The sequence below is a fragment of the Aquimarina sp. 2-A2 genome (genome assembly GCF_045505135.1).
GTDB classification, from domain to species: domain Bacteria; phylum Bacteroidota; class Bacteroidia; order Flavobacteriales; family Flavobacteriaceae; genus Aquimarina; species Aquimarina intermedia.
Window position 1 is genome coordinate 198,689 of sequence record NZ_JBJKFI010000004.1, and the last position, 57,671, is coordinate 256,359.

The 57,671-nt window shown below is 33.3% G+C and carries 65 protein-coding genes (2 of these 65 running past the window's edge); 8 read left to right on the top strand and 57 right to left on the bottom strand.

What is annotated here, in order from left to right; translation table 11 throughout:
• Positions 1 to 350 carry the 5' portion of an HYC_CC_PP family protein gene (locus ACJRPK_RS11560; RefSeq protein WP_407140059.1) on the bottom strand. Its footprint begins 46 nt before the window's first position, so 350 of the gene's 396 nt are visible here — the first part of the coding sequence; the start codon lies at positions 348 to 350; the stop codon falls past the left edge of the window.
• A 424-nt stretch (positions 351 to 774) separates the two neighbouring features.
• Here ACJRPK_RS11560 and ACJRPK_RS11565 point away from each other — a divergent pair, with 424 nt between their 5' ends.
• Together ACJRPK_RS11565 and ACJRPK_RS11570 are read left to right on the top strand one after the other, a co-directional pair.
• The gene (locus tag ACJRPK_RS11565) at positions 775 to 3,774 is read left to right on the top strand and encodes an AAA family ATPase (RefSeq protein ID WP_407140061.1); all 3,000 of its coding nucleotides are present in this window, start codon (positions 775 to 777) and stop codon (positions 3,772 to 3,774) included.
• A 5-nt stretch (positions 3,775 to 3,779) separates the two neighbouring features.
• Entirely contained in the window at positions 3,780 to 4,748 is a 969-nt protein-coding gene (locus ACJRPK_RS11570) for a mechanosensitive ion channel family protein (protein ID WP_407140063.1), read from the top strand.
• 19 nt (positions 4,749 to 4,767) lie between these two features.
• Here the strand turns inward: ACJRPK_RS11570 and ACJRPK_RS11575 are convergent, their stop codons facing one another.
• From ACJRPK_RS11575 to ACJRPK_RS11620, 10 genes are all read right to left on the bottom strand, one after another.
• Positions 4,768 to 5,346 (bottom strand): mechanosensitive ion channel domain-containing protein, encoded by a 579-nt coding sequence (locus tag ACJRPK_RS11575; RefSeq protein ID WP_407140065.1) that lies wholly within the window; start codon positions 5,344 to 5,346, stop codon positions 4,768 to 4,770.
• A 962-nt stretch (positions 5,347 to 6,308) separates the two neighbouring features.
• Positions 6,309 to 7,184 (bottom strand): hypothetical protein, encoded by an 876-nt coding sequence (locus ACJRPK_RS11580; protein ID WP_407140067.1) that lies wholly within the window; start codon positions 7,182 to 7,184, stop codon positions 6,309 to 6,311.
• A gap of 2 nt (positions 7,185 to 7,186) precedes the next feature.
• A complete protein-coding gene (locus ACJRPK_RS11585; protein WP_407140068.1) occupies positions 7,187 to 8,635 on the bottom strand; it encodes an MBOAT family O-acyltransferase in 1,449 nt (482 codons plus the stop codon).
• A 177-nt stretch (positions 8,636 to 8,812) separates the two neighbouring features.
• Complete coding sequence (locus ACJRPK_RS11590) at positions 8,813 to 8,959, bottom strand: mechanosensitive ion channel domain-containing protein (RefSeq protein WP_407140070.1); 147 nt, start codon at positions 8,957 to 8,959, stop codon at positions 8,813 to 8,815.
• Positions 8,960 to 9,312: 353 nt separating this feature from the next.
• Complete coding sequence (locus tag ACJRPK_RS11595; RefSeq protein WP_407140072.1) at positions 9,313 to 10,191, bottom strand: bile acid:sodium symporter family protein; 879 nt, start codon at positions 10,189 to 10,191, stop codon at positions 9,313 to 9,315.
• Between the two features lie 264 nt (positions 10,192 to 10,455).
• Complete coding sequence (locus ACJRPK_RS11600) at positions 10,456 to 10,980, bottom strand: DUF421 domain-containing protein (RefSeq protein ID WP_407140074.1); 525 nt, start codon at positions 10,978 to 10,980, stop codon at positions 10,456 to 10,458.
• 292 nt (positions 10,981 to 11,272) lie between these two features.
• Positions 11,273 to 12,196, bottom strand: coding sequence for an LLM class oxidoreductase (locus tag ACJRPK_RS11605; protein WP_407140075.1), 924 nt, complete (start codon positions 12,194 to 12,196; stop codon positions 11,273 to 11,275).
• Positions 12,197 to 12,994, bottom strand: a complete 798-nt coding sequence (locus tag ACJRPK_RS11610) for an SDR family NAD(P)-dependent oxidoreductase (protein WP_407140077.1) — start codon at positions 12,992 to 12,994, stop codon at positions 12,197 to 12,199.
• Between the two features lie 2 nt (positions 12,995 to 12,996).
• Entirely contained in the window at positions 12,997 to 13,860 is an 864-nt protein-coding gene (locus ACJRPK_RS11615; protein WP_407140079.1) for a DUF4437 domain-containing protein, read from the bottom strand.
• 11 nt (positions 13,861 to 13,871) lie between these two features.
• Positions 13,872 to 14,858, bottom strand: coding sequence for a zinc-dependent alcohol dehydrogenase family protein (locus tag ACJRPK_RS11620; protein WP_407140081.1), 987 nt, complete (start codon positions 14,856 to 14,858; stop codon positions 13,872 to 13,874).
• Positions 14,859 to 14,956: 98 nt separating this feature from the next.
• Between ACJRPK_RS11620 and ACJRPK_RS11625 the strand changes: the two genes are divergently transcribed.
• Positions 14,957 to 15,319, top strand: a complete 363-nt coding sequence (locus ACJRPK_RS11625) for a winged helix-turn-helix transcriptional regulator (protein WP_407140083.1) — start codon at positions 14,957 to 14,959, stop codon at positions 15,317 to 15,319.
• 95 nt (positions 15,320 to 15,414) lie between these two features.
• Here ACJRPK_RS11625 and ACJRPK_RS11630 read toward each other — a convergent pair whose 3' ends face one another.
• The 8 genes from ACJRPK_RS11630 to ACJRPK_RS11665 all read right to left on the bottom strand — a co-directional run bounded on the left by ACJRPK_RS11630 (position 15,415) and on the right by ACJRPK_RS11665 (position 20,616).
• Positions 15,415 to 15,963 carry a DUF7010 family protein gene (locus ACJRPK_RS11630; RefSeq protein ID WP_407140085.1) on the bottom strand — a complete coding sequence of 183 codons (549 nt, stop codon included), beginning with the start codon at positions 15,961 to 15,963 and terminating at the stop codon, positions 15,415 to 15,417.
• A gap of 260 nt (positions 15,964 to 16,223) precedes the next feature.
• Positions 16,224 to 16,529: a hypothetical protein gene (locus ACJRPK_RS11635; RefSeq protein WP_407140087.1), complete on the bottom strand. Its 306-nt coding sequence runs from the start codon at positions 16,527 to 16,529 to the stop codon at positions 16,224 to 16,226.
• Complete coding sequence (locus ACJRPK_RS11640) at positions 16,526 to 17,104, bottom strand: RNA polymerase sigma factor (protein WP_407140089.1); 579 nt, start codon at positions 17,102 to 17,104, stop codon at positions 16,526 to 16,528. Before ACJRPK_RS11640 ends, ACJRPK_RS11635 begins: the two co-directional genes overlap by 4 nt.
• Positions 17,094 to 17,426, bottom strand: coding sequence for a DUF6249 domain-containing protein (locus ACJRPK_RS11645; RefSeq protein WP_407140090.1), 333 nt, complete (start codon positions 17,424 to 17,426; stop codon positions 17,094 to 17,096). The genes ACJRPK_RS11640 and ACJRPK_RS11645 overlap by 11 nt, the downstream gene beginning before the upstream one ends.
• 20 nt (positions 17,427 to 17,446) lie before the next feature.
• On the bottom strand, positions 17,447 to 18,571 hold the full coding sequence (locus ACJRPK_RS11650) for a serine hydrolase domain-containing protein (protein WP_407140092.1): 1,125 nt from the start codon (positions 18,569 to 18,571) through the stop codon (positions 17,447 to 17,449).
• Between the two features lie 323 nt (positions 18,572 to 18,894).
• Positions 18,895 to 19,383: a VOC family protein gene (locus ACJRPK_RS11655; RefSeq protein ID WP_407140094.1), complete on the bottom strand. Its 489-nt coding sequence runs from the start codon at positions 19,381 to 19,383 to the stop codon at positions 18,895 to 18,897.
• 66 nt (positions 19,384 to 19,449) lie between these two features.
• On the bottom strand, positions 19,450 to 20,022 hold the full coding sequence (locus tag ACJRPK_RS11660; protein WP_407140096.1) for a sigma-70 family RNA polymerase sigma factor: 573 nt from the start codon (positions 20,020 to 20,022) through the stop codon (positions 19,450 to 19,452).
• Between the two features lie 204 nt (positions 20,023 to 20,226).
• Positions 20,227 to 20,616, bottom strand: coding sequence for a nuclear transport factor 2 family protein (locus ACJRPK_RS11665; protein ID WP_407140098.1), 390 nt, complete (start codon positions 20,614 to 20,616; stop codon positions 20,227 to 20,229).
• 135 nt (positions 20,617 to 20,751) lie between these two features.
• Between ACJRPK_RS11665 and ACJRPK_RS11670 the strand changes: the two genes are divergently transcribed.
• Positions 20,752 to 21,642, top strand: coding sequence for a LysR family transcriptional regulator (locus tag ACJRPK_RS11670; RefSeq protein WP_407140100.1), 891 nt, complete (start codon positions 20,752 to 20,754; stop codon positions 21,640 to 21,642).
• 145 nt (positions 21,643 to 21,787) lie between these two features.
• Here ACJRPK_RS11670 and ACJRPK_RS11675 read toward each other — a convergent pair whose 3' ends face one another.
• The 28 genes from ACJRPK_RS11675 to ACJRPK_RS11810 all read right to left on the bottom strand — a co-directional run bounded on the left by ACJRPK_RS11675 (position 21,788) and on the right by ACJRPK_RS11810 (position 44,706).
• Positions 21,788 to 22,354: a cysteine hydrolase family protein gene (locus ACJRPK_RS11675; RefSeq protein ID WP_407140102.1), complete on the bottom strand. Its 567-nt coding sequence runs from the start codon at positions 22,352 to 22,354 to the stop codon at positions 21,788 to 21,790.
• A 360-nt stretch (positions 22,355 to 22,714) separates the two neighbouring features.
• A complete protein-coding gene (locus ACJRPK_RS11680) occupies positions 22,715 to 22,921 on the bottom strand; it encodes a hypothetical protein (protein ID WP_407140104.1) in 207 nt (68 codons plus the stop codon).
• Positions 22,922 to 23,534: 613 nt separating this feature from the next.
• Positions 23,535 to 24,185: a DNA alkylation repair protein gene (locus tag ACJRPK_RS11685; protein WP_407140106.1), complete on the bottom strand. Its 651-nt coding sequence runs from the start codon at positions 24,183 to 24,185 to the stop codon at positions 23,535 to 23,537.
• A gap of 99 nt (positions 24,186 to 24,284) precedes the next feature.
• Positions 24,285 to 25,232, bottom strand: coding sequence for a hypothetical protein (locus ACJRPK_RS11690; RefSeq protein ID WP_407140108.1), 948 nt, complete (start codon positions 25,230 to 25,232; stop codon positions 24,285 to 24,287).
• A gap of 1,007 nt (positions 25,233 to 26,239) precedes the next feature.
• Entirely contained in the window at positions 26,240 to 26,539 is a 300-nt protein-coding gene (locus tag ACJRPK_RS11695; RefSeq protein ID WP_407140110.1) for a type II toxin-antitoxin system RelE/ParE family toxin, read from the bottom strand.
• Positions 26,526 to 26,783, bottom strand: a complete 258-nt coding sequence (locus ACJRPK_RS11700; RefSeq protein ID WP_407140111.1) for a type II toxin-antitoxin system ParD family antitoxin — start codon at positions 26,781 to 26,783, stop codon at positions 26,526 to 26,528. Before ACJRPK_RS11700 ends, ACJRPK_RS11695 begins: the two co-directional genes overlap by 14 nt.
• Positions 26,784 to 27,172: 389 nt before the next feature.
• Positions 27,173 to 27,622 carry a hypothetical protein gene (locus ACJRPK_RS11705; protein ID WP_407140113.1) on the bottom strand — a complete coding sequence of 150 codons (450 nt, stop codon included), beginning with the start codon at positions 27,620 to 27,622 and terminating at the stop codon, positions 27,173 to 27,175.
• A gap of 80 nt (positions 27,623 to 27,702) precedes the next feature.
• On the bottom strand, positions 27,703 to 28,176 hold the full coding sequence (locus ACJRPK_RS11710; RefSeq protein WP_407140115.1) for a Crp/Fnr family transcriptional regulator: 474 nt from the start codon (positions 28,174 to 28,176) through the stop codon (positions 27,703 to 27,705).
• Between the two features lie 339 nt (positions 28,177 to 28,515).
• Positions 28,516 to 29,571 carry a serine hydrolase domain-containing protein gene (locus tag ACJRPK_RS11715; RefSeq protein ID WP_407140116.1) on the bottom strand — a complete coding sequence of 352 codons (1,056 nt, stop codon included), beginning with the start codon at positions 29,569 to 29,571 and terminating at the stop codon, positions 28,516 to 28,518.
• 62 nt (positions 29,572 to 29,633) lie between these two features.
• Positions 29,634 to 29,867, bottom strand: coding sequence for a hypothetical protein (locus ACJRPK_RS11720; protein ID WP_407140118.1), 234 nt, complete (start codon positions 29,865 to 29,867; stop codon positions 29,634 to 29,636).
• An 87-nt stretch (positions 29,868 to 29,954) separates the two neighbouring features.
• Entirely contained in the window at positions 29,955 to 30,575 is a 621-nt protein-coding gene (locus tag ACJRPK_RS11725; RefSeq protein ID WP_407140120.1) for a DJ-1/PfpI family protein, read from the bottom strand.
• Positions 30,576 to 30,789: 214 nt separating this feature from the next.
• Positions 30,790 to 32,022, bottom strand: a complete 1,233-nt coding sequence (locus ACJRPK_RS11730) for a cation:proton antiporter (RefSeq protein ID WP_407140122.1) — start codon at positions 32,020 to 32,022, stop codon at positions 30,790 to 30,792.
• 554 nt (positions 32,023 to 32,576) lie between these two features.
• Positions 32,577 to 32,996, bottom strand: coding sequence for a DUF6326 family protein (locus ACJRPK_RS11735; RefSeq protein ID WP_407140123.1), 420 nt, complete (start codon positions 32,994 to 32,996; stop codon positions 32,577 to 32,579).
• A 70-nt stretch (positions 32,997 to 33,066) separates the two neighbouring features.
• On the bottom strand, positions 33,067 to 33,912 hold the full coding sequence (locus ACJRPK_RS11740) for a helix-turn-helix domain-containing protein (RefSeq protein WP_407140125.1): 846 nt from the start codon (positions 33,910 to 33,912) through the stop codon (positions 33,067 to 33,069).
• A gap of 491 nt (positions 33,913 to 34,403) precedes the next feature.
• Entirely contained in the window at positions 34,404 to 34,733 is a 330-nt protein-coding gene (locus ACJRPK_RS11745; protein WP_407140127.1) for an antibiotic biosynthesis monooxygenase family protein, read from the bottom strand.
• Between the two features lie 497 nt (positions 34,734 to 35,230).
• Complete coding sequence (locus tag ACJRPK_RS11750; RefSeq protein WP_407140129.1) at positions 35,231 to 36,256, bottom strand: Gfo/Idh/MocA family protein; 1,026 nt, start codon at positions 36,254 to 36,256, stop codon at positions 35,231 to 35,233.
• 86 nt (positions 36,257 to 36,342) lie between these two features.
• The gene (locus ACJRPK_RS11755; RefSeq protein ID WP_407140130.1) at positions 36,343 to 36,909 is read right to left on the bottom strand and encodes a Crp/Fnr family transcriptional regulator; all 567 of its coding nucleotides are present in this window, start codon (positions 36,907 to 36,909) and stop codon (positions 36,343 to 36,345) included.
• Positions 36,910 to 36,985: 76 nt separating this feature from the next.
• Positions 36,986 to 37,282, bottom strand: a complete 297-nt coding sequence (locus ACJRPK_RS11760) for a DUF1330 domain-containing protein (RefSeq protein WP_407140132.1) — start codon at positions 37,280 to 37,282, stop codon at positions 36,986 to 36,988.
• A gap of 68 nt (positions 37,283 to 37,350) precedes the next feature.
• The gene (locus ACJRPK_RS11765; protein ID WP_407140134.1) at positions 37,351 to 37,878 is read right to left on the bottom strand and encodes a Crp/Fnr family transcriptional regulator; all 528 of its coding nucleotides are present in this window, start codon (positions 37,876 to 37,878) and stop codon (positions 37,351 to 37,353) included.
• 137 nt (positions 37,879 to 38,015) lie between these two features.
• Entirely contained in the window at positions 38,016 to 38,192 is a 177-nt protein-coding gene (locus tag ACJRPK_RS11770; RefSeq protein WP_407140136.1) for a hypothetical protein, read from the bottom strand.
• A gap of 19 nt (positions 38,193 to 38,211) precedes the next feature.
• Entirely contained in the window at positions 38,212 to 38,346 is a 135-nt protein-coding gene (locus ACJRPK_RS11775) for a group II intron maturase-specific domain-containing protein (protein ID WP_407140256.1), read from the bottom strand.
• A 442-nt stretch (positions 38,347 to 38,788) separates the two neighbouring features.
• Positions 38,789 to 39,913, bottom strand: a complete 1,125-nt coding sequence (locus ACJRPK_RS11780; protein ID WP_407140138.1) for a nuclear transport factor 2 family protein — start codon at positions 39,911 to 39,913, stop codon at positions 38,789 to 38,791.
• A 118-nt stretch (positions 39,914 to 40,031) separates the two neighbouring features.
• Entirely contained in the window at positions 40,032 to 40,577 is a 546-nt protein-coding gene (locus ACJRPK_RS11785; protein ID WP_407140140.1) for a helix-turn-helix domain-containing protein, read from the bottom strand.
• A 720-nt stretch (positions 40,578 to 41,297) separates the two neighbouring features.
• Entirely contained in the window at positions 41,298 to 42,155 is an 858-nt protein-coding gene (locus tag ACJRPK_RS11790) for a lysozyme inhibitor LprI family protein (protein WP_407140141.1), read from the bottom strand.
• A gap of 21 nt (positions 42,156 to 42,176) precedes the next feature.
• Positions 42,177 to 42,353, bottom strand: coding sequence for a hypothetical protein (locus ACJRPK_RS11795; RefSeq protein ID WP_407140136.1), 177 nt, complete (start codon positions 42,351 to 42,353; stop codon positions 42,177 to 42,179).
• Between the two features lie 19 nt (positions 42,354 to 42,372).
• Complete coding sequence (locus tag ACJRPK_RS11800) at positions 42,373 to 42,507, bottom strand: group II intron maturase-specific domain-containing protein (RefSeq protein WP_407140256.1); 135 nt, start codon at positions 42,505 to 42,507, stop codon at positions 42,373 to 42,375.
• Positions 42,508 to 42,934: 427 nt separating this feature from the next.
• On the bottom strand, positions 42,935 to 43,696 hold the full coding sequence (locus tag ACJRPK_RS11805; protein ID WP_407140142.1) for a YARHG domain-containing protein: 762 nt from the start codon (positions 43,694 to 43,696) through the stop codon (positions 42,935 to 42,937).
• A gap of 539 nt (positions 43,697 to 44,235) precedes the next feature.
• Positions 44,236 to 44,706, bottom strand: coding sequence for a VOC family protein (locus ACJRPK_RS11810; protein WP_407140144.1), 471 nt, complete (start codon positions 44,704 to 44,706; stop codon positions 44,236 to 44,238).
• 243 nt (positions 44,707 to 44,949) lie between these two features.
• Here ACJRPK_RS11810 and ACJRPK_RS11815 point away from each other — a divergent pair, with 243 nt between their 5' ends.
• Both ACJRPK_RS11815 and ACJRPK_RS11820 read left to right on the top strand, forming a co-directional pair.
• Positions 44,950 to 46,221: an AAA family ATPase gene (locus ACJRPK_RS11815; RefSeq protein WP_407140146.1), complete on the top strand. Its 1,272-nt coding sequence runs from the start codon at positions 44,950 to 44,952 to the stop codon at positions 46,219 to 46,221.
• Entirely contained in the window at positions 46,214 to 46,903 is a 690-nt protein-coding gene (locus tag ACJRPK_RS11820) for an RloB family protein (RefSeq protein WP_407140148.1), read from the top strand. The genes ACJRPK_RS11815 and ACJRPK_RS11820 overlap by 8 nt, the downstream gene beginning before the upstream one ends.
• 49 nt (positions 46,904 to 46,952) lie before the next feature.
• On the opposite strand, the gene ACJRPK_RS11825 is transcribed toward ACJRPK_RS11820, so the two are convergent.
• Positions 46,953 to 48,083 (bottom strand): tyrosine-type recombinase/integrase, encoded by a 1,131-nt coding sequence (locus ACJRPK_RS11825; protein WP_407140150.1) that lies wholly within the window; start codon positions 48,081 to 48,083, stop codon positions 46,953 to 46,955.
• A 76-nt stretch (positions 48,084 to 48,159) separates the two neighbouring features.
• On the opposite strand from ACJRPK_RS11825, the gene ACJRPK_RS11830 reads away from it, so the two are divergent.
• Positions 48,160 to 48,540: a hypothetical protein gene (locus tag ACJRPK_RS11830; RefSeq protein WP_407140152.1), complete on the top strand. Its 381-nt coding sequence runs from the start codon at positions 48,160 to 48,162 to the stop codon at positions 48,538 to 48,540.
• A gap of 25 nt (positions 48,541 to 48,565) precedes the next feature.
• Here ACJRPK_RS11830 and ACJRPK_RS11835 read toward each other — a convergent pair whose 3' ends face one another.
• The 6 genes from ACJRPK_RS11835 to ACJRPK_RS11860 form a co-directional block, all read right to left on the bottom strand.
• On the bottom strand, positions 48,566 to 49,942 hold the full coding sequence (locus tag ACJRPK_RS11835) for an exonuclease domain-containing protein (RefSeq protein ID WP_407140154.1): 1,377 nt from the start codon (positions 49,940 to 49,942) through the stop codon (positions 48,566 to 48,568).
• Positions 49,943 to 50,085: 143 nt separating this feature from the next.
• Complete coding sequence (locus tag ACJRPK_RS11840) at positions 50,086 to 50,769, bottom strand: haloacid dehalogenase type II (protein ID WP_407140156.1); 684 nt, start codon at positions 50,767 to 50,769, stop codon at positions 50,086 to 50,088.
• An 80-nt stretch (positions 50,770 to 50,849) separates the two neighbouring features.
• On the bottom strand, positions 50,850 to 51,371 hold the full coding sequence (locus ACJRPK_RS11845; protein ID WP_407140158.1) for a DUF421 domain-containing protein: 522 nt from the start codon (positions 51,369 to 51,371) through the stop codon (positions 50,850 to 50,852).
• A gap of 24 nt (positions 51,372 to 51,395) precedes the next feature.
• A complete protein-coding gene (locus tag ACJRPK_RS11850) occupies positions 51,396 to 52,973 on the bottom strand; it encodes a DUF4301 family protein (protein WP_407140159.1) in 1,578 nt (525 codons plus the stop codon).
• 13 nt (positions 52,974 to 52,986) lie between these two features.
• The gene (locus ACJRPK_RS11855; protein WP_407140161.1) at positions 52,987 to 53,847 is read right to left on the bottom strand and encodes a glycosyltransferase family 2 protein; all 861 of its coding nucleotides are present in this window, start codon (positions 53,845 to 53,847) and stop codon (positions 52,987 to 52,989) included.
• A gap of 84 nt (positions 53,848 to 53,931) precedes the next feature.
• Positions 53,932 to 54,123 (bottom strand): hypothetical protein, encoded by a 192-nt coding sequence (locus ACJRPK_RS11860; protein ID WP_407140163.1) that lies wholly within the window; start codon positions 54,121 to 54,123, stop codon positions 53,932 to 53,934.
• A gap of 344 nt (positions 54,124 to 54,467) precedes the next feature.
• On the opposite strand from ACJRPK_RS11860, the gene ACJRPK_RS11865 reads away from it, so the two are divergent.
• Positions 54,468 to 54,611, top strand: coding sequence for a hypothetical protein (locus ACJRPK_RS11865; RefSeq protein WP_170251913.1), 144 nt, complete (start codon positions 54,468 to 54,470; stop codon positions 54,609 to 54,611).
• Between the two features lie 60 nt (positions 54,612 to 54,671).
• Here the strand turns inward: ACJRPK_RS11865 and ACJRPK_RS11870 are convergent, their stop codons facing one another.
• The 3 genes in view from ACJRPK_RS11870 to ACJRPK_RS11880 are tightly spaced (at most 12 nt apart) and all read right to left on the bottom strand, a layout consistent with a single transcriptional unit that may run on beyond the window.
• Entirely contained in the window at positions 54,672 to 54,815 is a 144-nt protein-coding gene (locus tag ACJRPK_RS11870; protein WP_407140165.1) for a hypothetical protein, read from the bottom strand.
• A gap of 12 nt (positions 54,816 to 54,827) precedes the next feature.
• Entirely contained in the window at positions 54,828 to 56,279 is a 1,452-nt protein-coding gene (locus ACJRPK_RS11875; protein ID WP_407140167.1) for a Y4yA family PLP-dependent enzyme, read from the bottom strand.
• Between the two features lie 4 nt (positions 56,280 to 56,283).
• Positions 56,284 to 57,671, bottom strand: the 3' portion of a protein-coding gene (locus ACJRPK_RS11880) for an FAD/NAD(P)-binding protein (RefSeq protein WP_407140169.1). The gene runs 445 nt beyond the window's last position; only the last 1,388 of its 1,833 coding nucleotides appear in the window; its start codon lies beyond the right edge, outside the window; the stop codon is at positions 56,284 to 56,286.

Here is a 57,671-nt window from a genome sequence, read left to right on the forward strand (position 1 = left end):
CATGCCCGCCTGTAATCAGGTTTTGTCAAAGTATGGCTATCAACCGCATCAAAAAGAAGTGAATAGGAATAAAAAAATGCTGCAACAAAAGTTTGTTGTTCAAAAGCTAATGAATCAAAAGAGGTGTTCAATTCATCTTGTCCCTCTACCAGAAGTTGGGAATCAGAACAACACGTATTTTGCGAGATTAAAGGAGATTCGCAATCCAAAGATCCTTGAATCATATCCATCCCACAAGATTTGGCTTTCTGTACAAATGAAAAATCTACCATGGTATCCCCACAAAAGTGCATATCAACAGTGAAGGACATAGTAGTCACTAGCACTATACACGCCATGAAAGCTGCCATAAATTTGTTGAATAGACTTCTCATTACCTACAAAACTACATAATATTGTGAAATCAATGCATAATTAAACCCCCAAATTTCTCATGGATAGCGTTAATCGTGTTAAATCTTTTATAAAGTATGTAATTTTGTATTGGTTTACTTCTTTCTAATTCTTTAACCTCTACCACTAATTAATACTATATATTTGAAAATCATAGTATCATAAGACCGTTTAGAATACTCAATTGTTCCTAATACTTAAAGACATTATCATGCATGTACTTTGAAATTGTAACTATGAAGTGTGAAAAATGCTACCGGTTACCATAATTTTCAAGTATACTATTTTTATCATCCAATACTAAATCTTTTAGTTATATTTCGCCTCTCTAATAGAACAGTAACTATACATTAAAAACCTAATTCGTAACGAATCTTCTCTATGGAAGAAAGTATACTAAAGTCTAGGGAATCACTAGAAAACATTTATCGAGAAAAACTTCTACCGGTTTTTAACCAGCGGCTAGAGATCCATCATAATATTATATTGAGCATTAAGGAGGTTCAAAAAGTGCTGCAATCCAAGAGTTTTACAGCTTCTGAGAAGAAAGATGCGCTCAAAAGTTTCATCGCTTATAAGAAAGATCTAAATAAATACATAGAGAACTATTTCATCCCTCATAAGTATACGATCTCCAATCACCCATTTCAAGAATATCATGCAGTTCTCGATCAATATCTTGAAACTTTGGAAGAAACGGTTACCAGAGTTCAGGATAGCGCGCGCTTTTATCCAGATACCACAGATACAAGAACTATAAAATTCAAAAAATACGGTAAGCGAACAGCCTTTAAGTTAAGTAAACTTCCTGTTCGCTTTATCAACATTTTTAGACGATTATTCAAAAAAACTGAAAAACCAATTCATTATTGGAGGCAAACAATTCCTTTAAAAAACCTTACTCAATTTTATTTTAAATCTGAGTTTACACGCAGACTCCTGCCGCTTGTGAATGAAGTTTATAAAGAAATTACTGAGGTAACAAACATGTATTGGTCTATAGATTACGAGCTTGATAAAAAAATCAATTCCTTTCTAGAAGGAAATGAGAGTTTTGATGTATCCTCACTCTCTATTGCGTCCTTAGAATTAAAGAGACAGACTACTGACAAAATTGAAGCGCTGAGTAAAAAGGTCGATGCTATTTTTAATGAAGTTTTTTCTTTATACAAGGAGGCTATCTTTAAAACTGATACAGTTGAGTTGTCCAAAAACGAATTTAGCCCTCAAAAGTTAAGCGAAAGACAAAAGCAAACAGAACTGTTATTGCTCAAAAATGAACAGGGCTGGGACAGCACCTATGAAGTGCTAAAAGATGATTGGGGACTGGATAATGAAATCTACAGTATGGTTTTCACCCTATTGTCTGATTATTATATCGCCAAAAAACATATTGCGGATCGTGCGGTTTCAATCACTACACATTTAGAAACTATAGCTGCATATTTGAACGTAATTAAAAGCAGAATTTTAGAAACTGACAAAGGTTCGGAGCTCAAAGCCATGATCAAGGACGAAATTGAGACGATACGCAAAGAATTCATTCCGAAAATTATAGTTGATTCTACTACTTTCATTTCATCACAAGATCTCCCAGTAGTGCTAACAAATTTTGAGTCGGCAATACAGGAGCAGCTTAAAAACATTTCGCAAAAGCGAGCGATCAGTACGGATAGTGATTACTTGACACCTACCAAAGCATCAGATATAAACTACACTTCGCCTTCTGAACTAATTAATTATGAAAGTTGGCCGTTATTTTCTAAAAAAATAAATACCGCAAAGATTGATATGTCAGTTCGTATTAATGAGGTGGTAGAAACCATTGAAGCTTTTGGTCAGATTATTGAATTTAATCTGGAATCAGCTTTATCATTGTTTGATGAAAAATCTATTGGAGATGATCCTAAGACAGTAGCAGTTGACGGAATACAACGAAGTCTTGATAAAATAACAACTTTAAAACAATCAGTACTCGAATGGGAAACTACTAACCATCAAATACTATATCCTGGAATAGATGATTTTATTAAAAACAGTATAGCGCTTACCGAGACAGAGAATATTTATAATATACGACTTACTATTGCCAAGGCTAAATCTGTTGAAAAAAGTAAAGCGCTCAAACAAAAGGTTGTAACAACCATCAAAAACTTTATACCCATTGCACTCGCTACGCTACGATCAACGTGGGTCAAGTCCAAAGATACTATACAAGGTTTTTTATTGCGGACCGGGATTTATAAGCCTGCAACGTCCATATCAAAGGATCTTTCTGATTTTTTGAAAGAAGAAAAAGAAGCTCTGGAGCAGTTACCTTTTGTCTATAAACGCTTATTTCATTCTGAAACTTTTACAAACGAGGATCTTTTTGTGGGTAGAACACAAGATTTGGCTACACTTAACACAGCGCTTGAATCCTGGCAGCGTAATCGTTACGCAACGGTTATTATTTCCGGAGAACGAGGATCGGGTAAGACTTCGTTGCTACATTCATTCATCAATACAATTCCTAAAGCGACTAAAACCTATTTATTAGCGCCAAAAGACACCTTATATACAACGCAAGAGTTTTTTGCCTTTTTAAATCAATCTTTTGGACAACAATATCACACTTTTGAGGAGTGGGTTACATATTTCAATTCGGGTAGTAAGAAAGTTGTAGTTTTAGAGAATATTCAATTTTTATTTGTCAGAAAAGTCAATGGCTTTGCAGTGCTACACCAAATTTCTGAACTTCTTTACGCTACGCATGCTTCAGTATTGTGGATACTTACTTGTTCAAAATATTCCTATCAATACCTCGATAAATCTTTACAAATTTCGGAGCATTTTCCCTATCGAATAGATATTGATGACATAGATAATGATACCATGACCCATGCTTTGTTACAGCGGCATAAAAAAAGTGGCTACGATCTGTTATTTGAAGAACCTCCTAAAGAATACATGACTAAAAAATTATTGAAATCTAATGATAAAGATAAACAGCGAATGTTAAGGGAAGATTTCTTTAAGGATTTAAATAAAATTGCAAGAAGTAATTTTAAGATAGCATTCACCTATTGGTTACGCTCTACTACAACCGTATCAGACAACGTGATTACGTTGCGCTCGCTAAAACGTATTGATGTTAGTTTTCTTGAAAAATTAGCCTCTAATAAACTTTTTGTATTACATGCTATAGTTTTACAAGAAAAATTAAAAGCTGAGGAAATTGTTAGTTTATCAGGATTTGATAAGCAAAAAGTATCTCGCATTATCAATTCTTTATATGAAAATGGCTTATTGACACTAGATGGGGAGGGTTATTATAACATCAACATCTTGTTATACCGACAAATAACAACACTCTTAAGGAGTAAAAACTTTATATATTAAAAACCATGATCAAAAATTTTTGGATCCTACTGTTAGTATTGGTGAGCCTGTTTGCTAGCGCGCAACAAATAGCACCTATACAAAAGGATAGCACGGTACGTGTAGACACCCTAAAAGTTATTGAGGTAGAAGGGACTACACAAGAAATTGCAGAAAAAGTAGAAAATGAACTTATTGAAGATCTTACTCCCCCTCCAATTTGGGAATTCTTTTCTTTCAGTAAAATATTTTGGTCGTTATTGTTGGTTCTTGTTGGATACCTCCTGATCCGATTTATTGTCACAGTTCTCGAACGTTTTGCTGAAAAATTTACTACGCAACGTATTACTATCAAAGGCTTGATTCCTATCGTAAAAATCTTTGGATGGATTTTTATCATGATACTTATTGTTATTGGTATTTTTCAACCCCCTGCTGCTACCGTGATCGCTGTCATGGCTTCCCTTGGGATTGCTATCGGATTTGCTGCGCAGGATATTCTTAAAAATGTTTTTGGCGGAGTGATGATTTTGTTAGATCGCCCTTTCAAAGTGGGTGATAAAATTGAGGTTGGTAGTTTTTATGGAGAGGTAATCGAAATAGGATTGAGATCGATTCGCATTATAACACCTGATGATTCACTGGTAAGTATTCCTAATGGCGAGTTGATGAACAAATCTGTCTCAAACGCTAATAATGGAGAAGCTAATTGCCAGGTGGTAGCAGAAATTTATCTTCCGATTACAGTTAATACAAACCGCGTTCGACAAGTCGCTATAGAATCAGCCCAAGTATCAAAATATATTTATCTGAATAAACCTATTGCTGTATTATTCTTTAACGAAGTAAAGGAGAAACGATCCTATTTAAAAATGAGGTTAAAAGCTTATGTTATCGATATTCGTTATGAGTTTGCTTTCAAAAGTGACATGACAGAGATTGTGATGAAGCAGTTGTTAGAAGAAAAATTAATGGATCCCGAAGATTTAAATTAAATGTTTCTTATATCGCCAGCTAGTCGGTAAAATCTTCATTCGTTTTGACTATTGGAGATGCAGAATCTTTAGCATATAGTTCATCAGCCAACATTTCTTCTTTATCTAATATTTGTATACCTTTTTGCATAACCAACGAATTGGGTAACGATATATTCTCACCCTTGTCTGTTTGCATAAAAAAGTAAAACCCGGTAATGTCTTGAACAATTCCCGTCCAGTCAAAATCTTTATCTAATATTCTAACCCTGTCCCCTATTCTGACAGGATGATTAAAAAACAAAATTACACTTGAGGTTAGATTGGAAAGTATGGACCACTGTGCAAAGAAACCAACGCCAAGTACTGCCAGAATTGAAGAAATAAAAACAGAAAATTGTTTAATATCCACGCCCCAAATAATTGCTAAAATGGTTCCGGTAATCAGGTATGTTAATAAATATGCCAGATTAAAGATTACTTTTCTTCGATTTACCTCGATGGCCCGCACAAAGGTGAATTTTTTGATCGCTCTTTTAGTAATTAAGATAATAGCTATCGACAAGCATATAAGTGCTAACGTATACACCAATTCCTCTTTGTAAATCATCAAATTCATGTGCAATTTTTTTGATGTAAAAATAAATTTTATTTAATTACAAAAACTAGCAAAGTTAGTATTCCGCTATAAGTTTTTTGGCACCTGTCTGCCGAAAGTATTGTTGATAGCTTTCCTTTCTATAAAAGAGAAGCCAATTCTTCTGGTCCTAATTACGCCAAAGAATACATGTTTACTATAAGAGCACAGAGCAAATTTGCATATATTTTATCAAATTTTTTATGTTGGTTAAGGATTATAGTTTGCGCAAATTAAAGATTAAAGATTAAAGATTAGAACTTACACCATATCATCTCTTTTTAATCTTGTTGTTGTTCCTAATTCTTAAATGTTTTATGTTAGAAAAACCTAAAAGATATTTCTCTAAATATCTTCAAGATTTCTCTTGCTATTAATCAAAACTCTTAAATAGATGTAATTATAACATTTCACCTGATAGGTCTAGAATAAATCTTTACCAATCTTAACTCATATAATCTGGAATATAATGTATGATTTTAATTAAGTATTTAAAAAAGCATAAAAATTATTATATCTGACACCATAAAATAATCCCTTCAATCAAAATATCTATAAAGAATTTAATGACACTCTTTAACACTAGAAAGATAAATGATTTATCATCAAACTAATTGATAAAGAAGCTATATGAAGGTTATGGTTACATTATGAAGGTTATGGTTACATAACTATTTACAGTATTTTCAGTCCTAAATTTCGAGACACAAAATGCCAATGGGATAATATTCTATCTGCTATTTATTGTTCGTAATCCATATAGGTATTTGAATTGTGTGAATAGGAATAACGAAATAGAAAGAATAATTTAATCTAAAATTTTCTAAATCTTACTTACAGTGCACAAACTTGAAAATAAGATGCTTTAGACCTCAGTATAATCCATGTAAAATAATGAAAAACTTTGATAAGAAGCTTAAAACGGAATATGAAGTTATGTAAAGTTACTGTTGTTGGCTTAGTCCATGTATTTCATTTTTCATAAAATAATCTATAATTAAGGAATCACCGGATTTATTGAGATGACCGTAATCCTTAAAATACTTATATTTATTTGAAATGGCTAATTCTTTATTTAAATCCAAAACTCTTACATCATGATCATTCGATAAATCTGATAATTGATCTTTTACTTCGAGAGGAACGTTTTCAGTATAGTAGCTAGTTAAAGGCATTTTCAATAATATTACCTCACAGTTATTTTCATTTAAAAATGTTATTAGTTTTTTTAGATATGTCTTTTGTATAGAATCTTTTAATAAATAACTTTCGTGATTCCAATGCCTATGTATAGCATTGGATATTGATAACGTGTCTTTTATAATATTATTCATTGAGTTTTCACTTTTATTATTTAAATAGACTCTATGGAATAATTTGGGAATTTTTTTTATATCAAAAAAGGAATAATCCAAATCACTTGGGCGTATCTTAGAATACTTGTGATTTACTATGTTGTAGGTATTAACCTGTTCAAACATAGATGCTCTCCAACCAGGGAGTAACGAGTCATTTGCTAATCTATTTTCGTAAAGTTTTGACAAACTGTGATAATTACTAGCTATATAAATTTTTTTGCCCTTTAGCTGGTCAATAAATTGTTCAGAAAACTTAAAAAGAACAAAAAAAGGACTTCCATGGATTGATAAATTATATATATTTTCATTACGAATAAACTCCGTTTGACTATCTCCTAATACAATTACAGGGTATCTTGCGATATCATTTTTGAAGCTAAATTTTAGAAAATAAAAAATTGCAACATAAGCAACGATAGGTGTTATAAAGAATAAAGTCGTTTTAAATATAAATTTTTTCATTATTAAAATTGAAAATAGATAAATTGTTGTTCTCTACCACCAAACCATAGTATAGCGATAATAAGTGTGTAATAAAAAGCATACCTAATCGGCAGTTTCCACTTTGTGCCTAAATGAGCAATTGCATATTGTCCCTCCCTGCCTTTCCATTCAATTATGACAAATATTACAACAAACAAAATAGTTATTAGAGCATCCCTTACTCCATCAAACTTTGGAATTGTAAATAATGACAATGATAAAATTTCCGAAATGTAATTCACTGCGTGTTTAATACTATTCGCCCGAAAAAATATCCAAGAGAAAACAGTCATACTAAAAGTTAATAGTATATAAAAGAGTTCTTTAAAGCTAGGAAAAGATTTTCCATAAGCAACTATTTCGAGGTTATTTCGATTGTTATTGGTCAACAAAAGTGGTAAGAAATAAATTGCATTTAATGCTCCCCATACAATAAAAGTCCAATTCGCACCGTGCCAAAATCCACTTACAATGAAAATTATAAATGTATTCCGTACTTTCATCCAAGTACCACCTTTACTACCACCTAATGGAATATAAAGATAGTCCCTAAACCACGTTGAAAGTGAAATATGCCAACGTCTCCAAAATTCTGCTATATCTCTTGAAAAGTAAGGGAAATTAAAGTTTCTCATTAAATCAAATCCAAATAGGCGTGATGTTCCGATTGCAATGTCAGAATACCCCGAAAAGTCTCCATAAATCTGAAATGTAAAAAATAAAGCACCCAAAACTAATGTACTTCCCGAATAGTCCGCTGAATTATTGAAAATTAAATTGGCGTATTCAGCACAATTATCTGCAATCACTATTTTTTTAAACAAACCCCACAGGATTTGTCTCATTCCGTCCACTGCTTTTACATAATCAAAATTCCGCTTTTTATAAAACTGTGGAAGTAAATGAGTTGCTCGTTCAATAGGACCAGCAACTAATTGGGGGAAAAAACTTACAAAGGCCGAAAATGCTATAAAATCTTTTGTTGGTTCTAGTTTTCTTTTGTAAACATCAATCGTATAACTCAAAGTTTGGAAAGTATAGAAACTAATTCCAACTGGTAAAATAATATTCAATGAGTTAGCTTTTATCTCTGATCCAAAAAATGAAAATGCCGTTATAAAATTGTCAAGAAAGAAATTATAGTACTTGAAAAAACCTAGAAATCCAAGATTAACCAAAATACTTATCCAAAGTAAAACTTTCCGCTTAGTTTGACTCTCTTCTAATCTAAGCTTTCGACCAACAAAATAGTCTACTAAAGTACTAAACAGTATCAATGAAAGAAACCTCCAGTCCCACCATCCATAAAAACAATAACTTGCTGCGACTATTAAGAAGTTTTGAAGAGTCAAGTTTTTGTTTGTCACAAACCAGTAAAGAATAAAAACTATAGGAAGGAAAATTGCAAAGTCAATTGAGTTAAAAAGCATTCAGTAGTGTATATTCTTTAAAGTTTATATTTATTCTTTAGATTTCGTACGATGAACACCATGTTTATAAATAATTTCACAATAGAAAAACTCGCTAAGCACAGGTTTATTTGCCCCAAAGATAATAAATGTGGCTAAAATTCCTAACTAAGTTACTGTCATTACAAGCTTGCACTCTCAATGTAAAAGTAGAATGATCAAATCTGTTTTGTCCTGTACTATACCCGTCCAATCAAAATCTTTATCTAATATTCTGACCCTATCCCCTATTTTAACAGTATGATTAAAGAACAAAATAACACTTGATGTAAGATTGAAAAGCATGGACCACTGCGCAAAGAAACCAATATCAAGTACAGCCAGAATTTAAGAGCTAAAAACCGAAAATTGTATAATATACACGTTCCATATAATTGCTAAAATCTTACCGGTAATCAAATACGCTAATAAATATGTCGGATTAAAGATTACTTTTCTTCGATTTACCTCGATGGCCCGCACAAAGGTGATTTTCTTGATTGCTATTGACAATCATATAAATGCTAAAGTATACACCAATTCCTCTACGTAAATCATCAGATTCATATGCGATTTTTTTAAGGTGAAAGTAAATTTTATTTAATTACAAAAAGTGACTCAGTTCCTTTATAATATTAAAATATTTAGATCTGTTTTTCTTAAAGCGAAGCAGTCACAGTTCTTCTTCCAAATTGCCACATTAGAATTCCCCCGGTTATAAACATCCATATAGAATAAGCGCCGATTGGAATTCCCATTTCTATATTGTTCAATATTGAAGTTGCAATCACAAATGCCAATGTACCGTTTTGAATACCACTCTCTATAGTAATTGAAATAACGCTTTCTAATTTCAGCTTAAATAATTTAGCTGTCAAATAGCCTACACCCATAGTCACAAGATTTAATACTAGTGTAACGAGTCCGGCAGCTTTCATTCCATCCACTAAAATAGCTGCATTGGCTCCCAATACTGCTATAAATACTAATATAAAAATTATTGTAGAAGCCGTACGCATTGGTTTTTCCATTCGTTTTGCAAAATTGGTTTTATATTTTCGAATGAGCATTCCTATGGAAATAGGTATAACCGTTATTCCCATTATCTGTACGATGGTATCTAGTACAGGTAATTGTATTGCAACATCTGTAGCACTATCAAAATAGGCCAATGCATACGATAGGATAAAGGGTATGGTAAATATACTTACAACACTAGCAAAAGCAGTCAAGGTTACGGATAGCGCGATATTTCCCTTACACACCTGCGTTATCAAATTACTGGTAGCACCACCAGGGCAAGTTGCCAAAATCATGACTCCTACTGCCATGACCGGACTCAGATCAAAAGCAATAGCTAAAAGAAAGCCAATAATAGGTAAGAAAATAAGTTGATTGGTAAGACCGATCAAAAAAGCTTTCGGAAATTTAACAATTCTCGTGAAATCGGCAGGAACTAGTGTCATTCCCATTCCTAACATAATTATTGCTAGGGATAGTGGCAGGAACACTTTCCCTATAAGTTCAGCTGCTGTCATAGGCTAATAAATTATTAATATTTATTCCTTATTTGTATGAACAAACAATGGAGTTGATCATTATTACCTAAATGTTCTTTCCTTCAGTATTATTCTACCATAATCAAACATCATCAGCAATTAATAACTATTTTCAAAAACGTCGTTAATTGTTAAAAGAAAAACTCTTCTCTACTGATTAAATGTAAGTATTTACTATGACATATAATTAAAGCCGTTATGAAAGCAAACTGTGCGCTAGGATGACTTACTAGTATACTTAGATTAAGGTTTTTTTCTAACACCTTCTAATATATCCGAATTCAATTTCATTTCCGAACTTGATTTGTGTAGGACAGATATATCACCTGTAGATTCTAAAACAACAGCTTCAACTTGATCAAAATCTAATACATTAGCCTCTCTTAGTTTAGCAATTAGCTGCGTTTTTTCGATCCGAGCGTACTTTAGGTTGTCATACAGGATTTCATCCCCGTTCATAAGTAATAATGGTTTATTAGAAATCACAGCACTCAACTTAGAGAATTTTCTTTGCAGGTATGAAAATGTGTATGTTAGAATGAGTAAACTGGCAATTGCCGTCGCACCGTGAAGAATAGTCGTGCTCGAAGTTAGCGTTGAGGATATAATACTACCAATCGCAACTGTGAATGCAAAATCATATGCTGTGAATTTTGCAAAAGATCTCAGCCCAATAATCCGTGTTAAAGTAACGACAGCGACAAAAATTAATATACTTCCTACAAATGTTTCCCAAAGTGGGTCCTTAAAATTATAAATCCATTCCATTGAAAATAATTTGAATTTTGTTATTTATATTTAATTTGTTTCTTCTAAAGCATACGAGGATCTTGATGGTCGTAAATAAATCAAAACAACACCAATTCTAATTATACCATCACCTAATAAAAGGATTGCTGTGAATATACCTATTTTATTTTCATATCAGATAATTTTACTATATGGTTAACAAAATTGATTTGTTTTTCTTCTAAGCAAAGAATAGTATAATTATTAAACTCTGGTTTTACCTCATCGATAAAAATAAGAAAGCTACATGTGGAGGCCCATCTTTTTTGTGTCAAGAAAAATTCGGGACAATTTTTTCTCCTATTATTTCAATCAATTCATGTGCCGGTCTGGAACCATACTTTAAATTAAGTATCACGTGATTGACACCTTCCGATTCTAATGATTTCAAATGAGCATTTAAATATTCAGTTCCCGATTTGAATCCAAGATGGATGGGTGTCGGCTTGCTTTTTGAATCTGTAGTTATGTCTACATACAAGGATTGCATAAAAGGTTTCCAGTCTGTTTGTGTTTTAGAAAGTGAATCTCTCCATTGTTGCATTACCAATTGCAATGTTCTGAAATCTCGTGGGTAATATAGCCAACCATCTGAATGTTCTGCAATCCAGTCTAATGATTGTTCGGAATATCCAGTTACAAGCATAGGCGTTTTTTTATAATACTTTGGCAGCAAATCAATCCCTCCATTTGTGTTACCATAAAATTTTGAAGAATACTTCGGAAAATCTCCTTGCAATGCTTTAATGTAATGAAAGCTATCTCTAAATAAGTCTGATTTATTTTCTAACTGCTGATTAAATGCAGGATATTCAATGGGTCTGTCTCCTGATGCAACACCCAAAATTAATCTTTCATTTGAAAGTATTTGAAGACTATTTATTGATTTTGCCGTATGAACAGGATGACGTAACGGTAAAATTATACTTCCTGTAGCTAAAGCAATATCCTTTGTGTGATTCATTATGTGAGTCATATAAACCCAAGGATCATAAAGTTGTCCTGCATCACCAAAAAATGGATCATTAAATGGAACATCCCGAAACCAAAGTGCTTTAAACCCCAATTCTTCAGCTCGTTTAGCGAGTTGTTCTTGATTTTCCATTTTTGCAACAGCACCACTATATGTTTCTAATGGAAATACCAACCCTAAGGTTACTTTTCCTTTGGATGCTATTTTATCAAAGACACGCATCTAAAAGTTTAAAATTTTGTTCGTTTCAAGAAGTAATTGATTAATTTTTTCCTGGTTGTAAGCATCATTATGAGCATTAGAAAAAATTCCTTTATCATTATCAAAATATTTTCCACTATTTTCTATGTGCTTTTCTGAAACAGCTAGTTCACATACAATATCCGCTCCTTTATCTGCTGATGACCAAAACTTGCCATAGGCTTCCTGAACCATTTTAGTGTTCAATAGTGAACCTGGATTTACCGCAATCGTCGTTATTTCTGGAAATGCTTTCGCGAAATAGAAACTCCACATAGTCAAGGCTAACTTACTTTGAGCATAGGCCTCTTGACTAGAAATAGTCTCATTACCTCTTAACGCTTCCATAGAAACTGATGATTGAGCTGCAGAACTTAAATTGATGATTCTTGGCGAAGCACTATTTTTAAGAACGGACAATAAACCGTTTGTAAGCAGGTACGGTGCAAAATAATTTACTGCAAATCGCATATCTAAAGTATCCTGATTTTGCTTGATAGAACTCTTAAAAACTCCTGCATTATTAATCAAAACATCAATTGAAGCAAGTTCATTTGATAGTTCGGCAATCATTTTTTTGATACTATCAAAGTCTGATAAATCCGAGACAAAACCGCTAACCTTATCATTGGATGCTTGTGCTTTGATTTCTGAAATTGTATTTTCTAATTTCTCGGAATTTCTTCCATGCACAATAATTTGATGACCATCATTAGCAAGTTTTAGAGCACTAAGTTTACCAACTCCGTCTGTACTCCCGGTAATTAATATTGTTTTCATAGTTAATTAATTTTTATACTTCCATTTGTTCTTATGTAAAGGATAACGTCATTTTTTGAAGTTGAAATTGAATGAATTGCTTTGTTAGTTGAACTAAAATAACTACCAGCGTCTAATATTTTTGTTTCTTGATTTTGAGGGAGTGTATAGTTCAATTCACCCTCAATTACGACCGAATGTAAAACCGTTCCATCTGATTGTAGGGTTCCACTAAATGTTTTTGGAAGTTTAACAAAAAGTCCTTTTGAGTCCTTGGCTTCCCATAGAAAACTTAGTTCAGCTTTACTATTAGAATCAATCCAAGTTGTATGTTTACTGTTTAGCCAAACTACATTTGAGGCATTAATGTTAATTGGTCGCTCTCCGTTGTCGTACGCTTCCTCTATTGGTTGCACTAAATACGGTCCTTTATCTATTTCAACTAATGCTATATTTTCTTCACCTTTGGCAGCAGTAATATGCGATTCTCCTTTGGGTTGTGTCCAAAAACTACCTGGTTTCATCCACATAGTTTCAGCCTGTGGATCGTCATTATGAATACTTCCTTTAATAACTACAGCTCGGTACGTTACATTGTGAATATGTGGTGGTGATGAAAATCCGTCAACAAACTTTGCCAAAAATCCAGTGGCAACTTCATCCTTTCTATCACCCCAAATGGTTCCCGCTTGTGGACTTTGATCTCCTCTTGCAGGATTTAATTTTTCCCATATAATTTCGCTACTCAACAGAACTTTGTTTGTTGGATTTTCTACCTGCTCAAAATTATTGTTTTCAGCTTCATTTTTTAGCTGTCTATCATCTTTACAGGAGATTAAAAACAAAAATGATACAATTAGTGCTATGTATGGAAATCTTAAAGTCATAACATTATTTTTTAGTTTTCAACTACTACTTTTCCTATTGCTTTTTTGCTTTCAAGTCTGGCGTAAGCATCTTGGACAGTATCTAAAGAAAATTGTTGTTCGTCTAATAAGGGTTTCAATGCTCCTGCCTCAGCAATTTTTGCGATGTTGCGTAAAATTTCTCCGTGTTGTTCTCTTTTGAAATTGTGTAACATAGGTATCAACATAAATACAACATGTAGCGATAGCCCTTTAAAGTGCATTGTAGTTAAATCAAGTTCACATAAAGACACTGTTGTTGCCACTTGACCATTAAGAGCTGCTGCTTCAAAAGATTTAAGCATATTTTCTCCTCCTACGGAATCAAACACAATATCGAATCCTACGCCATTTGTATGTTTATTGACGTAATCTTCTACTTGTTCTGTTTTATAATTTATGGCTTTTGCACCATAATCTTCCACAACTTGCATTTGTTTTTCTCCGCCAACTGTTGCATATACATCTGCTCCGAAATATTTGGCCAATTGTACAGCTACGTGCCCAACTCCACCTGTTCCGCCGTGCACCAAAACTTTTTGACCACCTTTAATGTTTGCTCGAATTAGACCTTCGTAAGCAGTTATACCTACCAAAGGCAGCGCCGCAGCTTCTTTCATTGTCAGGTTATTTGGTTTTCTTGCAATCAATTTACTATCAGCAGCTATATAGTCCGCCAATGTTCCTTGTAATTCTGAAAGTCCCCCTGCACAACCATAGACTTCATCTCCCACCGAAAATTCAGTAACGCCTGCTCCTATTTTTTCAATTGTACCCGCAAAGTCCATTCCCAGTATTGCTGGTGTTGCTGGTGCAAAGGGTAAATCGTTTCCCATATTTCTAATCATTGTATCTACTGTATTGATACTAGATGCAGAAATCCTTACCAATACCTGGCCACTTTTAAGCGTTGGATTTTCTATTTCTCTTGACTCAAAGCTTGCGTTTTCCCCATATTCATTGATACTCATTGCTTTCATAATGTACTGATTTTTAATTACTATATATTTTATAGTTGCAAACTTAAGTATAGTATTCTATCTTTGCAATAACGGTCAAAAATGATAGTATAAAATATATGAAAACAGCGGAACCAAAAATGCTTGAATTCAGAGGGAATGCATATCCTTGTTGTGCAAGTTTAACAATGGGAATTATTGGTGGGAAATGGAAAACAGTTATCCTCTTTCATTTGATGAATGAAAAATTGAGATATAACGAATTGAGAAAATCAATGCCAACCGTAACTGAAAGAACCTTGAGCCTTCAACTAAAGGCTTTAGAAGAAGATGGTTTAATTAAAAGAACCGTCTTTACTTCTAAACCCCCTTTAAAAGTTGAATATTCTCTAACTGATTTTGGAAAGACTTTAATTCCGTTAATTCAATCCATTGCGGATTGGGGCGATTCTGTGGTTGAAAAATATTCAAAATCGATATGATATTCAGTGCAGCCGTTCGGTAGGAGACATCCTTTACACAAGTTTAAAATTAGGCTTCCACAGTAAATTAGTTAGCTCCCTGTGCTCTTTGGGATTCAACTTTGATTAGATTTTCTATCTAATTGAATGATCAATCCCCCAAAAATGACTTCAACGACTCCGCCTACTATTCCACCTATTTGAAATGGTTGATTAGAAATCAAACATATTATTCCTGATGCTGTCAATACAAGTCCCAATAGCCAATATATTTTCATTCCGTAAATTGATTGGAACACCAAATACCTTGCACCAATTATCATAAGCATTACTGGAAAAAACCATTGTTTTTCTATTTGGAAGATCGCATACGCCATGAATAGACCAATAAACAAAATTATGGTACTTTCGAAAGCCAAAAAAGCGAGAGGATTATTTTTTTGGTGCTTACCTGTTCTATTGAATAGCTTTGTAGAAATCATTCCTAAAGGGTAGATCAGCATACCACCTAGAAAGAAAGTTAAAATACTCATTTCTTTAGTTGCATAAACTGCAACTATTCCTGAGACAATCCATACAATACTTGAGGCTAAAACACCTGTTCCGCCTCCTACGTAGGCATCACGCATATCTTTTTGTAAGTCTTTAAAAGGTATATCCAGCATAATTTAACTTATTTTTTTAGTACGGGTTTTTTCAACGCAATGGGTTCTTATAGCAATTCGTTGAGGATCAAAAGTTACGTTTTTTCAGTTGAATGGGTAGTAGTACGTAGTGTAAAAAAAAGATTCCCTCAATAAATGCGTTTTGTAATAGGTGTTAGAATCTGCAGTGTATTTGACCGTATACCTTGAAGTTGCCAACCACGACTTGCATTTTATGTCTATACTATGCAAACGAATCCAATAATCTAAATAAGTCGGTCTTATAATTTTTTATATCTGGTAATTGTTAGCAAATAGTTTAAACCCATTAGTAAAAGTAACGTCCAAAAAAATGGAACTGCAACATTGCCAGCTAAAATTTTAAGTCCTAAAAAATGATGGATCAAATAAATAGAAATTACTGTTACCAGTATAAACCCAACAATTATTTGACGTAATGACCAGATGGTGATTGAGCTCGGTAAAACATTTTGAGTTTCAATCTTCTGCATTACCTTATCGGTAAAGTCAACACTTGTAGCTACTTCACTCTTTTCTATAAGTTTTTTGATATCTTTATCGTTCATAGTAAATTATCAATTTCATCCCCAAGCAGCTGTTTAAGTATTAAGTGTAAATTTTTACGGCCCCGATGTAAATCTACCCGTATTTTTGAGGTGCTAAATTTTGTAATTATTTCGATTTCTTTTAGACTCATTTCACAAAGGTAAAAAAGTCTTATTACCAGAGCTTCATCCATTTTCAGCTGTTCCATTGCTTTCTGGATATACTCTTTTTGGTCTTGCAATAGTAGGATTTGATTATCTTTCCTTTTTGTGGATAGATTTATTACAACCTCACTTTCTTCGATTGAAATATTATTTTTGTGTCTTCTCAGTTCATTATTACAGGTATTGACTACTATTTTATACAGCCAAGTTGAAAATTTAGATTTAAACTTAAACCTTCCAAGGTTTCTATGAACTTTGATAAATACCTCTTGAAGAATATCTTCTGCCAATGATTTATTCTTAATGATAGATAAAGCTAAGGATAAAGACTTGTCCTTATGAATATCCACCAAAGTGCGGAAGGCTTTTGAATCGCCGTTTCGTGCCCTGATTATAAGTTCGTTTTCTTTATCTTCTTTTCTATTGCCCAAACTTATCTTCCAAATGATGTGCGACAATTAGGCCTAAACCACCAAACAGTACAATCGTTCCCCATATCAGCAAATCTGCGGTGTCCTCATTAAGCTCCATTAAGGTGAATAATGATGATGTCATTAGCCCCAAACCAAGACCTATTAAGATGCCCCCCACGTGAATAAACCTATTTTTTATAATAGTTTTTGAGGTTTGCATACCGTTCTCTGCCATTGCCTTTCGAATTAAGTAGGTGTATCGGGCAATGATATAAATTACCGAAATGATGAGAGCAAAAAATGTAATCCCGAAAATGACCTCTTGAGTTGTTGTGTTCATCACTGTTCTATATTATTTCATTAAAAAATATTCTCTATTACCGTATTAAATCCTTGAATAAAAGGTAATGCTTTATTGCTATTGGTAAAGAAAACGATTCCAAATTCTTTTTTTGGTAAAATCATCATATAGGATTGAAAGTCGTGATTATTACCCGTATGCATATGCATCGTTCCATATTTAGTCGGCTTTTGCGCCATTCCCAATCCCCATCCAGTCTGCCCTATTTGTTTTTTTAATGGGTTGTCATCCTTGAAGTGCGTATGTTCCTTAAACATTTCGGAAAATGTTTCATTTTTCAAACCTTCTTGTTGCAACAATGCGACTAAAAATTGGGCATATTCTTTTGCTTCGCTATGTAAACTTGAAAAGGCATTAAAGGTTTTACCATTCCACCAGCCGCCTTGGGATGGATGCTTCTGAGTAGGTTTACCATCTTTATTGTGACCAAAAGATTTGTGTTCTGCTAAATAGTCATCCCATACAAAAGTACTGTGAGACATACGTAACGGTCGTGTAACTTCTTTTTGAAAAAGTGCATTGAGGTCGCTTTTATAACCAATGTCATTTAATTCACCAATTACTATTGCTAAGTATTGAAATGCTTCGCCGGAGTACATAAAATCAGTACCGGGTGTAAAAGCGAGCTTTATATCACTACCCTCTGCATGATTAGGAAAACCGGTTTGATGCGATAACACCATGCGTGCTGTTATCAATTTATATTCTTCTTTTGAGGTTTCTGCAATACCTGAATGAGGCAAATATTCATGAAGTGGCTTATCCAAATCTAGTATTCCTTTCTCTACCATCCTCATAACGAAATAAGCAAAAATGGGTTTACTTAGAGAAGCTCCTTCAAATAGAGTTCTTTTAGTTACTGGTTTTTTGGTTTCGGTATTTATAACTCCAAAGGTATTATGATACACTATTTCAGAGTCATTGACTATGGCGATGGATAACCCGGGCATATTTACTGCTCTAAGGATACTATCAATTTTTGCGTCAAGTGTAGTTGAAGAAGTTTTATTTCCATTAACTGCGGTAATCATTTTCTTATTTGATTGGGCATAAGAATTAAAAGCTAATGCTGTGCAAAACAGTAACACTATAGAATTTTTCATTAGGATTGGTAATGGGTTCATCTTTGTCAATTTTAATTGTGAATACTTTATGTATTGAGCGCTCCTATTAATTGGACAAGATGACTCGGAAAAATGTTACATAATGAACTCAATTTTTTGTTAGTAGAGTTTTTTAAGGTTCTTTTATAGGATCAAAAAGCCACTTAAAACGTACGGTTCTTATAAAATCCATAGAGAGTAGCAAACAAGCTTTTATAGATTAAATCTAGGTTTGCAAATGGTAACCTACTAAATTAAAAAATAATAGCGGTTCTTGTATTTACACAAAACCGCTATTGTTTTTATATAAGCGTACCGGCTGATTTCTGATGTTACTACTCTATTTATATTGAACAACTTCCATCGCAAGTTTCACTTGTTTGATCCATGGTTGCATTAATTCCATCATTTCCTTCCCATTCATTCATTACCTCCGGTGCTGGTCTGGCATTAATTCCTTCTCCATAAACTGTTGCGGTGCCATGTGTGTAAAACGCTTCCCAATCAACTCCTTGTGGATCTGTTATCCATGACTTTTGACTTTTAGAATAACAACAGGTACAATCTCCCTCTTCAAATATTTCTCCTTTTGCTTTTTCCATATTAGAATATACAACTTGTAACTCTTCTGCAGTATCTAATTGAAGTCCTAGATGCTCTATACCTGTTTCCTTGTGACCTGTTGATATCGCAAAATTAATGCTTGGATCATCTAACATCCATTTAGCATAATCAGGTTTCACCAATGTGACGGTTTTACCAAATAAAGCGTTGTAAAAATTTATACTCTCTTTCAAATTTTTTACTCTTACGTGAACATGAAATCTTCTCATTTTTATTGTTTTAATGATTACTATTTATGTCAAGACTTCAGTTGTAATAAAAAGACGCAAAAAATTCTATTTTTTTTTCTTCAAAGCTATAAGTGGTTTACAAGTATCCTTTAGATCGATATGTATGGGAACGCCATTTTTGTCTGTTTCCAGATGATAGCAGGTTATAATTTCTTGTTTTAACAATACCCGAGCTCGCTGTATTCTACTTTTAGTTGCACTAAGTCCAAGCCCTAGTTTAACAGCAATTTGTTTTTGAGAAATCCCTTCAAAATCTGCCATCTTTAAAGGAACCGCATATTTTTTAGGCAAAAAATCTACAAGAGGTTCTAAAAACAATGATAACTCTTCCCATTTGTTTAAATTTTCTTGATCCCCATCTATTCCAATCAATTCTCTTTTTTTTGCTTCTTTTTTTAGAATATCTAAGGATGCATTATGTGCAATTTGATATAACCAGGAGTTTAAATTGTTTATTTCGTGCTGTGAACAACATGATTTGTGAATTTTTAATAATACTTCTTGCGTAACTTCTTCTGCAAGGTCTGTATTTCCAAATCGTGATAAGACATATCCATACAATTTCTCTTTAGATTTATTCCATATACTCCACACTTGTTTGTATTCTGTAATTTCCATTTTTTCAATTTGATATCTTTGTAAACTCGATGTTTCAATACGTGCCCAACCTTTTTATTTGTTCAACCGATTAACCGTTATCAAACGCTTTTAAAATTTTTACGATTTGCTGTGGTTTGAATTTACTCTTTCTCATACTGTTTAAAATTAAGATTTTTATTCTACTTTTAAACAGTTCAGCTTTAATGGAAAGTTACAGGGAGTTTAGTTTATTATTTTTTCCAAATGCCATATTTTGGAAACTATCTGCCATCCATCTTCTCCATTAACAAAGCCAAGATGGTCTACAAATACATTATTATGGGCCCTGATTCTTATTTTTACAGTGGCACAAGATGGTGATAACCAATCAATCAACAAAATTTCTGCTTCAGGTTCTTGCCCTTTGCTCGCAGGCGATACTCTTCCTCCAACATCTTTGCTAAAACTATCAATGGGTTCAACGAAAACCTTTCCTTCATCGACATCAAATAAACTAGAGTTTTTATGAAATATTTTGTCTAGCATTTCAGTATCACAATAATAAAGGGCATCGAAGTAAGTTTGTACAGCACTTAGTAAATCGGTAGTTGAGTTCATTTTTTGTTTTTGCATAATTTCTAAAATTTATTTTATGTCAAAATTAGTTTGACTATTGTATTATTTTTAATCTAGAAATTGAGCTTTTTAAATTTATAGCTGAAATTTTCTCAACTTCACTATAATTACAAATTGTTAATTTTGCTACTTATGGAAATTAAATATTTTAGACTTATAAAAACTATTGCAGAAGAAGGTAGTATTGCTAATTCTGCTGAAAAATTATTTTTAACTCAATCGGCTTTGAGTCATCAATTAAGAGAACTGGAAGAAAGATTGGGATTTAAGGTCTTTCATAGAACTCGAAATAAATGGGAATTGACAGACGAAGGAGTCGAATTATATAAATTGGGGAATACAATTCTTGAAAGTATTGAAAAAGGTTTTCAAAACATTGAAGAGTTGCGAACTGGTTCTGTTGGCACTATCAAAGTGAGTACTGCATGTTATAGTTTCTATCAGGGTCTTTCTTCTTTTATACAGAAAATGGGGCTTTTATATCCTGATATTAATGTTGATTTAATTCTTGAAGCAACACACCAACCAATACCAAAAATTTTATCTAACGAAATTGATATAGCTATAGTTACTACAAAACCTGAAAATGAAACTTTATCAAGTATAGAAATTTACGAAGACGAGATTTTTGCAATAATGCATAGAGAAAACCCTTTAAATAAAACTGATTTTTTAGATGCAAATGATTTTTCAAAGTCACATTTGATAATCCATTCTTTTCCTTTGGAAACAGTCTCGGTATATGATCAATTTTTAAAACCGTATAAAATTAATCCACACAAGATTTCCGCTATTCCTCTTACCGAGGTTGCCTTAGAAATGGTCGATGCAAATATGGGAATAATGTGTATGCCTAAATGGGCATTAAAGTCCTTTAAATTGTCTGACGATTTAATTTTTAAACGAATTAGCAGATGTGGATTGAAAAGAATACATCATTTAGTTTTCCGTAAAATCGATAAATCAAAGAAGTATATTAATGACTTTATTTCAAATTTTGAAGATGATTTTTCGAAGGTTTGAGAGGCTTTCAGCTTGTAGCTAATATTCTCGTATAACCGTTAGTCAATGGTTTAATTTTTTTTATTTTCAATTAAGCACCAATGTGTGAAATCCTGAGTGAGTTCAGATCCGCCTTAATAGAGCCTGTGCATTGTTATGTGGTATTTTATATTTCATTCATCAATTTTGCCGAATTCCAAACAGTGGCAAACTCTTTGTTCAAGCTCGCAAGTGTGGTAAGATGTATTGTTTCAGAATCATATTTTTCCCCATTAATTCCAACTAGGTCAAAAGCTACAGTAGCATCTGAAATCAAATATGTTTCATAACCATAATTTCCTGCCATTCGAGTTGTAGTTGAAACGCAATGATTGGTTGTGATTCCAACTATTACCAAGCTTGTAATTCTCATTTCATCCAATTGCTCTTTTAAATTAGTCCCAATAAAAGCACTATTTACATTTTTTGTTATTATCGATTCGTTTTCTTTAGGTAAAACATTATCATTAAATTCAAAACCTATGTTTTGCTCATTGAGTTTAGATTCAGGGTTTGTGGAGCTGTGTCTTATGTGAAAAACAGGCAAATTCAGTTTACGCCATTTACTTAATATTTTTCCGCAAACTATTTCCGCATTTTTATTGTTTCTGCTTCCACCCCAATAGTCTTCATCCGAAAAAGCTTTTTGCACATCAACTAAGATGAGTGCAGGATTTTTTTCTTTTAAATTCATTTCAAATTTTATTCAATTTTAATGATACACAAAGATCTCGTGCATGAATTCGTTGCGTGTTTAAGCATTAAAGTTAGTGAAAAATCACAGATAGAAAATTCCAGCGGGATTATCGTAGGTAGGCTCTCATTAGCTACGAATTATACATATCGTTATTTGCTAAACTTTTATCATTCTAAGAAGTATAAACGTCCGATTAGTAACAAATAGCATTGTAAGTCGTCTTCCGATAAAACGGATACGTATGAAATACCCTTTGATTAAGCCCCAATATTACTTCTTGATATTCAAAGAAATTGTAAGTTTTATTAAAAATCCCAGAATTGAGAAAACTCTCGAAAAATCAGTGAAGTTTAAAATTTATGATACTATTGGACTGTACTTTTTGAAGTTAATATTCTTAATACCGGTTGTGTAATTTTTTGCCATGGTATATGACCCAGAAAATATACAAAAAGTAAATATGTCTGAACGCTTTACACCACTGGTTTTTTTATTAGTGGGCGGAGTGATTCTTCCATTGGTTGAAGAAGTTGCATTCAGACTTTCATTAAAATTTAAACCCATTTATTTGGGTTTATCGTCAAGTGTACTCTGCTATTATATAGTAACTAAATTTATTTTCCATACCAAAATTAGCAGTATAGATGAAAGTTTTTTAATAAGGATAATTATCTCATTTTTATTGGGAATAGTTCTTTATTCTGTAATCAATATTAAACCATTAAAGGAGCAATTGATTAAATTTTGGAACCTACACTTTCGAAGTATTTATTATATCTCTTGTGTGTTTTTTGCTTGGATACATATATCGAAGTACGAATTAAACTGGGCGAATATTCTTTTACTTCCTATACTTACTTTACCCCAATTGATGAGTGCTTTAATTTATGGGTATATTAGAGTGTCTTTTGGTTTTCAGTACCCACTATTATTCCATATGTCCAATAATTTAATAAGTATTGGATTGTCTTTTTTACCCTTTACTGATTTATTTTTAAATTGATAATTATATATTTTATCGAAATGGTTGCTATTGGCCTTGGCTATGGCTTCGTAGCGGAATGGTTCGACAGAATTATTCCGCCGTAAACCAAAGTTAGTAAACACACAGGAATTTCTGAGAGGAAATTCCGTCGCAATGAACTATAGCAGTTATTGTGTGTAGTTATTTCTAGTATTATTTGGACTTTTTTAATTTGGCAACTTCTATTGGTATGAATTTAGGAAGATAATTTGGGACACAATTCTTTGCTACCATTTCGTCTTTGTAAAGACCCGTTTTTTCTCCAATCAAAATACATCTATCACGATACTTTTCTTGCCATTTCCCTATTTGACCAGCCGTATAATTCATTGCCCATTGGACTTCAGGCTCTTCTTTCATAAGATTTTTCTCAATTGAATCTAACAGTTCCTCTGTATTGGATTGGCTTGTATTTCCCATCCATCTCAATCTTGCTTGATAATACCAAAATACTCTCCTTTGTAGTTTAGAAGAACTATTTTTCCACGTCTCCATAAGAGGAATTATCTTTTTGTCTTTAGATAATTGATTAGCCATTAACCAATCTATCAAATGATTTCGCTCATCAAAGTCGTGTTTCTGAATATCATTGTCAAGTTGGTCAATTACTTCTTGATTTAGATGTTTTTTGTCCATTATCAGAATTGCTAACTGACGAGGCAAAAATTCTTCAGTTGTCCAAAGTTCCATAGCCAAAGCGTGGTCTTTTTTAATTTCTTTTGCGATTTTTCTCAAGTCTCCCAGCTTTGTTGTTTCATTGTCGATTTCGCTAAATATTTTTTGTGCTTTTGACGATAGTTTCATTTCGTTCTTGATTATTCCTAAATTACACACAACGGTTCCGGTATGCATCGTAGCAACCCCATGGGAGCCATGACTCTCCTATCGATTGTTAGCAATTGTTTATTTTAACTTATGTTTAAAAATCTCATTTGAACTAACCCAATACACTTCCCCATTCGTCACTCCTTTCCATCCACTATTTGTGGGAGTACTATATCTTTTGGAGAAGAAAAAATATTTATTATCAGGAGACATATAGGGACAAAAATAAATCCAATCTTCCTCAATATTCTCTCCAAGGTTAAAAAAAGAAGGTCTTTGCCATTTACCATTTTTTTTGAACGATACTGCAAACCCCTTTTCTTCAGAATAGGTATTGGCAGTTATTAAGAAGCTTTCATCAGGTGAAACATACGTACTTCTTTCTCCTTTTTCAGAATTTACTTCGGGACCAATATTTATCGGAGCGTCAAACTTCCCCTCTCCTAAATATTGAGCACGATAAATATCTCTTTCACCCAAACTACCAGGTCTATCAGATGTAAAATATAAGCTTCCGTCTGCAACTACAACAGGGTATGATTCTGCATATTCCTGAGTTGATATGGGGTGTTCAACCTTTGTGGCTAATTGCCATTTACCATCAATTTTTTGACTTTTATAAATGTCCGGTTTAGACTTTTTCAATCGGTCTTCTGGACTAATACCAAGAAAGTACATAGTATTTCCGTCTTGACTGATTGAAGGGTCAATTGCAACCGACTCTTTTTCTTGATCAGCAAACATTTGTATAGGTTTTGGTGAATTCCAATTACCACCAATAAATTCGGAATGATGGATAACAAATTTTTTATTAATAATTCTGGTGAAAAACATTTCGGTTAAAGAAGAATTAAATACCGAATTAATTTCAATGCTGTCAGTGTTTACTATTGACGGTGCAAATAATTTTGGTTTAGCAGTAGGTGGAGATTGATCTAAATACGATGGATTAGTATTAGGTTGTTTACAGCCTAGTAAAATTAGGTTAAGTCCAATTACGTATAATAGAAAAAACTTTTTATTCATTTGTTTTTTTATTCTAATGTTCGTTAAGGGACATCCTTTACACAAGTCAAAGATTAGAGGTTACACCAAAGTAGTTTCTAACCTTGTCGATTGTTGTTTATTTTTAAGATGTCTCTCATCAAAGAAACCTAAAATTACATTTCTAAAAAAGACTTTCCAAATCCCATTTCCTATATGGTCAATAGCACATTTTTTAATTTAATGCAGTTGATACATATATTTGTCCAAGGTAGCCAGGAAACTACTGAGTCGTATGCATTCTGAAGTAAGCAAATAAATTACTCATCAGAAAGGAATAGTCAGTTAAGAGTATAACATAAAAACCTAAAGACTCGAAAATACTTTTGGCACAGAAAGAGGACAACTAAACATCGTAGGTGAAATTTAAATACAGGTTATCACATTTTATAGGAAGTTGCCTTGTTTGTCAATTATAATCATGCTATCGCCTCCGACAAATGAGGCACTAAAAAGTAGGAATACAAAGCGAGAAAGGCTGTCCACGTAGGTTTCCCAATTACGAACATCCTGTTTGGACAAAAACGTACAAGAGCAAAAGTTTAGCGTTACCTATTACCGAGAAGAATACGAGCGAAATATAAAAAGAGTGCATAACCCACAGGGCAGCTATAAGAAAGGCAAACGACAGAGTACAGTTGACCCGGTCTGTGGGACACTCTCACAATTTATGGTTTAATTAAAATCAATACTATAGGTCTAAAACAAGCTATTAAGTATATGCATCTATCCGCTAACGCATATACTTTGAAGAGGTACTTAGAATTCATCAAGAAAAATCCAATAAGTATGGCGGGAGTGTATTTAGCCCAGATTTTTCGATTAGAATGCCCTCTAAGGCCTGAAATAAAGCATTTAAAGAAATTTGTATTGATGAAGCTATTAATATATCGTTTTAGAAAACTAGGTTGTAGACTCAAGATTTTACACCGATCTTATTTTTTTAAGGGCTTGTGCAACTATTACCAACTTGTTGGGCAATGTTTTTTCTATTCCCCTATTCTTTTTTTTAAATCTATTCGTTCGTGTAATATTCTCGTAATCTCAACATAGTTTTTATTCAGAGTTCTGTAGAAAATTATATGTCGATTTGCCTTAACTCCGAGAAGTTGCTTTGATATTCCTTCATAGTTTTTTCCAAAATCTGGATTTTCTGCAATTTCTTGACAATTAGAAACTAGTCCATCGTAATATTTATCCGCTTGTTGTTCTGACCAAACCTCAAACGTATAATCCCAAATTTTTGATAAATCCTCTACAGCTTTGTTCGTCAACTTATATTGAGCCATTCGAGTGCTTTTTCGCTTTTAGCGATTCAAGATGTTGTTTTGGGTCAAATTCGTGAGCTATTCCGCTGTCAATTCCTTCTTGTATTGCATTTTTCAAAGCAATTACTTTATTTTCTTCTTCCTCTAAAAGTCTTAATCCAGCACGAATGACTTCGCTAACATTTTTAAACCTTCCTTCACTTATTCGGCTTTGAACGAATTGGTCAAAATAATTTCCGAGTGATATTGATGTGTTTTTGTTCATTAGAAAACTAATTTTTTTCAAATATACCAAAAATTGGTATAAAAGTAAGGTTTTCTTTAATGTTCGTTAAGGGACATCCTTTACACAAGTCAAAGATTAGAGGTTACACTAAATTAGTTTCTAACCTTGTCAATTGTTGTTTATTTCTAAGATGTCTCTCATCAAAGAAACCTAAAAATGACTTTCCAAATCTCATTTCCTATATGGTCAATAGCAACATGTTTTTCTTTAATGCTGCTGATACATATATTTGTTTAAGGTAGCCAGGAAACCAAAAGGCTATGGTCAAAACCAATATTTCAAAATAATTAGAATAACAAAATGTTATATTTTGAAGATGTAGGATTTAGGAAACAGCTTTATATAGGAAACATTGTTGGTAATAGTTTTTATTTCGTCGTTAGTTGATTTCGTGTGTTGAAATAGACGTATAAACTCAGAATTATTGCTGTTGTAGAAACTATCGTCATAATTGTTCCGGGAACAAAGTTTGCAAAACCACCTAAATCTATAAATATGAAGTAACCTAAATCTGTTAATCCGCCAACAATAGCTGTAAAAATTATAGCTATTTTGTTGCCCTTCCAGATATAAAATGCTCCAATAAAAGTAAAAATTCCAATCCAAAAAAGGTTGAATCCGTGTTGACTAAGAATTGCTCCTGACGCTTCTGAATAGTCCATTTGCAACAGACTTGGTTCAACTGCGTCAGCAATTCCAGCAACTGAGGCAGAAATATCACCCGTTAAAATTCTTCTCATTGTCATTACTCCTGCGAAAATGTGGACTAAGCCCCAAACAATCCAGAGTACTGCGGATATTTTTAATAATTTTTTCATTTCCGTATGATTTTGTTCTATTGAAATGTAAAATTAAGTTTGTTAGAAAACCTGTGCATTATGATTTCATAAGAAAAGAACTAACCGTCTTTTTTCAAGCGTTTTGCCTTAGCGGCACTTAGAGTTTCAGGATTAACACCTATATATGATGCAATCATATGTTGAGGAACACGCCGTGCTATATGTGGATATGTCTTAATGAAGTATTCATAACGTTCAATGGCGTTTGTACTGATAAGCATCAAAATACGTTTTTGTAATGCATTCAATCTTTTTGTGAGTGCTCCTACATTCTGTTTTTCCCTTTCAATATCTTTCTGTAAAACAACTACTGTCGAATCTTCTAGTGCATCTATAAAAAGAATTGACTTTGATTCAGGTTCACATGTGTCTGCAATTACCCATCCTTCAGGTGCAAACATGAAAATATTTTCTTTGCCATTATGGTCAATTGAGTAGCTACGTAAGATCCCAGTTTTGACATGGTACACTTTTGTGTCAAATTCTCCGCTTCTTTGAATTATTTCACCCTTTTTGATAGTTATTTCCTTCACAGAATTTGATTTTCCTAATGTTCGTTAAGGGACATCCTTTACACAAGTTAAATATAAGGTAAGTTGGGCTGAAAATAAGTTTTCATTACCGGTTTAGCCACAAGCCAAATCTTTTTATTTTGTTTTAATCTTTCTCTTATAATACCCACCGAAGGACTACTGCTACCAAAATATAAAATAAAAACGAAGTCGTAAATCAAAAGATTTGGCGACTTAGCAAATAGACTATGACCTTTTGATTAGTACTATAGTATTGTTCATTAAAAAGATCTAGTTTTGTTAACACCGCCTTTATGCTCGGTCGTACCGTCCGCATATATGTGGTGTAATTGTTTGCAGTTATTTTATTCCCCTTTTAATATTCAGAGCTAATTTTTCAAGTTTATCATCTATGCCTTCAAAACTTGCGTTTGATAAAACAGCAATCCCAATGTTAGATTTTGGAAATACCATAAGCCAATTCTGCATTCCCCAAATGCCGCCATGGTGACGATAGCAAACTTCATTCTCTATTTTTACGATATTCCAATGATACCCTATATCAAAATCGTATTGGGTACTGAAGAAATTCTTATGAGATTCTTCAATTTCTGGTATTGATTCATTCAAATGATATTTGATATACTTCATTAAATCACTTGTGTTTGAGTGAATTCCTGCAATTCCGCCCCAAAGATTGCTTTGATAATGCTTTTGCGGTTCTTTCTCACCATTATAGCCTTGTATCAACAAATTTTTATCTTTTGCATCGAGGACGAACTTGGTGTCTATCATCTGGTTCGGTTTTAAGATATATTCCTCAATAAGTTCTTGGTATGGAATTTCATAAGCTTTTTCAAGAATGTATGCAGTTATTTCAGGTGCTGTGTTGGAATAGTGGAATTCCGTTCCAGGTTTAGAACTAATTTCTACTTGATGTAATCCATTCCAAAATGCTTTCTTGTTTTCTCCAGCAGGTGGGAAATTAGGGAAACCTCCTGTGTGTGTAATGATATTTTTAATAGTTACTTTTTCACTTTTATATTGGAAATTGGGATATTCTTGAGGCAAATAATCCCTAATATCATCATCAAGCGAAATTTTGCCATCAAGAACAGCTTTAGCGACCATTGTTCCGGTAAAGGTTTTAGTTACAGAAGCTAATTCATAAAGCGTAGCGTCCGTTGGTGGATTTTTCTTGTTTGGATTTTGCTCTCCAAAATGAAATGTTGATTCGTTTCCATTATTATAAAGTGCAATTGAAATCGAATGAATTCTGTTGTCGTCCAAAAATTCATTAGCAAAGTATTCAACAACTCCCTCTGTGCTTATCTTGTTGATTTCTTTATTTTTTTTACAGCCAATTCCCGAAAAAGTGACAAGTACCAGAACAATTTTTATAACGTTATTTCTCAATGTTTTTGGTTTTTTATAATGTTCGTTAAGGGACATCCTTTACACAAGTCAAAGATTAGAGGTTACACTAAATTAGTTTCTAACCTTGTCAATTGTTGTTTATTTCTAAGATGTCTCTCATCAAAGAAACCTAAAAATACATTGCTAAAAATGACTTTCCAAATCTCATTTCCTATATGGTCAATAGCAACATGTTTTTCTTTTAATGCTGCTGATACATATATTTGTTTAAGGTAGCCAGGAAACTCCTGAGTAGCATCCACCAAATAGTACGTACAGACGTTTCTTATTAGCAAGGAATAGTTAGTAAAGAGTATAACATATAAGCCTAAAAACTCGAAAATACTTTTGGCACGGAAAGAGGAAAACTAAATATCGTATTTTTAAGATCTCGGAAAGGGCTTTTCATAGGATACCGTGCTAATTATAGTAATTATTTCAAATTTTTCCGGATGATAGTCCATTCCAATTCGTATTTCTTCGGTTTTTTCTTTACCAATAAGTTTTTTAGATACGTATAAGCCCAAATCCAAAGAAGATGCGACTGCTCCAGCTGTTATGGTATTATTGTCATCAACAATTCTTGCTTGAGCAACTTTTTCGCAATACTTTTCTAATGATTTATATTCGTTGAAGTTAGTAGTTGCTGTTTTATTTTTTAAAAATCCAGCTGAACCTATTAATAAGCTACCTGTACAGATTGAAACTATATAATCAACATTTTCTCCAGTTCTCAACCATTCAATGAATTCTATATTGTGTTGAAGTTCTCTTGTTCCATATCCACCAGGCACAACTATCATATCATAAACCGATAAATCAGGTTTAATTTTATCCACAATAATTTCTAGTCCAAAACTATCCATTATCGATTTTTTAGTAGCACATAAATGCCAATTTAGGTTTTCCATAAACCCTTTTGTTTTTATATTCTTTATAGGGTCATAAAAACCAATAAAATCTAAAAGAGTGATACCGTCAAATAATATATATGCAATTTTCATTTATTCTTAAATTCGTTAAGGGACATTCTTTGTACAAGTTTAAGATTAAACGTTACGCTAAAGTAGTTTCTAACCTTGTCGATTGTTGTTTATTCCTAAAATGTCGCTCATCAAAGAAACTTAAAAATACATTTCTAAAAATGACTTTCCAAATCCCATTTCCTATATGGTCAATAGAAACATGTCTCAACACCAAAAATAAATAATATAGGAGCTATTCACGTTCGGTTGTGGCATCTTCTAATTTTTCCATCACACGTTTCGCAGTAAGTCCATGTAAAAAAATTGAGATCAAAATTACCAACGCTACAATAGAATAAAGATTGTTAACGTCTTCAAAATTACCATGTTTGATACCATAAGTAAGGTAGAATACAGAGCCAACTCCGCGGATTCCAAAAAACGATATAGCCAATTTCTTCCTTTTGCTTAGGTTTGTTTTCAAAAGGCTCACAAAACCTAATAACGGTCTTAACAGAAATACAAGGACTACACTTAAGATTACTGAATTCGTTGTGTTAAATTCCAGAATGCCGGCAACGATTGAACCTCCGAAAAAGACCATCCAAAAGATAATTAGGAATTTTTCTGTATTGGATATAAAATATAAACTTGGGTCACTTTTAGTAGTCTTATTTTCTCGGTGTTTTTTGTAGTTCGCAAAAAGTCCAGCAAAGAACACGCTCAAAAATCCGTACGAATTGAGGATTTCAGCCAGTCCGTAAGATATAAATGTTAACGATAGCGCGACAAAGGCTGGATGTATCCGACGTTCGTTTACATCACTTAGTTTATGGGTGACAAAGCTGTATGAATAACCTAAAATCATACCTACAAGCACACCTACCACAACTTTATAAATCACATAAAAACCAATCCATTCTGCCCACTGGTCGAAACCCATCGTTTCATTTTTAGACCACAAAATGGCCAAGAAGACAAACGGAAAAGCCATCCCATCGTTGAGTCCGGCTTCTGCGGTAAGGTTATACTGTACACCGACATTTTTGCTAGCAACGGTCTGTTTTTTGTTCAACTGAATTTCTGAAGCCAGCGCTGGATCTGTAGGTGCTAAAATGGTTGCCAAGAGTAAAGCTACCGGACCATCGAGATCCAAAAAATAGTATGAAATCACAAATACAATGACGATATATAACGGCATCATAATAATTAATAATCTAAGCGGATTTCGCCATTCTTTCCAGGAATAGTTAAGGCCGATTTTTAAACCCGCGACCATAAGACTGATAACCACTACCAATTCGGTAAAATGAAGGGCAAAATCCAAAGGCCATGTAGGATCTGGCCATGGTAAAGGTGTATTGAGCAGAAATAAAATAGCTCCAAGAAACAATAATGGTATGGTAAAACTGATCTTAAATTTCTTTAATAGAATGGGCAGAAAACTTGCAAAGAGCGATGTCATGCCCACTATTAACAAAATCATATAATATTTATTCATCGCATCAGAGTTACTTACAAATTTAGCACATTGCCACCGAATAAATGTGCTTTAATCTAACTGCTTATTCTAATTTCAATAGTATAAGAGCTATTCATGCTAAAAAACCCAGACTCTCTAAGTATGACTTGTATCTAATTATGGGAGGAGGTCAATAAACATACAAGCCTAAAAACTGGAAAATATTTTTGGCACAGAAAGAGACAACTAAACATCTTAAGTGAAATCCAACTATAGGTTATCACATTTTATAGCAAGTTGCCTTGTTTGCCAATCATAATCATAATGATGCTCTTGCCTCCGACGAATAAGGTACAAAAGAAAGGAAGGCATATTTCTTCAGAAAGATCCTTATAAATCGCATGGATCCAGAGTTACTAAAAGGCTATCGTTGAAATATTGACAACGCTTTAATGGCGTTACCTACAATCCAACCATATAAAACCATTAGTATGAGATAATTAAAATAATAAAATATCGTATTTTTAGACTATGCCTTAGAAAAAGGTTTTACATAGGATACATTGTTGGCACAGTTTTTAATAGTTTTCACTACTTGAAATATCTTTTTTCCATTTACAAGTAATTCCCAATATTAATAACATTGCTAAAATTTCAACCGTCCCGAAAAACAAGTATGAAATTGGCGGATTTTCGAGACCTCCAAAAATTACATAGGTGATTGTAATTGGTACGGCTACGAAATTCATGATTCTGTTAGATGTTCTGGGTAAAATCCGTGACAGTAAAATCATCATTATCGGGATTTCCATTAGGATAGAGAAAGTAAGGACAGTTGCTGAATTCAATTCCTTGCTCATCCGTTCAAGTAATTCTAAATATCCTGGCCGTAACATTCCTATGATGTCGGCGTACACCATATTAATCAATATGAAAACCCATAGAGTAGATAGTAAAATATTTCTATCAAACTCGGTAACATTGTTTAGTTTTATCATTTTCTTCGCTTTTTAAATCAAAAGCAAAGTTGGGTAAAGATTGAAATAAGTCGTTTACTGAAAAGTTCAATTACTTGTCTGATAAGCTCAATCTGTAATTGGTTGGGGTTAGTCCAAACCTATCTTTAAAAGACCTTGATAAATGTGACGGACTACTAAAACCACATTCATAACCTATTTCACTTATGGATTTATCAGACACCCTTAATAATTCAGCCACTTTTTCGGTATTACGTTTAATTTGATATTTTGCTGGTGTTGTACCATAAACTTCTTTAAATTTTCTTTTGAAGGTAGATAGTGAGGTGTTGGTTACTGTTGCAAGATTTTCTAAAGATTGTGTGTTGTCAATATGTGCGTCAACCAATTCCTTAAATGAAAACTTTCTCTCTGAAAAAAGACTGTTTATTATTTTGCGAATGTCATCACCGTTTTCAGTCTGTAAAAGCAGAGTAATGATTTCTCGAAGTTTTAATGTAAGCAAGCTTGCATTTAATGCATCTTTATTTGAAAACAGATTTTCGATATTCTCGATATAGCCTTGTATTAAATTGCTTGCTGATTTTTGAACAACAAATTTCGTTACGGGTGTTTCAATTTCTTTCCAAAGCTCTGGTTTATTGCCTTCAAAAACCTTTTGTAGTAGGTTGTAATTAAAGTGGATAATTATAACGTGTAAATAGCCTTGAGATAAATCTGAGAGCATTTGTCCAAGTGTCAGTCCGCAAAGCGAGAGAATAATTTTTCCTTTGGATGCTATAATATTTTCCTTGGTCGAAAATACTTGATTATCACCTTGTAGGATATAGGCAAAGCAAGCATCCGCTGGAAGGTCTATCGGTTCTTTTGAAGGTGTTTTGGTTTGAACTTTTGTAAACAACGGTATTTCAAAAAGTAAAATTTCTTTTTTGTTCATCGTTCAAATTCTGACTAATGTAAAATTATGTTACTAAAAATCATAAACTTATGATTGTTCAATTTTTTTATCATTTTATTAAATTTTCAATCTCAATTTACTCAATTTTTCGTTAGCGTACGTACTGAAGAATTTTTGGGCTCTGTGAGGATTGTTCGTTAAGGGACATCCTTTACACAAGTTACAGATTAGGTGTTTGTACTACAATAGTTTCTAGTCTTGTCGATTGTTGTTTATTTCTAAGATGTCTCTCATCAAAGAAACCTAAAAATACATTTCTAAAAAAGACTTCTCAAAGCCCATTTCCTATAGGTTCAATAGTAACATATTTTTCTTTTATGCAGTTAAAACTTATACTAGTCAATAGCCAGGTAACTAAAAGTTTATGGTTAAAACCATTAGTACTAGCAAATTAGAATAACAAAATAGTGTATTTTGAAGATCTAGGATTTAGAAAAAGACTTTTCATAGGATACATTGTAATCTGCTTTTTAGTCGTTTCTGATGATTTTGAATTGACCTGGTGAAACTTTTATTGGATGCGGAAAGCCTTTCCCTAACATTTTCGTATTGTCTTCATTCAATCCTTCTTGATTCTCAAACCCACTATTTACAACGGCTAGAAACGATTCATATGATTCCCAAACAACTATATTGACAAAATTGAATTTGTTATAGTTGTTAATCGTTCGATAAAAGGTTGAGCTAACAAATCCCGGTTTAGTTTTAAAATATTTAATATAAATATCTCTTACTTTAATTGCTTCTTCTTCAAATCCCTCCGGTACTTCTATCGAGTTTATTACACTTATATGTTTCATTTAAAGTCCTTATTTAGTTCAAGTATATTCATTAAGGAACATCCTTTACACAAGTTAAATATAAGGTAAGTTGGACTGAAAATAAGTGTTTATTACCGGTTTATCCACAAGCCAAATCTTTTTATTTTGTTTTAATTTTTCTCTTTTAATACCCACCGAAGCACTACGGCTACCAAAATATAAAACAAAAACGAAGTCGTAAATCAAAAGATTTGGCGACTTTTCAAATAGACTATGACCTTTTGATTAGTAATATAGTATTGTTCGTTAAAAAGGCCCAGTTTAGTTAACACTGCATGAAAGCTTAGTTATTTTGGTGCTATTTTCTCACATTCTTGTTACCAACAGATTCCCTTATTTTCTACTCTACAAATTTAGCTTTTTCAATACCATTGGCAAATTTTGGATGATGTCGTTGCCAGTTTTTGGTCAATGGCTAAACGCTCCTGCCAAAGCCTGATTTTTTAACTTCACTCCTAGTTTTATTAACCTGGGTTCTATTCTATGCTGTTCCAAATTGCATCTAAGAGTTGTTGTGTTTGCTCAGATTTTATTCTGGTATTCTCAATTACTTCCTTATTATTTTCATCTAGTAGTTGCGTGAAATTTTCAATCATAAGAGTGGTCTGTGCTTTTTGACTGTGTGTTTCAATAAATTTAAACTCTTTTGGCGTTGCCATACCTTTTCTTAAAGTATATCCTACTTTATGACTCTCATCGTTAAAGGCGAAACCCTTTGCCCAATCAAGTACAAAATCGTCTATACTTATTTGACCATCTGTACCGAGAATATCCAAGTCCATTATGCAAACTCCTGCATTATAGCCGATATCCCAGTTAGAGGTAGACTCATCTTCAAAAATAATAACTCCTGCACCTCTAAAGATGGCATTCGTCTTTGGGTCTCGTTGTACGAAAGATTTTATGTCTTTGATTTTTTTAGCGTTTGGCATGTATTCTACAATAGCCCTTGCAGAATACCAAGCCATATCTCCAATAGCTCCTGTAGGCTCAAGGTCTGTGTTGTAGCGTATGTTGGTTCTATCTAAAAAAGGAAAGAAGAAAGAAGTACGAACCGCTTGAGGGCTCCCAATTTGTTCAGATAATTTAGCTTTAATATTTTGTGTTCTTGGATGATGCACAAAATGCGTTGCATCCATGAATACCACATTATTATTTCGTGATGCATTGGTTATCCGTTTTAAAGATTCAAAATTTAAAAAGGGTTTGTCAGCAAGAATATGCTTTCCGTTTTTTGCAGCCATTATGGCAATATCTTCTTTAGCAATTGTCGGTACTCCAATATAGACTGCATCAATGCCGTCCCATTGTAACATAGTATTCCAGTCACTAAAAGTCCTTTCAATAGTGTGATTTTTAGCAAATGACTCAGCATTTTCAATACTACGACTTGACACAGAAGCAATTTTGGCATTTTTAGAAATATTAATTGCTTGTGCAATTATATTGGATATCATACCTGTCCCCACTATACCTATTCTTAACGATTTTGATGATTTCATTTTTTCTGTTTTTATTTCTGAGGCAAAGTTCAAAATAGAAAAGCAGGTTCAAAAGGACATACATCACAGATTTTTAGTGATGTAAATCACATTTTGGGCAAGCGACTTAGTGTTTCTCTTGTTACGCCTAGATAAGAAGCTATAATCGCCTTTGGAACACGTTGCAATAAAGATGGATAGTTCGTTACAAATTCATCATAACGAGTTTTGGCATTTTTGTCTAAAAGGGATAATATTCTTTGTTGCAGAGCAACATATCCAAGGTGAGATTTAATCCTGAAAAAGTGTTCTATTTTTTGAAGTTCAGCACAGAGTTTATTTCTATTTTCTAATGAAATGCATAAAACTTCACAATCTTCTAAACAATCAGCATTGGTTGTCGCCTTTATTTTTTTGAAGAAGGCTTGATAGTCGGTTACCCACCAATTTTCCATTGCGAATTGAAGGATGTGTTCCTTTCCCTCGTCATTTGTATAGTAGACTTTTAAAAGTCCGCTTATAACAAAATGGTCGTCTGTTACCAGGTTTTCACTCTGAATAAGGAACTGATGCTTTCTTAATTTCTTTAATTCGAAATGAGCAAGAACATATTCAAATTCCGAATCGGTAATTGGTGTTATCTCTTCAATATGTTTTCTTAATTTAATGCTCAATTTTAGTACTATATTTTAGGTTTTGCATAAAAGTAAGTAGAAAGGGCGTTTTAATGCCCTTTATACAGTGTTATTATTATTCTTTACTTAAGTGAGCTTCGACTTGTAGAAAAGCCTTTTCTCGATACGGTTTTAAAGTTTTATATTTTTCACTTTTAAACACTTTTTCTAAAGCTTCTTTATTCCGGAATTCTATTATTGAAACTAGATTAGGGCTATCTGTTCCTATTAAAGATTCTGAAACTATATACTTGCCAATTGATTGTGCTCCCACTTGCTCATATAGAATATTCATCTGTTTCAAGTAATAATTTAAAGCTTCTTTTTCATTTGGATTAATTGTTGCCACGATAATTAAAATTACTTTGTACATCTTTTTAAAATTTTATGGTTATAATCCACAAAATTCAGATATGATGTCATCAAAAACTTTGACAAATGTCAAATAATTACATTGCTACTTACTCTACTTAAGGTCTCTAATGAAATCCCTAGATAAGAAGCTATATCTGTTCGAGAAGCTCGCTTAATCACATAAGGATTTTTTTTTAACAATAGGTCATATCTTTCTGAGGCAGAATAGAATTGTAACGCGGTAATTCTTTCCTGCAACCTCACTAAATGATTAACTATTATTTGTCGATAATCTCTTTCTATTTCAGGTTTATTCATACATTCTTTTTCAATCTCACTCTTTTTTATGGTATGGATTATTGAATCTTCAATAGTCTCAATGTACTGCGTACTTTTTTTATTTTGGTAAAACCCACTTATGGAAGTCAAATATGTGTTACTTGTTCCAAACCAATCAGTTATTTCTTTTCCACCTTTCAAGTAATATACTCTAACCAATCCTTTTTCAATGTAGAATAAATCGTTAGCTGAGTATCCTTCACGTAGCAAATGAGTTCTTTTTTTGTAAACTTCTTTATATCCTAATTCTAATACTTTGTTCAATTGTGATTTCAATTAATGCGTAGAATAGAGCCTGATAGTCCTACTCCCATTTGTATCTGTTAAAGATATAAATATTCTAGAACTATCAGTGCCCTCTTCATCAAACCGTACGTGAACTTTTCGCTCATACGGCTTACCTATAGCATTCCTCATTGCGCTTTCGAAAGTGTTTTCAAGCGAGCATACTTTTCTATATCCAATAGTTTATAACATATAACTAAGGTGTCATAGGGACGCTGGCGGAGCACCCGATGCGCTTTTCCTCCTTTTGCTCGCATCCATTTATAAAGCTTGTAATCCAGATATTTCTTGATGATCTTCACCATTTCCCAGATATGAGTGGTTTTAGTTATCGAAAAAGTAATTTAACCATCCGATCAGTGTTTGATTCAGTTTCCAAACAATCCATGCTATACTCCAATGGCGTCGCTTGTTGAACAATTCCCCTAGTTTAGCAAATAGCTTACTTCGGGATCGCATACTAGGACGAACATTGGTATAATTTTTCTTGTTCCAACTGAACTTGGATCGGATCACACGAAACTCAAAACCCAGAAAATATAAACTACTCTTATTCGTATGTAGTAGTTTGGTCTTCTCTTTGTTAAGGGATAATCCCAAAAAGTAACACCCTTGTAGGGTAACGGGATACTTATGTCCAAAAACAAAAGAAATATCAAAAAGAGGATACAATTGCGTTATAAAATCATCACAACCTCTATAACAAGTAGAAAGAAATGTTTATAAACCCGCAGGAACAAGGTATGTTGGACATCTTCAACATCATCTAGCTCTATAGAAACATATAGCAATCCCATACTAACCTGTATAGACCCAGTTTAGTCAACACGGCCTTCATGCTCGGTCGTACCACATGAATGCTTAGTTGTTAGCCACTGGCTTTATTATTCTGTTAATGACGCTAATTAGACTTTATTCTATTATTTAAATTTTCGATTATTTTTAGTGCAACATATTTGGATGATAAATAATTTTGTCCTGTAATTACATTGCCATCTACTTCAACGTGTACAGAATTCCTAGGTGAATACTTAAAAATACCTCCGTGTTCTTCAATAGTTTTTGTAATAAAAAAAGGAAATTGCTTCAAGTATTCAGCACCTTCTTTTTCAAATGCATCTGGATACCCATTTATAGTTTTGCCCGCAACTAGAAATTGTCCATCTTTTGTTTTTAGATGAACTATGCCAGCTGTTCCGTGACAAACAGATGATATAATTCCTTTTTTCTCTTCATAAATTGTCATTGCTATTTTCTGTATTGCTTTGTTTTCAGGTATTCCAAACATAGCGCTTCCTCCACCAATATAATGTACAGCTTTATATTGATTTGGGTTTATTTGGTTTGGATTTTTTGTGTTTTTTAGCGCATACATAAAGTCTGCATTATACAAGTATTTCTTTTGCAAAGAATCTGTAGTGTTGATGTATGCTAAAGGAATACTACCACCTTTTGGACTAACAAAATCGACTGTGTATCCTGCCTTTTTAAAAGTATCATATGCATTTACAATTTCCGAATAACTATTTCCTGTTGGTAATTTAGAATCTCCATAGTAGTGTGCATTTGAAACAATGAAAAGAATTCTATTGCTATTAGCATTGCTTTTTTGGCTATCGGCACTTTTGCTGATTATCTTCCATTCATTATTAATTTTTTTTAGCAAAAACATATCTATATATCTTGTATTCTTTGCAGGTACCACTATTTCTGCCTTTGCCATCGCAATATTATTAAAATATTCTATTGATAAAATATTTCCAGTTCTTCCATTAAATTTTCCAGAAGTTGCCTTTGTATACCAAGTCGTATATTCAGAAATAGGAACAGTCCATAGTTCGTCCTTATTTTTTGTTAGATATAAATTAGCTTGAGGGTAAAATGCTTTTTCAATGAGTTCAGGTTGATTGTAAGATGTGCCATTTACATAATTTAAAATTGTAATTTCAATTTTAGATCCTTCAGTTTGCGCAACAACTATATTGCTTAAGATTAGAAATCCGATTATTAAAAGAAAATGTTTCATAAATATTATTGTTTAATTGAATTAAGCAACAATAATACTCTGACTACCTTCTAAAATAATTGCAGAATTATATACTAAAACTCCTGTTGTATAAATTAGGAATTTAATATGCCAATTGTTATTGTATATATTTGGCTGGTGTTGTGTTTGTTACCTTTTTAAAGGCTGTATAAAACGTACTGTTAGAGTTGAAACCACATTTTTCAGCAATTATTTCTATTTTAAGATTTGTTTCGGTTTGTAAAAGAATTTTAGCTTCTTCAATTCTATATTCATTGATAAATTGAGAAAAACTTTTGTTTAAATTATTATTTAATAACTGCGATAATAACTGTGGTCGAATATTAATCTTTTTTGCTAATATTGGTAATGTTAGATTAGGGTTTTTAAACAATTCTTGTTCTTTTAAAGTGGATTCAAGTTTACTTAACAATCGGTTTATTTCATCTTCTTCTATCTGAAGGTTCGCATACTTTTCTTTCTTTTTTGATATGATAAACTCTTTTTTTCTTTTATAAAAAAGAAGTAATCCTGATAAATAAAACAGAAAAGAGAATAAAAATGCTCCTAAAATATAAGACGTGTAACTTGCTGTATAATATGCTATCCAAATAATGAATACGCCAAAAAATACACTTAAAGTCCAGACTTCATTATAGTTCAATTTCTTATTTTTAGTCAATATATTTCTAAAAGTAGTTTTTAATAAAAGTGCGGATGCTAGAATATATGTTAACCATTGATAGTTAATTACGCTATAAAAATAATTACCCCAAAGGTCTATGTTTTTTTGATATGGATATAAAAAACCTACACTCAAAGTAATTATAAGCAATACAGAGAGTTGGAAGTAAAATGACTTGTTTGATTTCTCGGATTGTGAGGTTTTAGACTTGACATAGAAATATAAAAAAGGACCAATAAAAAAACAAGCAGACAATCCAATTTGTAAATATATTTTTGAGAGTTGAGGATTAAAATAGAAAAATAAAGATTTCCATATTCGAATGCTCAAAACTACAAGTAGTCCACCTAAAAAAAAATTAGATTTATTTATAGGCTTCGAAAAAAGTAAAAAATAAATACTTAATACAACACTATTAAAAGCACCTAAAGCACTAAAGAAGAATATTAATTTGTTATCTAAATTCAATTTGTTTTCTTGATTTTTTTAGCTTGTGGCTAACGGCTTCGGCTATGGTTAGTACGGAAATTAAAAGTAATTAATTTCCGATTAAGCACTTAGCCAAATCTTTTTATTTTGTTTTATCTTTTTTTGTTCTAAAGCCAAATCAAAAGATTTGGCGGACTTGGTTAAAAGCTATAAACTTTGGGTTAAGCACCAAAATCCGTATTAATTATTGCCATTGTTGGCAAGTGGTTTTTAGTTTTCAAATTCAAACCATTTTTTAAGCATATAAACTTTGTCAATGGTTTTTCCATTTTTTATTATTTCTATTTTCAAAAATTCATTTTCGGTTGCGATATATTTCAATTCCAAATCTTTCATTCCATTTGTGTCATAAAATGCTCCATATTTACAATTGAAAGGATTATTCTCCACTTCATAGGTAAACACTGATAATAAAATCATCTTTTCCGAATAGATGTCTTTGTTTTTGTGTCCAAAAATTCTGTGGTCTTTTCTCATACTCGCTGTCATCCAAATCGAATTATCTTTTTCGATAAAAGCTTTTCCCATATATTTAGAGTCAATTTCTACAATAATTTTTACTGAACCATTGCAAGCATCTCCCTCTTCAGTGCCGCTAACCCACTCTTTTAAAGTCTCAATTCTTTTGTCGGTTAGTTCTTTCAAGTAAAAAGCTTTACAAATCGGATGAATTGAACCATATCTTTTATCTACGTAATTCGGGAATTTCATTACCATTTCAGCGTCTCGAAATTGAATCCAAAGTCTTTGTGATTTTTTAAGGTTTTCCACAAAAATTGTGTCTGATTTATATTCAGATAATATGGTTTTATATATATCATTCAATGTTTTGTCGGACTTATTAAATTCTGCGGATGCTTCTTTATTCATTTCCGCTTGAGTTTGCGAGAAACAACTTAAACTAAATGTCAGAATTATGAATGTAAGTAGGTTTTTCATTGTCTTTTCAACTTGTTGCGTAGAGTAGAGCCTGATAGTCCTACTCCCATTTGTATCTGTTAAAGATATAAATATTCTAGAACTATCAGTGCCCCCCTTCATCAAACCGTACGTGAACTTTTCGCTCATACGGCTTACCTATAGCATTCTTCATTGCGCTTTCGAAAGTGTTTTCAAGCGAGCATACTTTTCTATATCCAATAGTTTATAACATATAACTAAGGTGTCATAGGGACGCTGGCGGAGCACCCGATGCGCTTTTCCTCCTTTTGCTCGCATCCATTTATAAAGCTTGTAATCCAGATATTTCTTGATGATCTTCACCATTTCCCAGATATGAGTGGTTTTAGTTATCGAAAAAGTAATTTAACCATCCGATCAGTGTTTGATTCAGTTTCCAAACAATCCATGCTATACTCCAATGGCGTCGCTTGTTGAACAATTCCCCTAGTTTAGCAAATAGCTTACTTCGGGATCGCATACTAGGACGAACATTGGTATAATTTTTCTTGTTCCAACTGAACTTGGATCGGATCACACGAAACTCAAAACCCAGAAAATATAAACTACTCTTATTCGTATGTAGTAGTTTGGTCTTCTCTTTGTTAAGGGATAATCCCAAAAAGTAACACCCTTGTAGGGTAACGGGATACTTATGTCCAAAAACAAAAGAAATATCAAAAAGAGGATACAATTGCGTTATAAAATCATCACAACCTCTATAACAAGTAGAAAGAAATGTTTATAAACCCGCAGGAACAAGGTATGTTGGACATCTTCAACATCATCTAGCTCTATAGAAACATATAGCAATCCCCATACTAACTTGTATCGACCCGGTTTAGTCAACACGGCCTTCATGCTCGGTCGTACCGACCGCATGAATGCTTAGTTATTACAAGTTGTTTTTATCCAGCAAAAATCGGATTTATTAAAATCAACTTACCATTTTTAAATTCAATTTCAGCTCCACTTGTATTTTCAGCCTCAGAATAATAATCACTAGGATATTCAAAAGCGTCATCATTTTTCATCAAATCAGAATGTTTCATAGGGTCTGTTACCATTATTGTCACAGAATTACCTTTAATATATATTCCTTGCGAAGAAACCGAAAAACCATTATCAGTCAATATTTCAAACTTTGCCTGTCCTTTATGCCAATTTATATTGCTTATATCAATAGAATTAAGAACAGTTTCTATAGCATTTAATAAGGCTGAACCAAAAGACCTGTCAACAGTTTTAACAACTCCATTGAGAAATGCATTTATGAAAGAAACATCGTTCTCTATTATTGCGGTTTTTAATTTTTCTAACTCAGAAATTAATAATGTTCTATTTTTTTTAATTGTCTCTTCTTTCGCTTTGAAGAGGTCAACATTGTGTTGTTCTGTGAGGTTTAATTTTATTTCCTTTATTGGATTTTTATAATCTGGCTTATACCAATTACAATTAGAGAAATACTCTTCTAGCCTTTGATTTTTGAAAGAATAATTGTGTCTTGCAAAAATTTCATTTCTCAATAATTGAAGCTCAAATAATTCATTACTTATTATATCCGATTTAGAGTGTTTGACTGAAGAACACTCAGAACAATTTTCTAATTTTTGAGCGTTAGAAACAATGGATATGAATAATATAAATAGGATTGGTATTTTTTTTGTCATAATAACTTGTAATGTAATAATTATCTGTCGTAGCAGAGCAAAATGTTATCCTGCCATCGACTTTTTCTGCGCTGATTTTGTGATTTTCTAATCATAAAATCCTTGCGCCAAAGCAAATATACAAGAACCATCAAATCCATCACCAAAACCAGCTATGACATATAAGCCTAAAAACTCAAAAAAACTTTTGGCACAGAAAGAGGACAACTAAACATCGTAAGTGAAATCCAACTATAGGTTATCAGATTTTATAGCAAGTTGCCTTGTTTGCCAATCATAATGATGCTCTTGCCCCCGACGAATGAGGCACGAAAGAGAGGAAGGCATATTTCTTTAGAAAGATCCTTATAAATCGCATGGATCCAGATTTACTAAAAGGCTATCGTTGAAATATTGACAACGCTTTAATGGCGTTGCCAACAATCCAACCATATAAAATCATTATTATGAGATAATTAAAATAATAAAATATCGTATTTTTAGACTATGACTTAGAAAAAGGCTTTACATAGGATACAATGTTAGGTGCTGTTATTTTATTATTTCAGTTTAAATTCAGGGTTATAAATTATTCCGATAATATTTCCAAAAGGGTCTTTTACTGTCGCAGTCATTATTTCTCCACCTACATTATACGGTTTTTCATTTTCGATTGCTCCTAGTTCAATCAGTTTTTTGTAAGTTTCATTAATGTCATTCACTCCCCAATATGTAACAACATTTTCAGTTTTATTTTCAATTGGTTCCTTTTCAGGCTGAAGTCCGAGTTCAAATCCACCAATATTAAATCCGACATAAAAAGGTTGGTCAAAGTAGGGTTCAATACCAAATGCTTTAGAATACCATTTTTTTGCATTTGTTATGTCTCCGACTTTGTAGATTGTAGTTCTTAATCCAAGAAATTGTGTTTTTCCCATTTCCGTTTTTTTGTTTTCCGATTTAGAAGAGATTTGACAGTATCCAAATTGAGTAAATAATAACAGAATTCCGATTATAATTCTTGTTTTCATTGATTGGTTTTAATTGCACCTAACGGAATTGTGTATGATTAGTGGCGTGTTTAAGCACCTAATTTAGCAAATAAAAATCGAATAGAAAATTCGCGAGGATTTTCGTAAGCAAGCCTGAACTAGCCATTAATTATACACGGTGTTAGCTGTTCGTGCAGTTTAATGTTATATTTCACTTTTATTTAACTCGAATAGCCTTTTTTATTTGTAAATTTGTAGAAAATCCGCATAAAACTAAAAAAAATGATTGTTTATTTTAAAGTAGGTAATTATAAATCCATAAATAAGCCTTTAACATTGAACTTTAATTCAAGTTCAATTGGTGAACATTCTGAATCAAATATTGTTAATAATGGAAAGACTTCGTTATTAAAATCAATTTTGCTTTATGGTCATAATGCTAGTGGAAAATCAAAAATATTAGATGCATTAGATTATTTTAAATGGTTTATTAATAATTCTGCAACCGAAAAGAATAGTAATCAAGATATTGATGTAGAACCTTTTCGTTTATTGGAATCAACAATTAACAAACCAAGTTATTTTGAAATGTCTTTTTTTATTGGAAAAGCAAAATATAGATACGGTTTCGAGGCTGATAGACAGATGGTACACAAAGAGTGGCTTTTAGAAGTAAAGGTAACTAAAGAGTATCCATTATTTTTAAGAATTGGACAAGAAATTGATATTGACTTTAAAAGATTTGAAAACTCAAATGATTTAGATAAAAGGACTAGAAAAAATGCTTTGTTTCTATCTGTTGCCTCTCAATGGAATGTTAAAAAAGCTCAAGAAATTGATGGCTGGATTGAAAGTATTTTTAATATTCATGGTATAAATGATAAAGATTATCGTCAATTAACAATCGATTTATTAAACGATAAAAAATACACTAAGATTGTCAATAAGTTTATGCAAAAAGCAGATTTAGGAATAGATAGTGTTGACGTTGTTGATATACCTATTAAATTTGAAGATATTAAAGAAAATATTCCTGAAGAGTTAAGAGACAGATTTAAAGAAGAGTTGAAGAGACGAAGTCCAACCACTGTAATAACTGGACATAATAAATATAATGATAATGATGAGTTTGTTGAGACGGAGTCATTTATAATGGATAAAGCAGAATCTGAAGGAACAAAAAAATATTTTAACTTGATAGGATTACTAATTACAGCTTTATTAGAAGATAGGTTGGTGATAATTGACGAATTTGATGCTAGGTTACACTCCCTTCTATCTAAGGCTATAATAAAATTATTTAATTCTGGAAAAATAAAGACAAAAGCTCAATTACTTGTTGCAAGTCATGATACAGCTTTAATAGATGGAGATTTGTTAAGGAGAGATCAGGTTTATTTTATTGAAAAAAATGTTAGAGGAGAGACTAAGGCTACTTCTTTAGTTGAATTTAAACCAAGGAAAGAAACTCCTTTTGATAAAAAGTATTTGGAAGGTAAATATGGTGGAATTCCTTTTATTGATGATTTAGAAAGTTTACTAATAAATGGCTAAGAAAAAACACCAAAAAGAATCATTTAGTGACTTCTTAAAACAGTTAAAGGAGGATTCTATTAATGAAGCGAAACCTGTAGACAAAATTAAAGAAAGAGAATATTTCTTAATTGTTTGTGAAGGAGAGAGGACTGAACCTGAATATTTTAATTATTTCAAGGATTTACTTCCTAGACAATTATTGGAAACAATTGAAATAACTGGAGAGGGAGATAATACTATTAATATTGTTAAGAAAGCTATCAAATTAAAAGAAGAAAGAGAAGCGAATATATTATTACCTAATTTTGATGAAGTTTGGGCTGTATACGATAAAGATGATTTTCCTACTGACCGATTTCATGAAGCAATTAGATTAGCTTCTCAAAACAATGTGAATAGTGGTCATTCAAATCAGTCTTTTGAACTATGGTATGTATTACACTTTCAGTTTTTACAAAATGCGTTACATAGAAGTGATTATATTAAAATTCTTTCGAAGAATCTTGGTTTTAAATATCAGAAAAATGATATTAGTGTAGTTAAGTATTTGTTTGATAATTGCAATGTTGCACAAGCTATTAAATGGGCAGAGCAATTAGAAGAACTTCATGTTGATAATTCTGAAGCGATGTCATGTCCTTCAACGAAAGTTTATAAATTAGTTCAGAAGTTACTAGAGTATACTGAGCATGACAGCTAACACTGTTATATAATCACCTTTGGTAACTATATTTCTTTTATGTGAGTAGCTAAAATAGCAAATCTTTTATGTTTTTAAACTTTTTGATGGCAACATGGGTATAAATTTCTGTTGTTTTGGTTGAGTTATGTCCTAACAAAACCTGAATATGTCGCAAATCGATGCCCTCCTCTAAGAGGTGTGTCGCAAAACTATGTCGTAACATATGTGGATGAACTGACTGAGTAATCTTTGCTCTTTTGGCAGCTTGTACCACTACTTTTAGTACACTCTCAGCACTATACTTTTTACCCGGTATCAAAGCTTCAAATAAAAACTCTGCCGGTTTGTATTGCTTATAATACATCCTGAGATCCTCGAGAACCACACGATTAAGTACGGTATAACGATCCCTATTTCCTTTGGCTTGTCGTACCTTGATTAACATCGTACTACTATCTATATCCTTTATTTTCAAATTTAGAAGCTCTCCCCTACGTAAACCGGCCGAATATAGAAGGCTTATTATACATTTATGCTTCAAATTCTTGGTAAGCGCAATCATAGTAACAATATCCTCTTTAGCCAGGATACTAGGTAACTTTTGTTCTTTTCTGGGGCGTTCGATACTATAAAAACGGTTCGGCATACCCATTACAACCTCATAGTAGAATTTAATACTATTAATAGCCTGATTAACATAACTAGTAGACCTGTGCTGTTGAATAAGTGTTTGTAGATAGGTACGTATCTCTTGTTCTGATAGTTCTTGTATAGGATACCTTTTATAATGATTTATAAACTTCTCAAAATGATGAATATATGTTTTACAGGTATTAAATGCATAGCGTTTTAATTCAAGTTTAACAAGATATGCCTCTGGAACATAGGCATAAGAATTCGATTGGGTCCGTTGCCGATACCAATCTATATTCATTGGTGGATTATCCCGTATCACTTTTTCCTTAAAAAAAGTAGTCCCGTTTATCCATGCCACCCCTCTGAACTTATCAAAAATCTGATCCAGATTTTCTTTGGTATACTCAATGTACATCATTCCGTAGGTGGTACTCCACTTCGGACTGGATAGTGTTTGTATTACTGCATCCAAGACGGTATCTGTATTGCATTGTAAACCTATCTGCTTCTGATTATCAATCCATAAATTCTTTAGTGTAATACTTTTATAGGGAGCCTGCATCGTGTAAAAGTCAAAAAAAAGAAAACTTCCAAGAAAACTAAGCGTATATTTATACGTCTATTAAACGTATAATTAAATGACTATGAGTGTAGCTTGCTTACATTGCAGTACCGAACTTAAGGGAAGGTCTGATAAAAAATTTTGTTCTTCCTATTGTCGATCTGCCTATCACTATGAAATAAATAAGCAAAAAGAAAGTAGTACCTTTCAAAAAATTGACCGTCAGCTTAAGATAAATAGAAAGATCCTAAAAGCTTATAATAAAGCCGGACTCGCCACAATAAGAAAAGAAAAACTGTTAGAAGCCGGATTCAATTCCGGCTATTTTACGCATTACTGGAAAAACCAAAAGAATCAAGTATATTTATTTTGCTATGAATACGGATTTCTTGACCTACAACATAAATATGTCCTAATTACCTGGCAACCGTATATGGAGCGCAAAAGTATATCATAGCTGTTATTTTCTTAGCAGTATACATTTATAACGGAATCATAACCTCATCCCCACGCTTACGAATATAACTAGTGATGATTTTTGAAGTGTGATAGGTATGGGTTTGCAGACGAACTATCTCCTCAAAATCCTCGCTTTGCGCTACCTGAGTGGTCTCGTCTATAAAACCATATCCTCGATAAATACCATCCTTAACCAACACAAAACTCTGTTCGTCACCGGTTCTCCCCTTTTCTTTGATGATATAGCTCATTTTTTTACTCAAACTACTCTCCATAGCTTTTTGCACGCGTACGTTATAGGCTTCAACGGCTTCTTCCTGGCTGCAGACTCCTTTGCAGGACTTAATCTTATAGTGAGAACACCGTGCTGTACTCTGTTGCAAATTACAATATCTGGGACATAAATCGAAAGCAATACAAAGTTGCTCCAAAGCGGCCACAGCATCGGCTCGAGAATAATAAAACTCAATTGACGTATCAGCACTGTAGGATTGATCGATGGCGAGTTGCAGAATGCCTCTGCGATTGGTGTAACTGATGATATGAAAGGGAACGATCGGTTTTTTCTGAGCCGAATTAAATTCCGGATAATGTTTTCGTATCATTTCGGCCTCTAGCAACAAGGCAATTAGTTCATTACCGGTAACTTCATAATCAATCGTGTGGGTTTTTTGACCTAATAAATACTCTTTATTTTTCTTATCATAAAAATGACTGATAACGCGTTGCTTGATATTCTTCGCCTTACCGGCATAAATAATCTTCTCTTTCTGATCCTTAAAAAGATAAATCCCCGGAGATGCAGGTAACGCTTCAATCTGCTCCGCTTTTAAATGTGGTGGTAACGTAGCTTGCTTGGATCGGATATTCAAAAAACTATTAATGATACTAAGATCTGGATCTTCCTCTAAAATTTTTTGAAACAGGACGACGGTAGCATCCGTATCCCCCTCTGCCCGATGCCTGTTCTTTAAATGTATGTTAAGCGAAGTACATAAGTTACCCAAACTATAGGAATACAATCCGGGAAATATTTTACGTGAAAGCCGCACCGTACACAACTTCTTTCGTACAAAATTATGACCGATTGCCTTAAACTCATTCCGTACAACATTATAATCAAAGGAGACATTATGCGCGACAAAAATTGCTCCCTCGGTAATCTCCAAAATACGCGCTGCAATCTCGTCAAAGGCCGGAGCGTCATGTACCAAATCATTATCGATCCCCGTTAATCCCGTAATATAATTGGGAATGTGCTGATCAGGGTTCACCAGTGTGGTATATTTATCAAGTATAACCTTCCCTTCAAGAAGTACAATGCAAATTTCGGTAATACGATTCCCGTTAATTCCTTTTCCCGTGGTCTCTACATCAATGACAGCGTAGCGTTGCTCCATAATCTTACTTTTTCAAGCTTGTGCAAAATTAAACTTAAAATTTGGAATTATTCCTATTTTTAGGATTTTTTCCTTTTCGAAAAGGTAATTTGGTGGTGGTAAGATACGACTGAAGGAATCAGATAACTATTGCAGTTAGTGGTTCACGACTCCTTTTGGCTAGTCAACCGCTTGGTTAAGGCTGCCAAATCCTCTTCTACATATTCCGGTGCTGTGGATATATCATATATATTTTTGCCGGGACGTGCGATAAAACCGGTTTGTAAACCAGCCATTTGTGCTCCATAAATATCCCAACCATGTGCTGCAATTAAAAGTGCCTCCTCAGGGGTACATGAATAAAGATCCAGTACATATTGATATGTATTTGGATAAGGTTTGAATTTTTTGAGCTGCTCAACGCTAATAATTTTATCAAAAAAAGCGGTCAATTCCGCATACTCAAGCTGTGCTTCAACTGTTTTTTGTCCGCCGTTGGTCAAAGCTATCAGGATGAACCCGCTATCTTTGAGTATTTGTAAGGATGCTTTAACTTCGGGGTGTGGTGATAAATTAGTAATGTTCGAAAGGATAGTATCAATGCTGGCATCATCAAGAAGATTATGTAGGTTTTTTGAAACCATCCTCAACGTATTTTTCCCCACCGCTCCAAAATCTTTATAGATCCCTGTTGCGTTCTCAACTAATGAATAATGTAGTAAGGTAGAAAACCACAGGTCAAAAGCGGTATCACTACCCAGCGCTTTATTTACCTGAGTTTTGAGCTTTGAAAGATCCAGTAAGGTTTCGTTAACATCAAAAATTAATATTTTAGGAAGCTTTTTCATATAATTTTAATTAATTCTTGTGCTGCATCCTTCAGTAGTAGTAGTATTTATACGAGCAAGACTAGTTATACTAGAAATGCTTAGGTATCTCTTACTCCTTCCAGCAGTATTGAGTCAACGGAATCATCACTTTTAGTATGTAGAACGGATACATCTCCTGTGGATTCGAGTACTACTGCCTTTACTTCGGACATCTGGATTACGTTAGCCTCTCGCAATTTGGCTATGAGATCGCTTTTTGAAACATTTGATTTCGCTAAATTGTCGTATAAAATTTCGCCATTTTTAGCTAAAAATAAGGGAGTATTAGTCGCTATCTTTTGTGTGGTTTTGGATTTTCGAATTAAAAATGAGAATACCACTTGAAAACTCACCATTGCTGCCAAAGCGATAAGACCTTTGACTAATGATTGGTTAGTATTCATAATCACCGATGCGATTATAGAACCAATCGCAATAGTAGAAGCAAAATCAAAACTTGTCATTTTGGCAAAAGTTCGCAACCCGGCAATCCGCGTGATACCAATAATTCCTAGATATATCCCCAGTACACTACCCAACAAGGTAAGAACGTTCAACTCTGAATTCAAAATCCACTCCATTTACTTTTATTAATTTTTAAACTTTTACTGATGTGCTTTCTTTAATAAATCATTAATTGTCTTTACCGGATTAAAGAGCGATGGTTTCATCTCGACAAATAGTGTATTCCAATGCTGCATACTCCCATTCCATAATCCCGGTCGTTCTAAGATAGTAATTGGCATGCCGTTATATGTTTTTTGACTGATCATCCCTTCTCCGTCTTTACAAAATTCGTTCAGATTAAAGGTATTCCCTTCATAATCCTTTATGCCACAGCAAATTTCCACTGGATTAAAATGAGTGGCAGCGTCAATTTGTAATTGTTGTTTAGAATCCGTTAAATCGATCTCGGCTTTTTCCACAATCTGCATAGAAATATTTCCTTTGCCATCTTCTACCCAAAATGGTCCTCCGCCTGGCTGTCCGGTATTTTTTACCACGGCACAGATACGAAGCGGGCGGTTCAAAATCCCAAATAAAATTTTACATCGCTCTGCTTTTGAGCGTTTTTCAAAATTTATGGCAAGTTTTAAATGCAAGGTGGTTTTAAGAAAGTTTATTGCCTCATCAAGCTGTGCAGTTGACAGTGCTGCCTCCTTAAGTTTTGGCAGAATCTCAAAAATATAATGCTGCGTAGCAATTAGATTACCAATCATAAGTTTCCTGAAATCGGCAACCTGTTTCTGAATTTTATGTTTGGCTATATTATCGATGTTGGAAATAAAAATAATATCCTGAGATAACGTATTCAAATTAGAAAGCAAAACGCCATGACCCGCAGGTCTAAACAATACTTTGCCCTGACCGTCTCTTACCAGCGTATGCTCCTTGGTCAAACTCACGGTATCCGTTTGCTCAGACTGATGCGAAAAACTAATGGACAGGTTGTTCTGTGTAAGCTTTTTAAGATTTGAATGTGCTGTACTCAATGCCGTGTTAAAATGCGTCTGTGCCGATTTTAATGTGGTAAAATGCATTTCAGCTTGTTGGAAGCTGTCACTAAAGTCTACAAACTGTCGAAGCTGCTCATCAAAGGCTGTCAGCACTTCTCCTCTTCTACCTTTATGAAACGGGAGTAGTCCTTTGGGTAAAGCTAAAAATTTGAAGTTTGGATCGTATAATAATGTTTTTGCAATCATCAATTTGCGCTCATCCTTATCTAAGGTATGCAACTCGAGATGCTTCAAAGTGGCCTTTAATTTTTTGTAAAAAGGAAATTTTTTAATTTTTCTGAAAAATACAGAGAGTTCAAATTGCTTCGTTCTATTTATATAGCTGCTAAAACTCTCTTCGCCCGGTTTGAAGTCATTTAAAAAGGTGGTGAGATCCTGAAGCATTCTGGAACCTGCTCCCGATGCCGGTATAAAATGACAATAGGTCAACGTATCCGCGTGTTCTTTAAAAACACTTAGTAACCGTTTTCTTTCCTTAGCGTTCCATTTTATAATCCCATCCTTCAAAGTTACCGGTTTCACAACTTTAGTGTACTCTCTGGGACGTTTTAGGGTTACAAGTTGGTTTTCTACAATCTCCGGAGTTATTTTTCGTAATCTAAACTGGATGTAATCTCGTTTATCAAACGTATACTTCCTTTTGTTGGTAAAGGCAGCTGTTTTCATTATTTATTCTAATTTACATTTGAGTTTGACCCTTTAAGGTATGCTCTTGTATTAAATGTATAGATGGTTTTTTACGAATAGTAATTGGTTTCTTCTGATCACATTTCCAATCTATCAATTCTAGCTGAGTAAATTTTTCTAAGGTGCTATCCATTGGCCACTCTCCCCATTTTTCATAAAACAAATCCGAGTTCTTGATTACGTAATCAAAATTGTTTAACGGTAAGGCATAGAATGCATATTGCTGATGATACACAATCGCATCGTTAAGATAAAAAGGACAATTTAATTCTCTTGCTTTAAACGCAAAATCCAAGTCCTCTGCCCCATAGCCGGAAAATCTGGTATCAAAGCCGTTTAAAATAGTATACTGTGTCTTACTGATTGTAAAACATAGACTCCAGAACAATTGATAATTAAACTCTTGTTTTATATCGTATACCTCGGGACGTTGAGGATGATAAACACTGGATTCCCCTAAAGTCTCTATATCAAAATCTGATTCTATTTTTTGAGTTATATATTTTGGCGTTCCCATAATTAAACCTTCATACAGCAAAGCATGGCGAATCATTGTACCAATAAAATTAGCTTCGGGAATACATTTAATATTTATAAATATTAAATTCTCAAAACTGGCAGCTTCAACCCCTAAATTGCGTGCTTCAGAAATTGGAAGACCTTCGGTTTGCTTAGGATTAAAAGGAACATAGCGAATAGTAAATGAATATGACTGTTCTATCGTTACATCGCACTTCATACATACAATGACCACCTCATCAGGATGTTCATTTCCCTGTTCAATAGCATCCAATAGGTGCATCAAATCTTTTCTTTGATTTTGATATATAGTTATTACACTAAATTTATTCATAAACTACAAGGTTTTAATAGAAGCGTACCAGAAGTGGTCTTAATTAGGTTTTCAGTAAAAGGCAAATGTTTTAGAACATTCACTTTACCACTCTGCGCCTATATTCTGATTTTTTGAGTTCATGATAAGCAAACGTAAATGCGTAGCATCCCCTGATATTTTTTTCTCTCGTTGAATAAGTGTTGAGAAAAATGATGGAATTTGCATAAGGGTCATAAAGAATCTCTTTATGGTATTTATAATAGTAAGCCCTTGTGTTTGAAGTATGTTTTTCATTGTCTAAAGTATTAAGTTGTGTGAAATTGTAAGAAATGCAAACAAGTTGATATCCTTACACCCTAAATGTAAGTCTTGTCCTAGTTATTTCATACCCGTGCCCCCCAACTTTGGGAGTATCTTAATACACTTTAACGATTAACTTAAATCTCTTAACATGTACGGGGATTTTGAACGATTCTTACAGTCTCACCTTTGTTTCAGTACTCTTCTTATTTTAACGCTTTTTTTGTAAGAAACACAGCCAAATCACAAAGCCTTAACATGTGCTTGTTAAACAGTTATAAGATGCTATGCAGACTTTTATTTACTTTATATTTTAGAGTAACTTTAAAAAATCAGATATGGATACTTCAGAGAAAAAACTAGCACAAGAAAAACAAAGTAAAAAAGAACAAGCTATTAATCTTGATGAAACTCAAGGTAAAAAGATTAATCATCAGGAAAAACAACGCAAAGAACAACATCAACCCCGAGACAATGCGTAAGCACTAAAAAGCCTGAGTTATTAGTACTCAGGCTTTTTTTTAGCTTCATTTAAGATTCTTTTAATCTTCGTCGACTCTTCTTCTATCATTGCCACGTTGTTCCCCATACTGATTCGCATGATTATCCTTTTGTGGTCCTTTCTCTTTTTTGGGATTCCTGCTTTTTAATTTTCCGGAATCTTCGTTTTGTTTATCCTTTTCCATGATATATAAAATTTAGTTTATAAGTGTGTCATCGATAAAATCATCAATGCCAAATTGTTCTTTGCTTGTATCCATACTCAAGTTTTTGGATAAGTCAAATAGATGGGCTTCAGTTTCAAAAAAATGCATCATATACCCTGCGGTATTGATAAAAATCACAACATCCCCGATGTCAGGTATTTGTTTGAGTGCTATTTTTCGCTTTAAAATCACATCTCGTTCAAGACAATAGGCTCCTACAAAGTATCCTTCGATCCCGATCTCTTCTTTACTTTGCATATGTACTACCATCGGATCCAGTAAAAAATCTGCACTTGAACTCATGAGTTGACTCATGTTCATTTCTAATCCAATTAATAACGAACCCTCACTATCTCTTTTTCTAAATGCAACTTTTGCCATGGTAATACCTACCTGGTCCAGCAGGGAGCGTCCCGGTTCCATACGCAGTTGGATGGATTGCTCTTTGAGCCGGGAAGCTGCTGTCTTTTGGTCCGCATTGGTAAAATCTAAAATTTCTTCTAAGAATTGAGGTCCGTGAATGGTATTGTAATACGGGTAGGTTGCTAAATTGCCATGCAATACGCCATCAATCATTTCATAACCCAATCCTTGATTCTGAAAAGTAATTGGTGGTCTGTTACCTTGTACGGCATCTTTTAACTGTGTTTTAAAAGCATTCCATTCCTCCTCATCCTCCAGATAGTTCATTAAAAATCCTCCACCAATATCAATAAATAGGGTTTCAAATTTTTCTGATCTTAACTCCTCAGCTATTTGTAGAGTTTGGTGTAAAGCCTCTCCTCTTTGAGATGTTGAATACCCATTGAGATGAAAATGCAACCCTCGATACTCTAAATTATCAAACTCCTTATCCCAACCTACATTTTTGATAATAAAATCTGTCACCGCATCAACATCAAATCCAAAGCGACTATATAGTTTTTCTCCTGCATGATAAAAACCACTTACCCTAAAGCCTACAATCGCTCTTTTGTTTAGTTGTGCAGCAATCTGAGAAACAGCACGGCATTCATCTTCATTATCCAGAATTAATACTACATCATTAAGAATAGCTAATTTAATCAAGTCCTCATTCTTGATGGCAGCGGTAGAGACCAGTTTATCACTGGCTACTCCAACCTCTAAACTTTGTTTTAATTCATTAAAACTTGCCGTATCCACTCCAATACCCGTCGCTTTTGCTTTTGCAACTAGAGCCTTGCTTTTATTAGCCTTTCGAGCATAAAATATAAGATGCTCTAATTCATGACGATCCAATACTTCTTGATACGCTATGATATTCTTTTCAAATTTATCTAATGCGTGAACATTGATCGGAGATCCGTAGGTTTCAAAAAGTTGTTGTTGTAAAACTTTATCGTTTGCTACCTGTTTCATCCACGGTGCGATACGCGGAGTTAGACTTGGGAGCACTGCTATATTATCTTCTATTGCGTTCATTTTATTAAACTGAAATTAAGGTGGTTACTTCTATAATTTTATTGGCCCATTGTGAGGCAAAATCATTCCGTGTACGGGATAAGGTGTCATTATCAAAGGTAATTCCCTCGGTAGGTGTCCCATATAAAGTAATCCCTTTTTCGACCTCACCATCACTTCGGATTAGATGACCTTCATTGGTAATTGCCAGGCATCCGGGTGTATACTGGTAATCGTTGGATGCATTTATAAATGGAGTGGCTAATTTTTTTTCACAAAGCTTTGCAAAAAGCTGCGTTTTTTCTGTCTCGATATTAGTTTTAGGAATTCTTGCGTCAATTAAATGATCACAATAGCTATAGGTTTTATCTGTACTGTGTTTTAATTGTATGTTTTCTTTTTCTTTAAACACTTTGACAATCGGTGACTTCGCATAACTGAAATTCACAATGCCACTATCGGCAAGGGCAACTAATTTTTTCATATTGATTACAGGTGCTCCATAAGCGATACGATTAAAGTGACCAGAAAAATTGGCATCAAAATCTTCCTGAGATTCAGCCGTCAATCCTCCAAAGCTATACAGATTATTAAATAGCGGACTAATTTTGCGCCACATGGAAACCGCTAGTTGTATAGGCGCTTGAGCGCCATAGTTCTTAATAGCAGTCAGATTATCTTTGATATAAGCTATCACCCGGTCATGATTGTATGACTCTTGAGGAATTGGATCCAATAAACTTTGTAAACTAAATTTCTCTTCTTCGGGAAATTGTATATGAAATTGTTGAATAGTCTGTTCTATATACGAATAGTCCTCGTTAAAAATTAAGGATTCACCTTTTGACTCAAACAACCTCTGATAATAGGCAAATTGAACATCCTTTTGTATAGCTGGTAATAGTTCGGTTCTAAAATTAACCCTAGTTTTCTGTTGTAATTGTTTGTAGGCTCTTTGATAAGCTTGTTGAAAATATAATGGCTCCGGAGTCTCAAAATCATCGTTTGCAATAGCTGCTCTCGGAATCATGGGTAACCCCGAAATAGAAAAAGGATATACAATTGCGGGTTCTTCACCACTTTTGCAATAGCGATATGCATTTGTAATCGTAACAAATCTACCGCCTCTACCTTCTGTCAACGCCAGGATCGTATCTATAAACGTAAGTCCCAATCCCTTTATAGCTACAGTGGTGTTATTTTCGATGTGAGCAAGTGTGTTTTGTACCGGATATACAAAGTCAATGAACATTTCTTTTTTAGCTTCGGGGTATAGGGTATTGTCGTTATTTTTATTTCTTTGATGACCGGTAGTGATTAGCAATTCGTCAAACGCTTGCGGAATAGCGATTTCTTGCTGATGATTGTTTACACCTGATATATGATAACCATCTTCCCGCTTGTCTATACTGT

Coding starts and splice junctions, on each gene's coding strand:
- ACJRPK_RS11565 (WP_407140061.1), top strand. CDS start 775: ATGGAAGAAAGTATACTAAAGTCTAGGGAATCACTAGAAAACATTTAT.
- ACJRPK_RS11570 (WP_407140063.1), top strand. CDS start 3,780: ATGATCAAAAATTTTTGGATCCTACTGTTAGTATTGGTGAGCCTGTTT.
- ACJRPK_RS11575 (WP_407140065.1), bottom strand. CDS start 5,346: ATGAATTTGATGATTTACAAAGAGGAATTGGTGTATACGTTAGCACTT.
- ACJRPK_RS11580 (WP_407140067.1), bottom strand. CDS start 7,184: ATGAAAAAATTTATATTTAAAACGACTTTATTCTTTATAACACCTATC.
- ACJRPK_RS11585 (WP_407140068.1), bottom strand. CDS start 8,635: ATGCTTTTTAACTCAATTGACTTTGCAATTTTCCTTCCTATAGTTTTT.
- ACJRPK_RS11590 (WP_407140070.1), bottom strand. CDS start 8,959: ATGCTTTTCAATCTTACATCAAGTGTTATTTTGTTCTTTAATCATACT.
- ACJRPK_RS11595 (WP_407140072.1), bottom strand. CDS start 10,191: ATGACAGCAGCTGAACTTATAGGGAAAGTGTTCCTGCCACTATCCCTA.
- ACJRPK_RS11600 (WP_407140074.1), bottom strand. CDS start 10,980: ATGGAATGGATTTATAATTTTAAGGACCCACTTTGGGAAACATTTGTA.
- ACJRPK_RS11605 (WP_407140075.1), bottom strand. CDS start 12,196: ATGCGTGTCTTTGATAAAATAGCATCCAAAGGAAAAGTAACCTTAGGG.
- ACJRPK_RS11610 (WP_407140077.1), bottom strand. CDS start 12,994: ATGAAAACAATATTAATTACCGGGAGTACAGACGGAGTTGGTAAACTT.
- ACJRPK_RS11615 (WP_407140079.1), bottom strand. CDS start 13,860: ATGACTTTAAGATTTCCATACATAGCACTAATTGTATCATTTTTGTTT.
- ACJRPK_RS11620 (WP_407140081.1), bottom strand. CDS start 14,858: ATGAAAGCAATGAGTATCAATGAATATGGGGAAAACGCAAGCTTTGAG.
- ACJRPK_RS11625 (WP_407140083.1), top strand. CDS start 14,957: ATGAAAACAGCGGAACCAAAAATGCTTGAATTCAGAGGGAATGCATAT.
- ACJRPK_RS11630 (WP_407140085.1), bottom strand. CDS start 15,963: ATGCTGGATATACCTTTTAAAGACTTACAAAAAGATATGCGTGATGCC.
- ACJRPK_RS11635 (WP_407140087.1), bottom strand. CDS start 16,529: ATGAACGATAAAGATATCAAAAAACTTATAGAAAAGAGTGAAGTAGCT.
- ACJRPK_RS11645 (WP_407140090.1), bottom strand. CDS start 17,426: ATGAACACAACAACTCAAGAGGTCATTTTCGGGATTACATTTTTTGCT.
- ACJRPK_RS11650 (WP_407140092.1), bottom strand. CDS start 18,571: ATGAACCCATTACCAATCCTAATGAAAAATTCTATAGTGTTACTGTTT.
- ACJRPK_RS11655 (WP_407140094.1), bottom strand. CDS start 19,383: ATGAGAAGATTTCATGTTCACGTAAGAGTAAAAAATTTGAAAGAGAGT.
- ACJRPK_RS11660 (WP_407140096.1), bottom strand. CDS start 20,022: ATGGAAATTACAGAATACAAACAAGTGTGGAGTATATGGAATAAATCT.
- ACJRPK_RS11665 (WP_407140098.1), bottom strand. CDS start 20,616: ATGCAAAAACAAAAAATGAACTCAACTACCGATTTACTAAGTGCTGTA.
- ACJRPK_RS11670 (WP_407140100.1), top strand. CDS start 20,752: ATGGAAATTAAATATTTTAGACTTATAAAAACTATTGCAGAAGAAGGT.
- ACJRPK_RS11675 (WP_407140102.1), bottom strand. CDS start 22,354: ATGAATTTAAAAGAAAAAAATCCTGCACTCATCTTAGTTGATGTGCAA.
- ACJRPK_RS11680 (WP_407140104.1), bottom strand. CDS start 22,921: ATGGGTTTAAATTTTAATGAAAGTCTGAATGCAACTTCTTCAACCAAT.
- ACJRPK_RS11685 (WP_407140106.1), bottom strand. CDS start 24,185: ATGAAACTATCGTCAAAAGCACAAAAAATATTTAGCGAAATCGACAAT.
- ACJRPK_RS11690 (WP_407140108.1), bottom strand. CDS start 25,232: ATGAATAAAAAGTTTTTTCTATTATACGTAATTGGACTTAACCTAATT.
- ACJRPK_RS11695 (WP_407140110.1), bottom strand. CDS start 26,539: ATGGCTCAATATAAGTTGACGAACAAAGCTGTAGAGGATTTATCAAAA.
- ACJRPK_RS11700 (WP_407140111.1), bottom strand. CDS start 26,783: ATGAACAAAAACACATCAATATCACTCGGAAATTATTTTGACCAATTC.
- ACJRPK_RS11705 (WP_407140113.1), bottom strand. CDS start 27,622: ATGAAAAAATTATTAAAAATATCCGCAGTACTCTGGATTGTTTGGGGC.
- ACJRPK_RS11725 (WP_407140120.1), bottom strand. CDS start 30,575: ATGAAAATTGCATATATATTATTTGACGGTATCACTCTTTTAGATTTT.
- ACJRPK_RS11730 (WP_407140122.1), bottom strand. CDS start 32,022: ATGATTTTGTTAATAGTGGGCATGACATCGCTCTTTGCAAGTTTTCTG.
- ACJRPK_RS11735 (WP_407140123.1), bottom strand. CDS start 32,996: ATGATAAAACTAAACAATGTTACCGAGTTTGATAGAAATATTTTACTA.
- ACJRPK_RS11740 (WP_407140125.1), bottom strand. CDS start 33,912: ATGAACAAAAAAGAAATTTTACTTTTTGAAATACCGTTGTTTACAAAA.
- ACJRPK_RS11745 (WP_407140127.1), bottom strand. CDS start 34,733: ATGAAACATATAAGTGTAATAAACTCGATAGAAGTACCGGAGGGATTT.
- ACJRPK_RS11750 (WP_407140129.1), bottom strand. CDS start 36,256: ATGAAATCATCAAAATCGTTAAGAATAGGTATAGTGGGGACAGGTATG.
- ACJRPK_RS11760 (WP_407140132.1), bottom strand. CDS start 37,282: ATGTACAAAGTAATTTTAATTATCGTGGCAACAATTAATCCAAATGAA.
- ACJRPK_RS11770 (WP_407140136.1), bottom strand. CDS start 38,192: ATGGTGAAGATCATCAAGAAATATCTGGATTACAAGCTTTATAAATGG.
- ACJRPK_RS11775 (WP_407140256.1), bottom strand. CDS start 38,346: ATGCGATCCCGAAGTAAGCTATTTGCTAAACTAGGGGAATTGTTCAAC.
- ACJRPK_RS11780 (WP_407140138.1), bottom strand. CDS start 39,913: ATGAAACATTTTCTTTTAATAATCGGATTTCTAATCTTAAGCAATATA.
- ACJRPK_RS11790 (WP_407140141.1), bottom strand. CDS start 42,155: ATGAGCGAAAAGTTCACGTACGGTTTGATGAAGGGGGGCACTGATAGT.
- ACJRPK_RS11795 (WP_407140136.1), bottom strand. CDS start 42,353: ATGGTGAAGATCATCAAGAAATATCTGGATTACAAGCTTTATAAATGG.
- ACJRPK_RS11800 (WP_407140256.1), bottom strand. CDS start 42,507: ATGCGATCCCGAAGTAAGCTATTTGCTAAACTAGGGGAATTGTTCAAC.
- ACJRPK_RS11805 (WP_407140142.1), bottom strand. CDS start 43,696: ATGACAAAAAAAATACCAATCCTATTTATATTATTCATATCCATTGTT.
- ACJRPK_RS11810 (WP_407140144.1), bottom strand. CDS start 44,706: ATGAAAACAAGAATTATAATCGGAATTCTGTTATTATTTACTCAATTT.
- ACJRPK_RS11815 (WP_407140146.1), top strand. CDS start 44,950: ATGATTGTTTATTTTAAAGTAGGTAATTATAAATCCATAAATAAGCCT.
- ACJRPK_RS11820 (WP_407140148.1), top strand. CDS start 46,214: ATGGCTAAGAAAAAACACCAAAAAGAATCATTTAGTGACTTCTTAAAA.
- ACJRPK_RS11825 (WP_407140150.1), bottom strand. CDS start 48,083: ATGCAGGCTCCCTATAAAAGTATTACACTAAAGAATTTATGGATTGAT.
- ACJRPK_RS11830 (WP_407140152.1), top strand. CDS start 48,160: ATGACTATGAGTGTAGCTTGCTTACATTGCAGTACCGAACTTAAGGGA.
- ACJRPK_RS11835 (WP_407140154.1), bottom strand. CDS start 49,942: ATGGAGCAACGCTACGCTGTCATTGATGTAGAGACCACGGGAAAAGGA.
- ACJRPK_RS11840 (WP_407140156.1), bottom strand. CDS start 50,769: ATGAAAAAGCTTCCTAAAATATTAATTTTTGATGTTAACGAAACCTTA.
- ACJRPK_RS11845 (WP_407140158.1), bottom strand. CDS start 51,371: ATGGAGTGGATTTTGAATTCAGAGTTGAACGTTCTTACCTTGTTGGGT.
- ACJRPK_RS11850 (WP_407140159.1), bottom strand. CDS start 52,973: ATGAAAACAGCTGCCTTTACCAACAAAAGGAAGTATACGTTTGATAAA.
- ACJRPK_RS11855 (WP_407140161.1), bottom strand. CDS start 53,847: ATGAATAAATTTAGTGTAATAACTATATATCAAAATCAAAGAAAAGAT.
- ACJRPK_RS11860 (WP_407140163.1), bottom strand. CDS start 54,123: ATGAAAAACATACTTCAAACACAAGGGCTTACTATTATAAATACCATA.
- ACJRPK_RS11865 (WP_170251913.1), top strand. CDS start 54,468: ATGGATACTTCAGAGAAAAAACTAGCACAAGAAAAACAAAGTAAAAAA.
- ACJRPK_RS11870 (WP_407140165.1), bottom strand. CDS start 54,815: ATGGAAAAGGATAAACAAAACGAAGATTCCGGAAAATTAAAAAGCAGG.
- ACJRPK_RS11875 (WP_407140167.1), bottom strand. CDS start 56,279: ATGAACGCAATAGAAGATAATATAGCAGTGCTCCCAAGTCTAACTCCG.